Source organism: Sphingomonas immobilis (assembly GCF_030580995.1).
Lineage (GTDB): Bacteria > Pseudomonadota > Alphaproteobacteria > Sphingomonadales > Sphingomonadaceae > Sphingomonas > Sphingomonas immobilis.
Genome location: NZ_JAUQSZ010000013.1, coordinates 1 through 53,829, shown reverse-complemented (window position 1 = coordinate 53,829; position 53,829 = coordinate 1). Strand labels below are relative to the sequence as shown.

The window sequence follows — 53,829 nt, the reverse complement described above, 5'->3', positions numbered from 1 at the left end:
GCTTTACCTCCTTGACCAGGTCTAGGTTGACGATGGTGGAACGATGGACGCGCTGGAACCGGCGCGGGTCGAGCCGCTTTTCGAGATCCTTCATCGTCTCGCGCAGGATCAGCGTGTTGTCGCCGGTGTAGATGCACATATAATCGCCTGCCGCGTCGATCCGCTCGATCGTGTCGACGTCGACGCGGAAGATCTGGCCGCGATCCTTGATGTTGATGAGCTTTTCGAAGCGGCTCGACGATACCTGATCGCCGCCCTCGGTCAGATCCTCGACCGAATCGGGCGCGACCTCGGCCAGCACTTCGCGCAGGCGATCGACCTCCTCGACGCCGCGCTTCTCGCTGAGGCGCTGGCGCACGCGGTCGAGCGTGTCGGCGAGGCGCGATTCCTCGACCGGCTTCATCAGATAGTCCGTCGCCTGCGCCTCGAACGCCTTCAGCGCATGATCGGAATAGGCGGTCACGAACACGAACAGCGGCGGTTCGACCTCCATCAAACCCTGCACGACGGAGAAACCGTCGAACCCGGGCATCTGGATATCGAGGAAAACAAGGTCGGGCTTGTGCGTCTTGATCGCGCGGATGGCCTCGCGGCCGTTCGCGCATTTCTCGATGATCTCGACGTCTTCATGCGCGGCCAGGCGCAGTTCGAGCCCTTGAATAGCAAGGGGTTCGTCATCCACCAGAATCGTTCGGATCGTCATGCGGCCTCTCTCTTCGGTTCCTCTAACTGGAACGGTATCTCAATTTCGACCCCGTATCCGCCCCCCGGGATCGATCGCGTCTCGAAACGGTGGTCAGGCCCGTAAGCCTGCGCCAGCCGATCCCTAATATTGGCGAGCCCCACGCCGGTTGAAAGCCCTGGACGCATCGTCGTGGCGTTCAAGCCCGGACCGGTATCGGATACGGCGATCTGCACCCGATCCCCGGCGAGCCGCGCCGTCACGCTGATTTCGGCCCCATCCTCCTGCGGCGTCACCGCATATTTGATCGCGTTTTCCACGAGCGGCTGGAGCAGCAGCGACGGGAGGCGCGCCTGCGACACGCGCGGATCGACGTCGAAACTCGGGCGCAGGCGATCCTCGAAACGCATCTTCTCGATCTCGAGATAGAGCTTCAACGTCTCGACCTCCTGCTGGATGGTGACATGGGCCGTCGGCTCGTTGGCGAGCGTGTAGCGCAGGAAGGACGAGAGCCGGCTGAGCATCGCGTTGGCGCGCTCGGTCTGCTTGAGCAGCACGAGGGTCGAGATCGAATTGAGCGTGTTGAACAGGAAATGCGGGTTGAGCTGATAGCGCAGCATCGCGAGTTGCGCCGAGCTGGCGGTATTTTCCAGCGCCGCCATCCGGTCCATCTGATCCTCGACGATCAGGTAGAAATTGATGCCGAAATAGAGCGCCGACCAGCCCGCCAGCACGGTGAAGTTGAGGAACACCGTGCCGAGCACGAGCGTGAGGTTGATGCCCGGATCGGTCAGTTTCAGGAACGAGAAGGAGAAGGCGTCGAGCACCGAATAAAGCAATGTCGCCGCCGCCAGCGTCAGGATCGTCAGGATCACGCCCCACAATCGCGAGAGGCGGCGGTAATATTGGTAGAGCGTCGAGAGCAGGAGCGTAATGCAATAGCCGACGATCGATTCGATGATGACGGGCACCACCGCCGAAAATTCGAGCCCGTTCGAAAAGGTCGAAACGCTGCGCAGGATCAGGTAGCCGGTCCACCCCGCCGCCTGCAGCCGCCAGAAAGCGCGGCCCTTGTCCTCGAAAAACGGCCGCGAGAAGATCGCGGGGAGGGAGAACAGCGCCATGCGGGCACCCTAACGCGGGTTTGGTGGCAGGGCAAAGCAAGGCGCGCCGACCATGAAAGTGATACCTCGCTTGACAGATTGACACCTGAATCGAAAATGTAAGGCGCGATCGTTTCCAAAATTGCACCAATCCACGGCGATCGGCCGACCATGGAACCCTGACACGTGTGTGCCGTGTAGGACAGCCGCAACGGCTTGGTTGGCAGCATGCGGTACGCTACATCTGCGTCACTCGCCACGGATTGCAAAATCCAGTGTGTTATATATATGACACAGCTAGAGACGAAGGACGATCGATGGCCGACACCGAAACCGCAACCGAAGCCCCGCTGGTGCTGACCCCGCCCGATCCCGTGCCGGTCGTCGCCACGGAGAAGGCGTCCGGGCTCGTGCCCGTCGATGACAAGACCCGCACGCAATTGCAGGTGAAGGTCGAGGGTTTCGTCGACGATCTGATCGCGCAGGACGTCAACAGCCCGGAATTCGGCAAGCGCGTCGATGCGATCGCGGCGATGGGGCAGAAGGAGATCCGCGAGGCGGCGGGCCATTCCAACCGCTTTCTCGACCGGCCGGTCAAGGCGATGGACGGCGAGACCGGCATCGGTGCCGACCTCACCGAACTGCGCCGCACCGTCGAGAAGCTCGATCCCGGCGCCAACAGCTCGCTGCTCGGCGGTGGCGGCGGTTTCCTGAGCAAGGTGTTCGGCGGCGGCGTCACCAGCTATTTCGACAAATACCGCTCCTCGCAGACGCACATCAACGCGATCCTCAAGACGCTCGCGCGCGGCAAGGACGAGTTGCTGATGGACAATGCCGCGATCGACACCGAACGCGCCAATCTGTGGAGCGCGATGGGACGGCTGGAGCAGATGATCGTGCTGTCCAAGGAGATGGACAAGGCGCTGGAAGACAAGGCCAACGACCTGGACCACAGCGACCCCGCCAAAGCCAAGGCGGTGCGCGAAACCGCGCTGTTCTACGTCCGCCAGCGCACGCAGGATCTGCTGACGCAGATGGCGGTGACGGTGCAGGGCTATCTCGCGCTCGATCTCGTCAAGAAGAACAATGTCGAGCTGGTAAAGGGCGTCGACCGCGCCTCCACCACCACCGTCTCGGCGCTGCGCACGGCGGTGACGGTGGCGCAGGCGCTGACCAATCAGAAGCTGGTGCTGGAACAGATCACCGCGCTCAACACGACGACCGCGAACATCATCGATTCGACCGGCAAGCTGCTCAAGTCGAACACCGCGCAGATCCACGAGCAGGCCGCGAATGCCACCATCCCGGTCGAGGTGCTGCAGCGCGCGTTCCAGAACATCTACGACACGATGGACGCGATCGACAGCTTCAAGCTGAAGGCGCTCGATTCGATGAAGTCGACCGTCAACACGCTGTCGAGCGAGGTCGAGAAGTCGAAGGGCTATATCGCGCGGGCCGAGGGCGCGACGCAGAACGCGCTCGCCGGACCGAACGATACCTTCAAGCTGGAAGCGGTGTAGGATGAGCGACGTCGATCGCCAGATCGCGGCGGCGACCGAGTTCCTCGACCGCACGCGGGACCGCGCCGTCGCGCGGCGGCGGCGCGGGGCGACGAGCATCGCCAAGCGCGCCGCGCTGATCGCCGGGGCGGACCTCGCCATTATCGTAGCGACCATCATCGTCGGCTGGATCATGCCGATCGGCATGGGCGGCGCGCTGCTGGTCGGCGCGCTGCTGGTGGCGGTGACGCTGCTGCTGGCGTTCGTGCGGCTCGATACGCCGGTCGCGCCCGAGAAGCTGGCGGCGGTGCCGCTCAAGGCCTTGCCGTCCAAGACCGAGGCCTGGCTGGAGACGCAGCGCCCCGCCCTCCCCGCGCCTGCGCAGAGCCTGATCGACGGCATCGGCCTGCGGCTGGAGACGCTGCAGCCGCAACTGGCGACGCTCGACGAGCAGCAGCCGGCGGCGTTCGAGGTGCGCAAGCTGCTGGGCGAGCAATTGCCCGAATTGTTGCGCGGCTATGCCCGCGTGCCCGAGCCGCTGCGCAAGGTGGAGCGCAACGGCAAGTCGCCCGACGCGCAGCTTGCCGAGAGCCTGAAGCTGATCGACGCCGAGATCGGCGAGATGACGCAGCAACTTGCGCAGGGCGACCTCGACGCGCTGGCGACGCGCGGGCGGTTTCTGGAGATCAAGTACCGGGACGACGGGGTGGCGTAAGCGCCAAACCGGGCGTAACCCCGGCCTCGTGCCGGGGTCCAACGTGCCGCAAACGTTTCGCTCAAATTTACTGCCGCAACGTTCGCGGAGCCTTGGACCCCGGAACACGTCCGGGGTGACGAAAAGAGGCAGTCCGTCTCGCGCGTTACGGCCGTGCCGGCTCCGCGCCGGGGGGCACCGCGCCCGGCGGGAGGGCGCCCGGCGGCAGCGCACCGCCCTGCTGGAGCATCTGCTGCTGCATCTGCGCCTGGCGCAGCCACGCCTCGGACTTGAAATCGATCAGGTCGACGGTGAAGACCAGCACCGACTTGGCCGGAATCGCGCCGTTCGCCTTGTCGCCATAGGCAAGCTCGGGTTTGAGCCAGAACTGGTACTTGGAGCCGCGCGTCATCAGCTTCAGCGCCTCGCCGAAGCCCGGCACGACGCCCCGGATCGGCATCGGCGTGGGCTGCTGCGACTTGTCGAAAACGGTGCCGTCGAGCAGCTTGCCTTCGTAGTTGACGAGCGCGACGTCGGTGTCAGTCGGCTTGGTGCCGCCGTCGCCGGGCGACAATTCCTTGTACTGCAGGCCCGACGCGGTCGTGACGACGCCGGGTGCGCGCGCGTTGCGGACCAGGAAATCCTCGGGCGCCTGCATCGCCAGCGCGGTCGCGCCGACCAGCGCCAGCACGATCGCGACCCAGAGATAGGCCAGCACGCTGCGGCGGATCGGCTTCATGGGAACAGCGGTAATCGACGACATGAAAGCTGGCCCCCGAGGCACGTCGGCGCGGGCACCCCGCGCGCGACTATATCAGAAACGATGACGGGCCGGATGGCCCGCACGGCACCCTATCACCGGGCGCCGTCACGCTCCAGACGCTTGCGCTCGAGCTTGCGCGCGCGGCGGACGGCGGCGGCGCGCTCACGCGCACGCTTCTCGCTGGGCTTCTCGTAGTGACGGCGAAGCTTCATCTCGCGATAGACGCCCTCGCGCTGCAGCTTCTTCTTCAGGGCGCGCAGCGCCTGGTCGACATTGTTGTCGCGAACGATGATTTGCATAAACCGCTTAGGCTCCGGATCAATAGAAGTCGGTCGTCGCGGACAAGGCCCGCGCCGCAAGGTTTGGGGCCCTACACGCCGATTCTCGATTTTTCAAGGATAAAGGGGCGGATCAGGTCGCAAACAGGTTGGCGTCATCGGCGAAGGCCTTGAACTCGAGCGCGTTGCCGCTCGGGTCGCGGAAGAACATCGTCGCCTGCTCGCCCGGCTGACCGACAAAGCGGATGTGCGGCTCGATCCCGAATGTCGTCCCCGCCGCGCGCAGCCGCTCGGCCAGTGCCTCCCAGTCGGGCATCGTCAGCACCACGCCGAAATGCGGGACGGGCACGTCGTGGCCGTCGACCGCATTCTCGACCGCGACCGGCCTTGCGGCGGGATCGAGGTGCGCGACGATCTGGTGCCCGAACAGATCGAAATCGATCCAGCTTTGCGAGCTCCGCCCCTCCGCGCAGCCCAAAGTGCCGCCGTAGAAAGCGCGCGCGGCGGCGAGATCGTGGACCGGGAAGGCGAGGTGGAAGGGGCGCATTGTCGCCCTATAGCGCAAACCTGTTCCCCGGCGAAGGCCGGGGTCCGGGTGCGATGTCGGTAGTAACGAAGCGCGGTCCTCTGTTACGGGCGTCGCCCAACTGGACCCCGGCCTTCGCCGGGGAACGATGAGGGCGAGTAGTGATACACAAAATCGTCGCGAGTGCCTTGCGCCGCCCCGCCCTCCTCTCCCTCGTCCTCGGTGCGCTGGCGGTGCTGGGGTTTGCGCCGTGGGGCTGGTGGCCGGTCACGCTTGCGTGTTTCGCGGTGTGGATGTGGCTGACCCATGCCGCGCCGACGATGCGGCGCGCGCTGTGGCTCGGGTGGCTGTTCGGGGTCGGGCATTTCGTGTTCGGCAATATCTGGCTGGCGCAGGCGTTCGCCTATCAGGATGCGATGCCGCACTGGCTCGGCCTGCTCGCGCCGGTGCTGCCGGCTTTCTATCTGGCGATCTATCCGATGATGGCGGCGGGCGTGGCGTGGCGCTTCCGGCGGGAGCGGGTGGAAGGCGGCTATGTGCTGGTGTTCGCGGCCGTCTGGATCGCGACCGAATATCTGCGCGCGACGGTGATGACGGGCTATCCGTGGAACCCGTTGGCGGAGATCTGGCTGCCGACGCCATTCGCCCAACTCGCGGCAGTCGTAGGCACTTATGCGCTGTCCGGCTTGGCGATCCTCGCGTCGGGCATTTTGCTTGGCGCAGCCGGACAACGCGGAACTGTTCTAGCCGCGCTGGTGGTCGTGGCACTTAGCTGGACCTATTCTTATCTCACGTACCCGATGTTTCATATCGGCGGCATACCCAATGCCCCCCGCGTCATGGTCGTCCAGCCCGATCTCGATCAGGAACAGCGCCCGCGCAACGATTATGCCGAGACCAACCTCCGCGCGCTCGCGAAGCTCTCCGGCCGCCCCGGCCCCGCGCCGCGCCTGATCGTCTGGCCGGAAGGCGCGCTGCGTTACTTCGTGGAAGAGGGCTATCCCGCGCAATATTACGGCCCCAATGTGCCGTACCTCACCCGTGCCCGCATCGCCTCCCTCCTCGGGCCCGACGATATCGTCCTCACCGGCGGCAACGCGCTCAAATTCGACCCGGACGGCAATCTCAAGGCCGTCACCAACTCGATCTTCGCGCTCGATGCCCGCGCGCGCGTGCTCGGCCGCTACGACAAGGGGCATCTCGTGCCGTTCGGCGAGTATCTCCCCGCCCGCCCTTTCCTCTCGCTGTTCGGGCTGCAGCGCCTCGTCCCCGGCGACTATGATTTCGCGCCCGGCCCCGGCCCCGCCAGCCTCGCGCTGCCGAAGTTCGGGCGCGTGGGCTTCCAGATCTGCTACGAGATCATCTTCTCCGGCAGCATCGTCGACCGCCGCCAGCGCCCGGCCTTCCTGTTCAACCCCTCGAACGACAGCTGGTACAGCGAGAGCGGCCCCGCGCAGAACCTCGCGCAGGCCCGGCTGCGTGCCATCGAGGAAGGGCTGCCGGTGATCCGCGCGACGCCGACCGGCATCTCCGCCGTAATCGACGCGCAGGGCCGCGTGCTGAAGTCCATCCCGTGGAACACCGCTGGCGCGATCGAGCTGCCGATCCCGCCTGCCGCCGTCCCGACGCTGTTCTCGCAACTCGGCAACGCGATGGCGGCGATCGTCGCGGGCGCGCTGCTGCTGTTGGCCGTTGCCATACGGTTCGCCCGCCGCTAGTGCGCGCAATATAAGGAAAGCTTTATATGGGCATGGAAACGGCCCGAAGCCTTCCCCTCACAAGAAGGATTTTCCATGCGTTCCAGCTACCTCTTCACCTCCGAATCGGTTTCCGAAGGCCATCCCGACAAGGTCGCCGACCAGATTTCCGACGCGATCGTCGATCTGTTCCTGTCGAAAGACCCGGAGGCGCGCATCGCCTGCGAAACGCTGACCACGACGCAGCTCGTCGTCCTCGCCGGTGAAATCCGCGGCAAGGGCATCATGGACGAAGCCGGCAACTGGGCGCCGGGCGTGAAGGATGAGGTCGAGAAGGCGGTCCGCGACACCGTCAAGCGCATCGGCTACGAGCAGGACGGCTTCCACTGGGAGAGCTTCCGCTTCGAGAACAACCTGCATCCGCAGTCCGCGCACATCGCACAGGGCGTCGACGCCTCGGGCAACAAGGACGAGGGCGCGGGCGACCAGGGCATCATGTTCGGCTATGCCGCCAACGACACGCCGGACCTGATGCCGGCGACGCTCTATTACAGCCACAAGATCCTCGAGCAAATGGCGGCCGACCGCCATTCGGGCAAGGCGCCGTTCCTGGAGCCCGATGCCAAGAGCCAGGTCACGCTGCGCTACGAGGGCAGCAAGCCCGTCGCCGCCACCGCGATCGTCGTCTCGACCCAGCACGGCAAGGGCTATGACGAGGGCGAGAAGGAAGCCGAGCTTCATGCATACGTGAAGTCGGTCGTCGCCGACGTGATCCCGGCGGCGCTGCTCAGCGACGAGACCGTCTATCACATCAACCCGACCGGCAGCTTCGAGATCGGCGGGCCGGACGGCGACGCGGGCGTGACCGGGCGGAAAATCATCGTCGACACCTACGGCGGCGCATCGCCCCACGGCGGCGGCGCGTTCAGCGGCAAGGATCCGACGAAGGTCGATCGTTCGGCGGCGTACATCACGCGCTACCTCGCCAAGAACATCGTGGCGGCGGGCCTTGCCCAGCGCGTGACGATCCAGCTCGCCTACGCCATCGGCGTGTCGAAGCCGCTGTCGCTCTATGTCGACACGCACGGCACCGGCACCGTCGGCGACGACGTGATCGAGGCGGCGATCGGCAAGATCGAGAAGCTCGGCGGCCTCACCCCGCGCGGCATCCGCACGCATCTCGGCCTCAACAAGCCGATCTACCAGAAGACCGCGGCCTACGGCCATTTCGGCCGCAAGGCGGAAGGCGACTTCTTCCCGTGGGAGCGCACCGATCTGGTCGACGACCTGAAGGCGGCGGTGGCGTAACGCCGATTGCCTTCGCGGTGATTTGAATTAGCCTCCGAAGGACAACTTCGGGGGCTTTTTCATGCGCTGGCCATTGTTTTTGCTGTTCGCGATAATGATCGCACCACCGGCTTCCGCACGCGATCTCGGCGTGCCAGCAGACAAAGGCTGGCAACACGCCGCGACAGGCCTCATTCTGATGCCGGTTATTGATGGGTTGAAACGCACTGCCTTAATCGACTCAGGCGATGCGGAACTCGACGTGGCCGCGCAATATGGTCCGGACGAAGAGGTCACTATCTACCTTTTCCATCCAGGACTTCCCGACACCGCTCTCTGGTTCGACCGGGTCGAGACGGTGATACGCGAACGACCGGTCTACGGCGGCGTTTCCCCGCTCACGCCCGAGCCGATCGCGTTCAAGCGGCCCGGCAGTGCTGTCATGGATTCGCTGAAGCGCGCTTATGCTGCGCAGCACGGCCCGCTGATCTCGACTGCCGCCGCCATGATGCCGCTCGGCGAATGGCTGGTAGCCATCCGCGTCAGTTCGAAGACCGAAGATCCAGCCACCCTATCTGCACGCCTCGATCGAATCATCGCCGGCATACGGTTTCCGGCGACGGCCCCCGCCAATTGGCCCGTCGCCCAGATGCGGGACTGCGCGACTCATCTCACCTTCGCGCGCGCCAAGATCGTCAAACCCGACGGCTCGCAAGTTTTGCTGGGGGCACTGGCAGGAATGGTCGCGAAAGATGTCGCAAAGGATACGCAAGAAACGCCCAAGGCTCCCGAACCATTCTGTCGCGACCGGCCGGGTTCGACCAGTTTCGGCGTCTATCGTCATGATAATACGACGCCGGAATATTGGGTGGCGCTCAACGACGCTGGCCAAGCCGCCTTTGTTTCAGGCGGCTTCTCAGCGTTGCTGGGCAAAGGCGGCTTCCAAGTGACTTTGCTCACGTTCTCCGGCACCGACGTCTATCCCAATTTCAACAAGCTGCCCGAACCCGAGCAGGTGATAGCGATGGTGGGAGGCGCTCCGCTGTCGCGAACGCGGGGCCAGAACGTAACATTCGGGCCCAAGGCGCTAAAATAGGAATCGAGCGGGCCTGGTGACGCATCCGCATCGCTCGGTTATGCGGCGCGCATGAACGACCCCATCACCATCCGCCGCCTCTATGGCCGCCGTCAGGGGCACAAGCTCCGTCAGGGGCAGGCCGAGCTGGTCGAGGAGCTGCTGCCGCGCGTCTCCGTGCCAGAAGCCGGCCCGCTCGACGCCGCCACGCTCTTCGGTTCCGACCACCCGCTGGAAGTCGAGATCGGCTTCGGCGCGGGCGAGCATCTTGCCGGGCAGGCCGCCGCCCGCCCCGATCACGGCTTCATCGGGTGCGAGCCGTTCCTCAACGGCGTGGTCGGCGCGCTCAACCATATCCGCGACGGGAACCTCGCCAACGTGCGCCTGCACATGGGCGATGCACTCGACGTGCTGGAGCGGCTGCCCGATGCGTCGCTGTCGCGCGTCTATCTGCTGCATCCCGATCCCTGGCCCAAGGCGCGGCATGCCAAGCGGCGGATGGTCAACCACGGCCCGCTCGATCTGATCGCGGCGAAGCTCAAGCCGGGCAGCGAGTTCCGCCTCGGCACCGATGATCCGACCTATTGCCGCTGGGCGATGATGGTGATGAACCAGCGCACCGATTTCCGCTGGCTGGCGGAGAGTGCAGCGGATTTCCTGACGCGCCCCGCCGACTGGCCCGAAACCCGCTACGAACGCAAGGCGCGGCGGCAGGGGCATGAGGTATGGTATCTGAAATATCAGCGAGTGGACGCTCGGACGTGGCAATTGCCATAATAGATTAGTTGTTTCTATAGAGGTGTGCATATCGTGCGGCGACCCATCTCGATGCGGTCGCGAGGGACTCATGGTGAGGCCGACCGCGCTGACAAAGGACTGTTCTGGTGGAAACCGTCGACCGGCGCAGGACGCAGCTGCAACAGCCGTGCCGCCGAAACCGTTGTCTCGGCGTCGATCTGTCGGGCTGCGGTCGGCGCTGATGTACGGTATCAATTTCGGCGCGGTGGAGAGGGATGGCGAGATCGGCCATAGCCGAGAACCGTCCGATCCATCCCATTTCCCCAACACCGGTCATGCCAGGATAGTGCGCCCACATGATCCTATGATGCACGGCGGCGGCACGAGATGACGACCGGACCGCTGCGCGGCCTGAAGATCCTCGAAATTGCCGGCCTCGGCCCCGGACCCTATGCAGCAATGCTCCTTTCCGATTGCGGCGCCGACATATTGCGGGTCGATCGCCCCGGTGCCGGCCCCTCGCCTCATCCCGTATTGGAGCGCGGGCGCCGCTCCGTCGTGATCGATCTCAAGAGCCAGGCGGGCGTCAACGCCGTAATAGGCCTTTCCGCTCGGGCCGACGCGCTGATCGAAGGGTTTCGACCCGGTGTCATGGAGCGGCTCGGGCTCGGGCCGGAAATTCTGCTCGAACGCAACCCCCGGCTTGTCTACGCGCGGATCACCGGCTGGGGCCAGACAGGATCCAGCGCGCACATCGCGGGTCACGATCCGAATTACATTGCGATGACCGGCGCCGTGCATGCGATGGGACCGCCGGATTCGCCGGTGCTCCCGCTCAACATCGTTGGCGACTACGGCGGCGGTGGGATGTTCCTCGCTTTCGGCCTGATGAGCGCGCTGTGGCATGCCAGGGCAACGGGCGAGGGTCAGGTGATCGACGTCGCGATCGTGGATGGCGTGCTTTCGATGATGACGGCGCTTTATGGCAGCCTTGCCGCTGGCGCGTTCAGCGGCGAGCGAACCGGCGCCGGGGCCTATGCCGCCGGACCATTTAACGGCGTCTACATGTGCGCAGACGGCAAAGCGATTACGCTGTGCGCGTTCGAACCGCCCTTCTACCGGGCGCTGCTGGAAGCGCTCGGGATGGCGGACGATCCCGATCTGAAGCAGCAATTCGATCGGGCGCGCTGGCCGGCTGGCAAGGCGAAGCTCAAGGCGCAGTTTGCGCGCGAGCCACAAAGCTACTGGATCGCGCTGCTGGGCGACATCGATGCCTGTTTCGCGCCCGTGATCAGTATGCGCGAAGCGCTGGACCACCCTTATCACGTCGAGCGCGCAAACTTCGTGGAGGTCGCGGGAACGACAGTACCGGCGCCAGCACCACGCTTCTCGAAAACGCCGGCGGGAGCGCAGGGGCCACCCGTCGAGCCTGGGCAGGGCGGGGCGGCGGCACTGCGTGACTGGGGACTGGCCGACGAGGAGATCGGTGCCCTCGTTGAGAGTCGCGCGATCTCCATCGAACCCTGGAAATGAAGGCGAAGGAGCGACAGATCATGTCAGGTGGGCGCGGGTGTCATACACAATTCGGCGGCCGGCCAATATGGACTAACCGCGATCGATCATTTCACGCTCAATAAAAAAAGGCGAATCCGACGCGCGGTCTGTTATTTTCGTCCTCCCGCGATCCGTGCCGTCGACAAAGCGATAGCGGCAGCCGCGCACTGAGACGCGCGGCGCCGGCCGTGCGCCTCACAGCGCCAGGACATAGCCGCCGTTGACGGGATAGTTCTGGCCGGTGATCCACTCGCTTTCCTGCGAAGCGAGCAAGAGTGCCACCGGCGCCACGTCGCTCGGCCGTCCCTGCCGGCGGACTATGTACCGGCTTAGCATCTGCTTTAGCAGCGCCGCGCCTTCCGGAGTCGGCTCCAGACCGGGCCGCCAGATGTTGCTGAGCGAAATGGTGTTGGCGGTGACACCATAACGCCCGAGCGACCGTGCGAGCGCTCGGGAGAAGCCTGCGGCGCCGGCCTTCCCCGCCGAATACGCTTCGTGCCCCTGCTCGCCGGCCCGCCCGGCATCCGAGACGATGGTAATGATGCGGCCATATCCACGCGCGACCATGCCGCCAGCGCAGGCCCGGGCACAGTTCATCACGCCGAACAGGTTGACCCGCAGATAGCGATCCCAGTCGTCGGGATCGGTCTCCCAGAAATCGACACGCGGCATCGCTCCGTCCGGCCCCGCATTGCCGGCATTGTTGACCAATATGTCGATCGGCCCGAGCGCCCGGTTGCCGGTCGCGACTATCGTGTCGACGCTGTCCGAATCGCCGACGTCGCCCTGCACAGCCACCGCAACCCCGCTTTCGCCGACGATCTCCGCGACGACTGCCTCCGCGCGATCGAGAACATAGTCGTTGACCACGACCTTGGCGCCATGCGCGGCGAGCGTCCGAGCGATCTCGGCACCCACGCCCTGCCCGGCACCAGTGACGAGCGCGACACGGCCGGTGAGATCGAAGGTCATGCGGGTCATCGGCTCCGTCTCCACTTCTGGTAACGATATTTCCGCCCGCGGCGCGGCGATTTCATCTGCCAACGTCTGCAGTCGCCGCACTAATACCCATTGAGCCGGGCGTAGCGATCACGGTGGAAGGCGCTCGTCCCTCCCGCTCCCTCAAGCATCTTCGCGCGCTTGAGGTACAGACCGACATCATGCTCGTCGGTCATGCCGATCCCGCCATGCATCTGGACTGCCTCGCGCGTGACGAGATTGAGCATGTCGCCGGCCTGTGCCTTGGCAAGCGACACGAGGCTCCTGCTATCGTCCGCACGAGCATCCAGCGCGGCCAGTGCAGCCGCCACGCACGATCTCACCAGCTCTATCCGCGTGAACAGCGTCGCGGCGCGGTGCTGAAGGGCCTGGAAGCTGCCGATCGTCCGCCCGAACTGGACGCGGACCCGCAAATAGTCGAGCGTCATGGCGAAAACCGCGTCCGCCAACCCCAACATCTCCGCTGCGGCGAGTGCTCGGACACCATCCAGCACCGTATCGAGATCCGCGTCAGACAGACGTGCGTCGGCGGGCAGCGTCACATCGAGGGAGACGCTCGCATGGCCGCGCGAGTCCATCATGGAGCGCGGCTCGCGCGCCAGTCCCTGGGTATCCGCAGGAACGAGGAACAACCCCGTATCCGCTGCGACCACGAACAGCGTCGCCGCGCTACCTTCGGCAACGAATGGCTTGACGCCGGAAAGGCGCCAGCCGCTGGCGACGCGCTCCGCCTTCGTGCGCAGGCGCGCCGGATCGTGGTGACCGCCTTCGTCGCAGGCGATCGAGGCAATCGCCGTACCTTCGGCGATCGATGGCAGCCAGAGGCGGCGCTGCGCCTCGTCCCCGCCGTGCAGGATCGCCGCCGACGCCGCGATCGTCGCGGCCAGTGGCGAGGCAACCAAGGCGCGGCCAAGTCCGGCGACGATCAAACCTGCGGCCGCCAATCCCAGCCCCGCGCCGCCCTGATCCTCGGATATCGCAATCCCGGCCCAACCCATTGCGGCGATCGATCGCCACGCCGCGGGATCGAACCCCAACGGGTCCGCCGCATCGCGCACCCGCCGAAAAGCGGTGACCGGCGACTCACGCGCGACCCAGGCACCCACGCTGTCCGCCAGCATCGTCTGTTCTTGTATCGACAGCGGCATCTCACGCATCCTTCAGACCCAGCATGCGCTTGGCGACAATGTCATTCTGGATTTCGGTGGTGCCGCCGTAGATCGACACCGCCTTGCTGAAGAGCCATTGGCGGCAAGCCTCCAGTTCGGGCGCTGCGAAGCCCGCCCCTTCCCAGCCCAATCCCCGCGTGCCCAGGATTTCCAGCATCAGCTCGGCGCGTTCCTGTGCGAGCCACGCGCCGACATTCTTGAGAATCGAGGTCGCTTGTGGCGGGCCACCCTCCTCGCTCTCGCTCTGAATGCGCGCGACCGTCAGCGCGAGGGCAAGCGCCTCCATCTCACAGCGCGCAATGCGGACGCGCAACTCGCCATCGGCCAGCCGGCCGTCGTCGCTGATCGCCAGATGCGTCAGCGCCAGTGCGTGGAGCGGCGGAACGTCGCTGGACATCTGTGAAATCCCGCCACGCTCGTGCTGAAGCAGGCGCTTGCCGATCGTCCAGCCCTGCCCCGTCGCACCGAGCAGGTTGTCCTTTGGCACCTCGACATTATCGAAGAAGGTCTCGCAGAAGGGCGAAGAGCCGGAGATCATCCGGATCGGCTTAACGGTCACGCCAGGCGAGCGCATGTCGATCATCAGGAAGCTGATACCGCCGCGTTTGTCCGACGGATCGGTACGGACCAGCGCGAAACACCAGTCCGACCATTGTGCGCCTGACGTCCACACCTTCTGGCCGTTGACAAGGAAATGATCACCCTTGTCCTCCGCGCGGCACTGGAGCGATGCGAGATCTGAACCGGCGCCGGGTTCCGAATACCCCTGGCACCAGCGGATCGAGCCGTCTGCAATGCCGGGGAGATGGCGGAGCTTTTGCTGCTCGGTTCCATATTCGAGCAGGGTCGGCCCGAACATCATCACGCCCATCCCGCCGATCGGTGTCCAGGCGCCGGCTGCCGCCATCTCTTCGGCGAGAATGGCTGCTTCCTCTTCCGAAAGCCCGGCGCCACCATATTGGCACGGCCAGGTGGGAACGCCCCAACCCTTCTCAGCGATCGCCCGCTTCCACGCCAAAAAAGCAGGCGTCGGCTCGGGCGGCGTCTCCGACGACATGTACCGTGGCCCCAACCCCGCCAGTGCGCGGGGGAAGTGCGTGCCAAGCCAGTCTCGGCTTGCGCGCCTGAACCCCTCCGAGCCGCTCGCCATCGGCAAATACCCCCTCGTCCGGCACAAGATTGCCCGGATATTGTTATTGACCTACTTCAATTATCTCTTATTGTTTCGGCGTGCAAGGCCTGCAAAGTGCCTGCAACGGGAGGTGCCATTGCGTTTTCGCGAGACTGATTCCGCCGGATTTCGTGCGCTTTCCGGCAAGCACGGCAGGCGCCGCCTGCCGACCCCCTGGCCCCCCTTTCGCTTGCGCCGCGCTTCCTTTCGCCAACTCTGATCTTCATAGGAAAGACGCTTTCAGGATGCCCACGACACCGCCGAGCACGTCCTCCGACGGCATGCAGCCCGCGCGGGCACTGCCGGTCACCGATCTTGATACGCATACCTTCTGGACGAGCGGCGCCGAAGGGCGGCTCAGTATCTATCGATGTCAGGATTGCGCCTATTACATTCATCCGCCGGTGCGGTTCTGCCCGAAATGCGAAAGCCGGAACGTCGCGCCAGAGGCCGTTTCCGGGCGAGGCACCATCACCTCCTTCACGATCAACCACCAGCAATGGCTTCCAGGTTTGAAGGTGCCCTATGTCCTCGCGCTCGTCAGTATCGTCGAACAGGATGATGTGAGGCTCGCTACCAACATCATGAACTGCGCCCCCGAAAGCGTGACCATGGACATGCCGGTGAAGGTCTTCTTCGAACAGGTCGAGGATTTGTGGGTGCCGCTGTTCGAGCCGGAGACCGTGGCATGAGCGCCTATGCCGAGAAGAACACCGCGATCACGGGCATCGGCCAGTCGGAGGTGTCGCGCGGATCGTCCAAGTCCGCGCTGGAGCTCACCGTCGATGCCTGTATGCAGGCGATCACCGACGCCGGGCTCACCCGCGCCGATATCGACGGTGTGGCGAGCTGGCCGGGTTCCGACGACAATGAGAGCGGCTTCTCGCCGGTCGGCACCGCCGGCATCCAGGATGCGCTGCGACTGAAACTCAACTGGTATGCCGGTGCGCGTGAGGCGCCTGGCCAATATGGCGCGGTGTTCAATGCGATCGGCGCGATCGCCGCCGGGATGGCGAAGAACGTGCTGATCTTCCGCACCATGTACGAAGCAAGCGCCCGCAAGAAGGCCTTTGCCAATTCGCTGGTGCGCGGCGGCCAGCGCCAGTCTGGCGGCTTCAACTGGTATGCGCCCTACCACACCTATGCGGCAGCGCTCCAGCAGTCGCTGATGTTCAACAAATATGTCCACAATTCCGGGATCAAGCCGGAACAGGTCGGCCAGATCGCCATCAACCAGCGGCGCAACGCCTCGCTCAATCCGGCAGCCGTCTACCGCACCCCGATCACGCTAGACGACTATATGAACGCGCGGATCATCGCGACGCCGCTGCGTCTCTACGATTGCGACGTGCCGATCGACGGCTGCACCGCGATCATCGTCTCGCGCATGGATGTCGCCCGGGACTGTCCGCATCCGATTGTGCGCATCGAAGCGATCGGCTCATCGATGCACTATCGCAACCATTGGGTACAACTCGACGCGCTCGACACCCAGGCGCAGCCAAAGGTGGCTGAGATGATGTGGAGTCGCACCGACCTGAAGCCGAAGGACGTCGACATGGCGCAACTCTACGACGGCTTCAGCTTCCACACGATCAACTGGCTCGAAAACTTCGGCTTTTGCGAGAAATACGGGGCGGGCGATTTCATCGAGGGGGGCACCCGCATTGCGTTGGAAGGCGAGTTGCCGGTCAATACCGGCGGCGGCGCGCTCTCGGCTGGGCGGCTCCATGCTTACGGTGCCGTCCACGAAGCCTGCACCCAATTGTGGGGGCGCGGTGCGGCGCGGCAGGTGAAAGGCGATCCTCGCGTCGTCGCTACCTCCACCGCCGGCGGGCCGCTGGCCGGCGCGATGCTGTTGGTCAAGGAATAGGCCGGTGGCGACGACGGGCATGTATGACGCGCTGGCCGAGGCCGCGCGAACGGGCGAAATCCCGCAAGACAGCATCACGGCAGCTTTCGCCCGCGCGGTGACGTCCTGCCCCGACCGGCCCTTTCTTGAATTCGGCGGCGAAGTCCTTCGCTACGCCGAGGCGGACCGACTTTCGAACGCCCTCGCCAATGGCCTCGCGGCGCGCGGCGTGGAGACCGGGCAGCCGGTCGCTACGGTGCTCGACAACGGGATAGACGCCGTGCTGGTCTGGCTTGCGATCAACAAACTGGGGGCGGTATCCGCTCCGGTGAATACCGCGTTCAAGGGCGAGTTCCTGCGCGCCCAGATAGCCGATTGCGGCGCCGCCATCGTCATTGCCGAAGCGGAATATGCCGAGCGTGTCGCCGCCGTCGCCGCCGGCCTGCCGGCGATGCGCGAACTTCTGGTCCGCGGTGGCGACCTGCCCGTGCTGGCCGGCGTAAAGATCGACACGTTGGACGCGGCGCGATCCGCCGATGACGCACCCCCGTCCCACACGGTCACGCCGGACCAATTGGCGATGCTCGTCTACACCTCGGGTACAACCGGTGCCTCAAAGGGTTGCATGATTTCTCACAACCATGCCTGCAACATGGGTTGGAAAGCGGTGATCGAGCGCGGCTACACGAACGACGACATATTGTGGACGCCGTTGCCGCTGTTCCATCTCAACGCGATCGCAGTGACCGTAGTGACAGCGATAATCGCTCAGTGTTCCGCCGCGATCTCGCCGCGTTTTTCAGTCTCCGGCTTCTGGCCCGAGATCGAACGGACCGGCGCCACCGTCGTAAGCCTTCTCGGATCAATGGCGTCGTTGATCGCGGACGCGCCCGACAGCGAAGCGCAGAAGCGCGCGGTCGGGCAGATCCGGCGGGTCAACGCCGCGCCATTCCCGGCCTCCGTGGTGGAGACCTGGCGCAACCGCTTTGGCGTGCCCGCGACCGGCGCCAGCGCCTACGGCATGACCGAGGCCGCGACGATCAGCGGGATGCGCGGCGACGATCCGCCCGGACCTCCGGGAAGCTCCGGCCGCGTCGGCCGGGATTTCGAGGTCGCCATCGTCGACGATGGCGGCCTGCCGCTTCCGCTTGGCACAGCCGGTGAGATCGTGTGCCGGCCGACGCGCCCCAACATCATGTTTCAGGGATATTGGAACAAGCCCGCCGAAACCGTGAAGGCCTGGCGCAACCTGTGGTTCCACACCGGCGACATCGGCCGGCTGGATGCCGACGGCTTCCTCTACTTCGTCGACCGAAAGAAGGATTATATCCGCCGGCGCGGAGAGAATATCTCCACCTTCGAGATGGAAACGGTGTTTCGCGACCATCCCGCGATCCAGGACGTCGCGGTGCATTCGGTGCTCTCGCCGATAGGCGAGGACGAAGTGAAGGTGACGGCCGAGCTGCTGCCGGGCGCCACGCTGAGCGAGGAGGATCTGTGCCGCTGGTCGATCGACCGCGTGCCCTATTTCGCGGTGCCGCTCTATATCGAGTTCCGCGACGCGCTGCCACGCAGCGCGACCGGCAAGATCCTGAAGCACGAGCTGCGCGACGAAGGAAAGACGACCTCGACCTGGGATCGCGAGGCGGCCGGACTCACTTTCACACGGCGCTGAGGATCGCAGGGCGCGGGCTCAAGCCTCGACCTGTTCCGCCCGCAGCGTCCGCGACGCGAGCAGCAGGTGGATGCCCGCCCAGCCCGACGTCGCGCCGACCACGACCATCCCCCAGGCGAGCGAGTACTGGCCCAAGACCGGCTTCAGCCAATCGCTGAACAGCCCGACGAACTGCGGCCCGAGGCCGACGCCGACCACGTAGGTGAGCGAATAGTAGGTCGATACGACCAAGCCGCGCAGGCGCAGCGGCACTTGCGCCTGGAGCGCTGCGAGCATGGATCCATAGGGCATTGCGTTAAAGAGGCCCCACAGCGCCAGCAACGTGACACACAGGATCAGCGACGGCGTTAGCAGGACGGCGGTGATGATCGGCACCGTGGCTATCAGCGCGATGCCGGGCACGATTGCGCGCCATTCCACGCCGCTTCGCGCCAGCCGATCGACGATAAGCCCGCCGAGTGGCGCGCCGAGCGCCGTCGGCAGGACATATCCGATCACGATCAGGATGCCAGCATGGCTCAGCGCAAGGCCATGCGAGCGGATCATGAAGGACACGATCCAGCTGACGATGCCTGCCGATGCGATCGACATCACCGCACCTGCGATCATAATGTGACGCACCGAGCGGGTCGTCCAGAAATAGCCGAACGAAGCCTTCCAACTGGGCGGCTCTTCGGCAACGCGGCCGATGCGCCCGCTCGCACCGCGCACGGGCTCCTTCAGCGTCGTCCAGACCAGAAATGCGATGAGGAGCCCGGGTACGCTCGCCAGATAGAAGGCCGCCCGCCAGCCATAGGCCGCCACGAACGGCGCGCCAGCGAGGAAGATGACCAGCGAGCCGATCGGAACGCCCAGATAATAGATGCCCATCGCCGTCGCGCGCTGGCGCCCAGGGAAGAGGTCGCTGAGCATCGAGACGATCGCCGGCTGGCCGCCGGCCTCGCCCGCGCCAACGAGAAAGCGCGTGAGCAAGAGCAGCGGAAAGCTGACCGCCAGCCCGGACGCGACCGTCATCAGGCTGAAGAAGGCGATGCAGGGTGCCAGCACCTTGCGGCGTTCGACGTGATCGGCGAGGCGGCCGAGCGGGATGCCGGCCAGCCCGAAGCAGATCGCGAAGCCGATGCCCGTCATGAAGCCGAGCTGGGTATCGCTCAGATGGAACTCGGCTTTGATCGGCTCGAGCAGGATGCTGACGATCGACCGATCGACGGTGAGCACCGCGAAGCAGGCGACAAACAGCGCGAGATAGTAATGGCGCCGCCGATCGGGCCGCCCCGCGGGCTCCGAGAGCGCGAGCGGGGCGGTCGTGACGGGATCATGCGTCATCGGTTACGCGCCGCTGCCGAAGCGCTTGATGAGCTGAACGCCGAACAGTCGCGGTTCCCCGGTAATCACCGTGTTCCAGCCGATCGATTCCAGCCCGACGGCGCCGGCATAATAGCGTTTGTTGGTGATATTGCGGGCGAACAAAGCAACCGTCGCGTCCCAGCGAGCAAGCGCCAGAGCGACGCGCCCGTTGAGCAGGCCATAGGCGCCCTGCTCGACCTGAGCGACACCCTTCGCTGCCGGCGAGAGGTTTTGGCGGCTCTTGCCAGCCCAGGTGAGTGTCGTGGTCAGGTCGCCACTCGGCAGCCTGGCAATGTAGGTGGCGGCGACGCTGTACTGGATCTTCGGGGTCGGCCAGTCCTCGCTGGACCGATCGCCAGTGAAATCGGTAAACTCCTGATATTTGGGATCGATGATGCCGAACGACCCGTCGATCGTGAAGTCGCGTGTCACCCGCCAGGTGCCTTCAGCTTCCAGTCCCTTGATAGTGGCGCGAGCGGCGTTGGTCTGCACGGTCGCGGTCTGTCCTGACGACGTCGCGATAATCACGCTGCGCTGGACGTCCTTCACCGTGTCGTAGAACGCGGCAAGGTTCAGCCGCACATGACGATCGAACAGCTCGGTCTTGAGGCCGATTTCATATTCGTCGACCTTTTCGGGCTTGAACGGCGCGAAGGATTCCACGGTCGTCGAGCCGCGATAATTCTGACCGCCACTGCGGAAGCCGTGGGCGAACTTGGCATAGGCCGTGATCGTCTGGGCCGGCATGTAAGTGAGCGAGGCGGTGTAGGTCGGCTCGTTGAAGGTGTTGCTGAAATGTCCGCGGCATATCGTCGGATCCTGGCGCAACGAGACAGGCACCGCGCAGTTCACGATCGCACCATTGAGTTCCGAGCGATTGAAGCTGTCCAGCTGCTTCCGCTCGGAGGTGTAACGAAAACCCGCCGTCAGAGTGAACTTGTCAACCGGGCTCCAGTTGAATTGACCGAACCCTGCGGCGCTATTGCCGTAGACATTGCCGTTGGTGACGTTGAGCACGGCGGGCCGGGTCGGGTTGAGGACCAGCGGTAGCGTCGTGGTAGTGCTGAGTTCCTGCCCGCTTTCCTTGCTGATATAGGCGCCGATCACCCAGTTGAAGCGCGGCCCGCCCCCTAACAGTTGAAGCTCCTGGCTGTAGAATGTGTCATTGGCGCCGCGATGGGGGTGGGTGCCGGTGAACGGCGTGCCGTCGAGATCCTCCAATATGTCGAAATCGCCGTAGCGGTAGCCGGAGATCGAGCGGACCTTCAGAGAATCGCTGATTTCGTAGCTGATATCGAGCCCGGCATCGGAGGTGTGACCATTGCTCTGATTGGGCAGCGTGCCGCCGGTATCATAGAAGCCGCCGCCGATATAGCCTTTCAGGACGTTGACCGCTTGGGCGAGCCTCGTTGCATCGGCAGCCCCGTATAACTCCAGCGCCGTCTCTCGCGTCAGCAGACTTCCTTCCGGCTGAGTACCGGCGGCAGCTTTGAGCCCCCCGAGCTTGTAGATGCCGCCCACTCGCGAGCGACCCCAGTCGCCAAAGGCGCGAATCGTCAGGCGATTGAACTCGGCCTTGAACTTGCCACGCAGGAAAGTGGTGTTCTCGCCACCAACGGCTTGGCCGAGCGCGTTCTTGCCAAATCCGTCACGCGCGCCGTGCTGGGCGACAAAGCGGAAACCGACGTCGTTGCCGACTGGCAGGTTAACGATCCCCAGCAGATTGTAAGCATTGTAATTGCCGTAGGAAGCGTCGATCGATGCGCCAAGCTCGGACCCGGGATCGTTAGTAATCACGTTGATCAGGCCGCCCGTGGTGTTCTTTCCGAACAACGTGCCCTGTGGACCGCGCAGCACCTCGATGCGCTCAACATCGACCAGGTTTTGCCGCAGGCCGTAAGAACGCGGTAGCACCACATTGTCGACATAGAGGCCGACCGCGCCGTCCGTAGTCAGCACTAGATCGGGCTGCGACTGCCCGCGCATGGAAACCGTCATCGACCCCGGATCGGACGAGCCCTGCGTGATCGTGAGGTTCGGTGAGCGGCCTTCCAGGTCTTTAACTTCGTTGATACTCTGCTGGAGCAGCATCTTGCCGGAAAAAGCGGTGATCGCGACGGGAATGTTCTGCGCATTTTCCTCGATCTTGCGGGCAGTTACGACGATGTCCTGCACCCCACCGCTGTCGAGGTCACGGGCGGGGGAAGCTGGAGCGGGGGTCGCGGCGGTTCCCGTTGTGGAAGCCGAAGGGGGACGATCCGAGCTTCCCGGCGCGAGCTGCGCGAAGGCGGTGCTGCCCGACATCAGGAGGCCGCCCACAGCGGCGCCGCATGACAGTTTCAACTTGCTCGTGGCATTCATGGTCATTCTCCCCTCGCGCCTCTGCCAGCGCTTCTGTTTTCAAATCCGGACCTAGGCAGCCGAGATTCCGCCGTTGACGCTCACCACCTGTCCCGTGATGTGGGAGGCGAGCGGACTGGCGAGGAACACCGCCATCGGTGCGACATGCTCGGCCGACGCGACGCCCAGGCGTGCGCGCTTCTCCGCCTTTTCAAAGAGCCGTCGCGAGAACGGGTTCGCCATCACCTTGTCATAGGTCTTCGTCCCGCGGGTGATCGAAGGCGTCACGGCGTTGAGCCGGATCTTGTGGCGGGCCAGTTCGAGGCCTGCAGCGCGGACGAACATGCAGTTCGCCGCCAGTGCCCCGCCCAGGACCGCTTCGCCGGGCGTCGCCACCTTGGCCGCATCCGACGCGAAGGAAACGATTGCGCCCCCGCCACGGTCGATCATCATTGGCACCGCCCGCTGCGTAATCTCGAGCAAGCTGAGATAGATACCCGATACCGCCGCCAGCCAGTCGGACCGCGCCGTTTCCATGAACGGCCTGGGGCCGGCACCGTCGGTCATGGTCGTATGGCAAACGATATCGAGCCCACCATGCGTCTCGCGGATATGCGCAAACATCGCATCCAGTTCTTCGGGCCGGTTATAGTCGGCGGATACGAAATCGAACCGGGCGGTGGGCACCGACGCCTCGAGTTCGGCGCGCATTGCGTGGCCCGATTCCGCCGAGCGGCCATTGAGGATCACCGTCGCGCCGGCGCTCGCGAGCTGTTCGGCCGTCCGCGCGCCGATCCCGGCGGTCGAGCCGGTGACGAGCGCCACCTTGCCGGCCAGCAATGTCGGTGAAAAGGCACCAAGCGGCGAAAAGTCCATTCGACTATCTCTCTCCTTGCAGGGGGTCGCTGCCCCTTGCCTAATATGGAATGAAAGAATAATTGGAATAGGTCAATTCTAAACTCGCGAGCTTCGATGCCCACTCGGTTCGAGACATTTCAGTGACGACCGGGCAGATATCGCATAGCAGGGCAACGGAGCCACGAATGACGCAACGCAAATTACGCGACCAGCACGGCCTGGGGCGATTGGAACCGATCGGACAGACCTCTTTCGTCGTCGCCACGGCGAAGGCGCTTCGTGACGAAATTCTCAGCCGCGACGACGACGAAATGTTCCTCGGGTCGGAAGATGATCTGATTGTGCGGCTCGGCGTCAGTCAGCCGACCTTCCGACAAGCCGCGCGCTTGCTTGAGTATGAGGAATTGCTGACGGTGAAACGCGGCGTCGGCGGTGGCTATTTTGGCCGCCGCCCGACCGCCGAGGCCGTCGCCCGGCTGGCCGGCCTCTATCTGCTTTCCCATGGCACGAGCTTTCCCGACGTGATGCGGACTCAAGGCGCGCTGGAAGCCGAACTGATCCGGCAGATCACCCTCCACAGCGACCCCGCGGCCCGCCAGCGGCTTCGCGACTTCCTCGATTCACACCCCGAGCTCTGGTCGCTTGAAAGCCTCCCGATGGCGATCCGCGCGATCAACGCATTCTGGCGGCTGGCCGGCGAACTGACCGGCAACAAATCGCTGGCGCTCTTCTCGCTCGCCTCCCAGGCTTACGGTGCCAAATCCCTAAGCCTGTCCTTCACCGGGGACCGTGTCCGGCAATATGTGGCCGGGCTCAGCGAGATGTGCGACGCGATGCTGCGCGGCGATTTCGAACACGCGATCGCGATCCGCCGGATCAACAACGAGATGATGATCCAGTGGTCCTGCGAGGACGCGGGATCGACCCGATAAATCATCCAAAATAGGGAGAGCGAGCGGTGATAGAGGTTCTCTACGGACCCACGCCCAACGTCTGGAAAATCACGATCATGCTTGAGGAGACCCGGCTGCCCTATCGGCTGACGCCCGTCTACCTCTCGCGTGGCGATCAGTTCGAGCCGGATTTCCTCGCGATCAGTCCGAACAACCGCATCCCCGCGATCATCGATCATGCCCCCGACGGCGGGGACAGGCCGCTCGCCATCTTCGAAAGCGGCGCCATATTGCTCCACCTCGCCGAAAAGAGCGGCCGCTTTCTGCCGACCGAGCTCTACGCGCGCTCGGCGACGATCCAGTGGTTGATGTGGCAGATGGCCGGGCTCGGGCCGATGCTCGGCCAACACGGCCATTTTCAGCTCTATGCCGAGGAAAAGATTCCTTATGCGATCGATCGCTTCCGCGGCGAGGCCAAACGCCTGTACGGCGTGCTGGACCGGCAGTTGACGGCGACGGGCGCGTATGTCGCGGGGGCGGACTATACGATCGCGGACATCGCCTGCTTTCCCTGGATCATGACTCACAAGGCACAGGGCCTGAGCCTCGACGACTGGCCGCAGGTCCAGCGCTGGTTCGCTACGCTACGCGCGCGGCCCGCGCTCCAGCGGGGGCTCGCGGCCGGCAGGGAGAGCTACGGCGACGCACCACCCCTCGAAGGCGCAATGCGGCGCAAGGTCTTCGGCATAGGTGCGGGCGGAGACAGCCGGGGAGAGGAGTAATGGCAGACGTAGCGCTCGAATGCTTCTTCGACTGTTCCAGCCCGTGGACCTATCTCGGGGTCCATAATCTCAAGGCAATGGCGAGGCGGCTCGGCATCGAGATCCAGTGGAAGCCGATCATCGTCGGCGGCGTGTTCAACAAGGTCAATCCGGCGGTCTATGAGATGCGGGCCAACCCGCCGTCCGCGCCGAAGGCCGCCTACGTCCACAAAGACATCCAAGACTGGGCCCGTTTCTCCGGGCTCACTATCAACGAACCGCCGGCATGCGGTCACCCGGTCAACGCGGTGAAATGCATGAGGGCCTGCATCACGCTTCGACCCTCAGGTAAACTGGACGCCTTCGCGACCGCCGCGTTCGAATCGCTCTGGATCGATGGCCGGAACCTCGCCGACGACGTGGTGCTTCGAGACATCTGTGCGGTGGTGGACGTTGACGCGGAATGGCTGCTGGCGGCCATCGCCACGCCCGAGATCAAGCAGGCCTTGTGGGACAATACCAACGAAGCGATGGATCGCGGCGCATTCGGATCGCCAACCTTCTTCGTCGATCACGACGATATGTATTTCGGCAACGATCATCTGCCGCTGGTGGAGTTCGCTATCGAGCAGCGACGACAGGTTATGGCTGCCATGACTTAGCCATCGCAGTCTGAGCGGTACGCCTGACCATCCTCCGGCTGTCACCAGATCGACTGATGCGCTCTCCGATGTGATCGCGCGAGGCTGGGGCAACGGTCATCGGCGCGATGACGTCGCCGCGTCCATCGACCCAGGCCGGTCGAGATAGTCGGACGGTACCAAATCGGCGTTCAGCTACTCCGAAACGCGCTCTGCGATGTCGCCGGCAACGTGTTGGGCTGCGCGAAAGCGCCCATTTGCGCGGTCGCGTATATGGCGCCTCGACGATGGCGCCCCTGCCATACCGATCGCATCGCCATGCCGACCCTGCCGTGGAGCCGGGCAGGTCCGTAGTTTGAGCTGCCAAACCTGCGTCGTAGCGCGATAAATTCGCAATTGCGGCGATTGCCCCACGACCATTGTCGATTTTGAATCGACCAGATTGAGTCGGATTTCCGATGATTTATCAGAATGTATTCCGGTTCTGACGCTATGGTCTGGTACTTCCGCTACCGCCACGAATAGCGCAGAACGTCCGCGATGGATCAGCTCCCGCCCCTCGCCACGATCGCACAGGCGATCCAGCTCTCGCTGTCGCCGATCTTCATGCTCGCCGGCATCGGCTCGCTGCTCAACGTGCTGGCCGGGCGGCTGTCGCGCGTGGTCGACCGGGCGCGCGCCGTGGAAGCGCTGCACCCCGCCTCGCAGGGGCCCGAACATGACCGCCACGTGTGGGAGCTGCGGCTGCTCGACCGGCGCATGACCGTCATCAACCGCGCGCTGGTGTTCGCGGTGTCGAGCGCGGTGATGGTGTGCATCGTCGTCGCGCTGCTGTTCTTCGCCAAGCTGGTGCGGCTGCACATCGGCACGTCGGTCGCGATCGCCTTCATCCTCGCGATGGCGCTGCTGATCGCGTCGCTGATCTCGTTCCTGGTCGAGGTGCGCATGTCGCTGTACGCGATCCACATCCGGCCGGAATTGCTGGAGCGCGAGAAGAAGTAGTTACTTCGCGCCGTCCAGCCCCGGCCCGACATCGGCGGACGGCAGATATTTCGGCGCGACGCGGGCGTGCGAGGCTTGTTCGTAGACATAGCCTGCGTCGAGTGCGTTCTGGTCGCCCCACGCCGTCGCGATGAAGGAAATGCCGACCGGCAGCCCCTTCGCCAGCCCCATCGGCACGGTGAGGTGCGGATAGCCAGCGACGGCGGGCAACTGGCTCGCGCTCGGCCCGTCGCCGTAATCGCCCAAGACGGTGTCGCTGAGCCACGCCAGCCCCTGCGTCGGCGCGACGAGGATCGCGGCGTTCGCCGTGGCAAGCATCGCGTCGATCCCCTCCTTCCCCGCCAGCCGCCGCGATTTCGCAAGCGCGCCGAGATATTCAGGATCGGCGAGGCCCGGCAGCTTTGCCGAGAGGATGAAGGTTTCCTGCCCGAAGAAGGGCATTTCCGTCGCTTTGTTCGCCGCGTCGAAGGCGATGACATCGGCGAGCGTGCGCGTCTTTACGCTCGCCGGCGTGGTGGCGAGATAGGCGTTCAGGTCGGCCTTGAGCTCGGTGTGCAGCACGAGACTCTCGGCCTCGCCGAGCCCGGCGAGCTTGGGCTGCTCGACATCGACGAGGATCGCGCCCGCCTGGCTCAACGTCAGCAACGCCCGTTCGTAGACCGGCTTCATCGCCTCGGGCATGTCGGGGCGCAGCACGGCGATGCGCACGCCCGTAAGGTTCGCATGGTTCAGCCCTTCGACATAGCCCGGAGGCGCGGTCCGATATTGCCGCTGGCGCGCGGTCGCCGGATCGGCTGGGTCGCGACCTGCCATCGCCTGAAGCAACAGCGCCACATCCATGACGCTGCGCGCCATCGGGCCGGGCGTGTCCTGGCTGTGGCTGATCGGCACGACGTGGCGACGGCTGACGAGGCCGACGGTGGGCTTGAAGCCGACGAGGCCGTTGACGGAGGACGGGCACACCACCGATCCGTCGGTCTCCGTGCCGACCGCCGCCGCCGCGAAGCTCGCCGCGATGGCCGCGCCCGATCCGCTCGACGATCCGCACGCGCTGCGGTCGAGCGCATAGGGGTTCCGCACCAGCCCGCCGATGGCACTCCACCCGCTCATCGACCGGTTCGAGCGGATGTTGGCCCATTCGCTGAGGTTGGTCTTGCCGAGGATCACCGCTCCCGCCCTGCGCAGCCCCGCCACCAGCGGCGCGTCGCGGCGCGTGACATTGTCCTTCAGCGCGAGGCTGCCCGCCGTCGTCGCCATCGGATCAGCGGTCTCGATATTGTCCTTGATGAGGATGGGGATGCCGTCGAGCGGGCCGAGCGCCTTGCCCGCCTTGCGGCGCGCGTCGCTCGCCCGCGCGGCGGCGAGGGCGTCGGGATTGGTGGCGATCACCGCGCGCAGGCTCGGCCCCGCGCGGTCCATCGCCGCGATCCGCGCGAGGTAGGCGCGGGTGATGCCCTCGCTAGTCGCCTTGCCCTGCGCCATTGCCGCGCCGAGCTGGTCGATCGACTGCTCCTCGATCTCCTGCGCCGCCGCAGGTGCCGCGGTGACGAGCAGCAACGCGGCGGCGAGGTGCCTCATTTCTTGTGCAGCAACGCGACCGCGGCCTTGGGATCGATATTGTGCCGCCGCCCGTCCGCGCTGGGCGTCGCGGTGTCGCGGATCAGCGCGATCGTCTTTTCCGGCGTCAGCGTCGGGTCGAGCGCGATCAGCTTGGCGGCGAGATTGACGACGTTGGGGGATGCCATCGACGTGCCCGATTCCTTCAGCCGCGCGCCGCCCGGCACGGTCGAATCGACCTGATAGCCGTTGGCGTTGACCACCACGTTCTTGCCGTAGCTGGTGAAGCTCGCCTCGTCGCCGGCGCGATCGACCGCGCTCACCGTCAGCAGATTGGGCAGCACGAACGACGATGGGATCGATTCATCGAAGCCGTTGTCCGAATTCGAATTGCCCGCCGCCGCGACGAACAGGATGTCGGGCGCGCCCTTGATCGCGGCGTAGAGCCCGTTGCGTTCTATCTCGAAGAATTTCCGCGCCATCGCCTTGCGCTCGGCCGGATCCTTGCCGATGCCGTTGACCTCGAGGTCATGCTCGAAATTGGACGGGGCCCCGCCCCAGCTCATGTTGACGACCCGCACCCCGTGCGTCTTGAACCATTCGACATAGGTGCCGTAGGCGGCGGCACCGCGCTTCGACAGGTCCTCGTTCGGCGGCGACGGCACGTTGCGATGATCGTAGGTGAGCCGCGCCGCCGCCAGCCGCACCGCCGGGTTGCCGCGCGCGATGATGCCCGCGACATGCGTGCCGTGCAGGTAATTGCCGTAGAAATTCAGGCTTTCGAAGAACGCCGGCACCTGGTCGCTCGGCAGGCCCGACATCTTGGTCTTGAACGCATCCGCCGCCGGGCTGTCGATCGATTGCTGGAGATCGGCCATCCCCTGAAAATCGGCGAGCGTCGTCGGATATTTCTGCGCCTGCTCCGGCGTGAGCGGATAGAGCGGGCCCGTCGAGGGCCTTATGTCCACGTCGAAAGCCAGGCCGTGCGCATTGTACGGCAGGCCCGGCGCGGGCTTCGGATCGGTATAGGTCTGCTGCGGGAACAGCGCGAGATCGACGCCCGAATCCCACACGCCGACGACGACCGGGGTCAGTTTGTCGGCGGCCGTGAGCTCGACGTCGCGCGCACCCCAGATGTCGGGCTTGGCGACATTGTTGGCGGCGACATAGGAGGTCAGCGCCTTGGTCGAAATATCCTTGAGCGGGATCTCCACCGTCCGCGCCATCCGCGCCCACAACAGACCGCCGACCAGCCGGTCGCTGATCGCGCCTTCCTTCGCGACGGCCGGTTCGATGTCGGACTTCACCACGCCTTCCGCGAGCGACGCCGACAAGACCTGCGTGTTGCTCTTCGTTTCCTTGATCGTGTTGGCGACCACCGCCCAGGGCAGCGCCGTCAGCGCGGCGGTGTAGGTGTCGGCATAGGCTTTCTCATACGCAGGCCCGCTGCTCGCGCCGGTGGCGATGCGGGCCTTCAGGATCGCCTCGGTGCGGAGACCACTGGTCAGCTTGGCGTCGGGCTTGTCCTGCAAGGCGCGGACCTGCGCGATCGTCGCCAGCCCCGCGCGATCCTGATGCGTGATCACCTCATAGGCGAGCCGATCGTTGAGCAGGCCGCGCTGCGCGGCATGATCCGCGATGCTGTAGCCGCTCAGCGTCTTGTCGATATCGGCGGCGATCGGCTTTGCGAAGGCGGCGAAGGTCGCGTCGTCGGCGTTGAGCATGGCGACGGCGGTGCCGGGCAGTCTGTAGCTGTAGCGGGGCAGGTCGTCGCGCGTCTTGACGACGATCCTGGCGGGTGGCGCGGTCTGCGCCGAAAGCGGTGTGCTCGCCAGCAGCCCGCACACAATCGCTGCCGTAAATGCCCGTCGAATCATTGTTTTCCCCCTGCCCGATACGGCAAGCTACTGCGCTGGCCGCATCGCGCAAGCGGCGTGATCACGCGCTCCGGCGAAAGGTGAGCCAGAGCGCCGAGACGAGGAAATAGAAAGCGCCGAAGCCGGCATATCCCGCCACCGTAGCGATTGCCGAGCCGACATGGCCCAGCGATTGCGCGATGAAGAAACCGCCTGCCAACGCGGACTGCGCCCCGCTCAGGATCATCGCCCATTGCGCGCCGTACGCCTTCCAGCGCCGCGCGCCGGTCGCGAGCTGCATCAGCCCGGCAAGGATCGCCCAGGCGCCGAACACGCGCAGGACCAGCGCCGTGTCGCCGATCACCGCCAGCACCGCGACCGCCGTGAGCGTGCTCGCCGCGACGTTGATCGCCTGCGTCGGGTTGCGCGCAAGCCCGCCGTTGCGGGCGGCGTCGATCAGGTTCGCGGCGGCGTCCCACGCCGGATAGGCGACCATCAGGATCGCGGCGGCGACCGGCACGCTCGCGCCGATCGTGAACGCTGCCACCACCCACGCCCCGGCGACTGCGGCGCGGATCGCGTAATAATCACGGAGCTGGCGTTGCTTGGTTCTGTCGATCGCGGGCGCGCGGTTCGCGGTGTCGATTGTTTCGGCGTTCATCGGGTCATCCTTATCTACCTACTGATAGGTAGGCGATAGTCCGTTGCGTCGAGAGTCGCAAGCGCTTATCTTCCTACCAGAAGGTAGGGACATGAGCGGATCGACGACGGACCGGATTTTGCACGAGGCGCGCTGCCTCATCATGACGCGCGGCTACAACGGCTTCAGCTATGCCGACATCGCCGCGGCGATCGGCATCCGCAAGGCGAGCGTCCACCACCATTTCGCCGGCAAGAGCGACCTCGCCATCGCCGTCGTCGAACAGGCTCGCGCCGCGATCCGCGCACAGGCGGCGCAGGCGGAGGGTGCGGAGCCCGACGCCGCCGCCGCGCTGCGCGGCTACGCCACCTATTGGGAGCGCTGCATCGCCGACGATAGCGCACCTTTCTGCGTGGCCGCGATGCTGGCGGCCGAATTGCCGAGCCTGCCGGATGAGGTCGCCGCCGCCGTGCGCGGGCATTTCGCCGATCTGCGCGCGTGGCTGGTGTCGATGCTGGCGCTGGGGGTGCGGCAGGGCAGCGTATCGCTGCAACGCGCGCCGGAGGAAGAGGCCGATGCCTTTCTGGCGGCGATCTACGGCGCGATGCTGTCCGCCCGCGCGTTCGGCGAGCCCACGCGCTTCGGCGCCATCATCGATACGTTGCTGTCGCGGGTGGTGCGGCTGCACTGAACGGTTTGCGGGGCCGCAGAGAGGCTTGGGGGGCCGCCGGCCGGGTTTCGCGGTGCGAACCCGCCGTCCGGTCGGGCCGATCCGCTGCGCGGACCGGCGCGCATCCTCCGCGCCTTCGCCCCGCCTCAAACGAAAAGAGGCTGCCGATGCCCTTTCGGGCACCGGCAACCTCCTGACATGGTCAGCGGCCGGAAGCTCCAGCTTGGAGGACCATGCAGACCGCGAAAGCCCCAATAGACGGCGACGTTGCCTGGGGGAGGATACCCCCCGCCGTCGCCCTAGGACTTAGCGGTGCGTCCCCCGCACGAACTGAACCGACCCCATTGCTGAACCATGAGACATCGGATCACCTCCTTTCGCTAGTTAAGACGACGTACCCTGCGTTGGGCACGCAGCATGTTTGAATCATATAATTTTGCGAAACAAGCCTTGTATTGTTGCGGAGTTTCGACGATTCTCTTTCGCTCGCGCAGCATTACCGCAACGACCGTTTGCCAGCCCTTTTCGAGCCTGGCCTAGCGGCGGCAATCCTCGGTCACGCGCTCGATCTCCGCCCAGGCGGGGATGACGAGCGTGGGATAGCCCGCCTGCTCGATCACGAAACGGCCACGGCTGAAGCCCATCGCTTCCAAGATCGGATCGCGCGGGCCGATCGCGGTGGCGAGGTACGGCGGCGTGCCCCCGGTCGGCGTCAGCGCCAGCGTGCGCGCGGTGGTCGAGGTGCGGAGCGTCGCGGCGGAGGCGCCCCCTGCTCCGCTGCGCGACAGATAGATCGTCCGCGCGCCCAGATCGCAGCGCAGCGTCAGCACCGCGTCGGCACCGGGGATGCCGAACAGCGCGATCGATCCGCGCCCGTCCTGCCGGTACACCCAGTCGCCCGGCGTCAGCGGCCAGTCGCGCCAGTCGCTGCCGGCAGCGGGCGGCGGTGGCGCGGGCGGCAATGGCGCGGGTTCGGGCCGGGGCTGAGGACGCGGCGCGGGGCGCGGCGGCGGCGCGCTGTCCATGCAGGAGGCCAGCAGGGTGGCCAGAGCCACAGCGATGAGGGAGAGCCTGCGCATCGGGTTCCTATGGGGGAAGCGACGCGGGGGCTCAAGGCGCGAGTGCCTTCTTAGCCCTCTCCCATCTTCATGGGAGAGGGTTGGGTGAGGGTCTTCTTCTTCGTGCCATCGAATAGAAGAAGACCCTCACCGACTGCGACGTCTCCGTAGCCTCTCCCGCGAAGGCGGGAGAGGGGATCATTCCTTATCCTCCGTCCCCTTGCACTCGCCGGTGCGCTTGGCGGTGATCTCCATCGACATCGATTGCGCGCCCAGGCCCTTGGCGCCCGGCGTCGAGGAGTTCATGCTCATCTGATAGCTGTCGGGCGTGTAGCTGCCCGACAGGGTGGCGACCATCGGTCCTTCGCCGTCGCCGTGGTTGCACGTCATCTTCGCTGCGATCTTGCCGCCGCCCATCGTGAAGCTGTCGTACTTGCAGTTCTTGTCGTCGCGGTCGCCGGTGAAGAGCGCCTTCTTCTCCTTCACCTGCTCGGGCGTGACGCAGCTCACCACTTTCTGCGGTTCGGCCATCTTGCTCGCCATCTGCGCCTGTGCCGCGGGCGGCAGGTTGGGAATCTTCATGTCGACCTTGGCGGTGCCTTCCCAGCGGCCCGCGCGGATCATGTCGCCGCCACCGGTTGCGGCATCCATCTTGGCGGCGACTTCCGCCGAGGACGCATTGGTGGCGGATACGGTCGGCCCGCCCGATCCACACGCGGCGAGCGGCAGCGCCGCGGCGGCGGCAAGCAACAGATTACGCATCAAAAACTCCCCTTGGATTACCCCCAGGATTTCCTCTCGCGCCCCGTTCCCGCTTTGTTGCGGGTTGGCGGAGAACATCCCATATTGGCCGTATATGGCAATCCAGATTCGCACCACGCTCGACGAACCCGAGACGGGCCAGTCGTTCATTCCGCACCGGCCGGAGCGTCCGCCCAAGGCGGAAGGCGGCAAGGCGTTTCGGATCGTGTCGGACTATACGGCGGCGGGCGACCAGCCCGCGGCGATCGCCGAAATGGTCGAGGCGGTGAACGCCGGTGAGCGCGATCAGGTGCTGCTCGGCGTGACGGGATCGGGCAAGACCTTCACGATGGCGAAAGTGATCGAGGCGGTGCAGCGCCCCGCGCTTGTCCTCGCCCCCAACAAGATCCTCGCGGCGCAGCTCTACGGCGAGTTCAAGTCGTTCTTCCCCGACAACGCCGTCGAATATTTCGTCAGCTACTACGATTATTATCAGCCGGAAGCGTACGTTCCCCGCTCCGACACGTACATCGAGAAGGAATCTTCCGTGAACGAGTCGATCGACCGGATGCGCCATTCGGCCACCCGGTCGCTGCTGGAGCGTGACGACGTCATCATCGTCGCCTCGGTGTCGTGCCTCTACGGCATCGGCTCGGTCGAGACCTATTCGGCGATGATCTTCGATCTCAAGAAGGGTCAGGTCGTCGACCAGCGCGAGATCGTGCGCAAATTGGTTAGCCTGCAATACAAGCGCAACGACGCCGCCTTCCAGCGCGGCAATTTCCGCGTGAAGGGCGACACTCTCGAAATCTTCCCCTCGCATTACGAGGACACCGCCTGGCGCATCTCGTTCTTCGGCGACGATATCGAGGATATCGTCGAGTTCGATCCGCTGACCGGCAAGAAGGTCGCGAGCCTCAATTCGGTGCGCGTCTATGCGAACTCGCACTACGTCACGCCCGGCCCGACGCTGAAACAGGCGATGGAGGCGATCAAGCACGAGCTCGCCGAGCGCCTCAAGGAGCTGATCCCGGAAGGGAAATTGCTGGAGGCGCAGCGGCTGGAACAGCGTACCAATTTTGACCTGGAGATGATCGCCGCGACCGGCTCCTGCGCGGGCATCGAGAATTACTCGCGCTTCCTCACCGGCCGCATGCCGGGCGAGCCGCCGCCCACCCTGTTCGAATATCTGCCCGAGAATGCGCTGCTGTTCGTCGACGAGAGCCACCAGACGATCGGCCAGATCAACGGCATGTCGCGCGGCGATCACCGCCGCAAGCTGACGCTGGCGGAGTATGGCTTCCGCCTGCCGAGCGCGATCGACAACCGCCCCTTGCGCTTCAACGAATGGGAGGCGATGCGCCCGCAGACCACCTATGTCTCGGCGACGCCGGGCGACTGGGAGATGGAGCAGACGGGCGGCGTCTTCACCGAACAGGTGATCCGCCCGACGGGGCTCATCGACCCGCCCGTCGAGATCAAGCCGGTCGAGGACCAGGTGCAGGATTGCATCAACGAGTGCCGCAAGACGGCGGAGGCCGGATACCGCACGCTGGTGACGACGCTGACCAAGCGCATGGCCGAGGATCTCACCGAATTCATGCACGAGGCGGGGCTCAAGGTCCGCTATATGCACAGCGACGTCGAGACGCTGGAGCGTATCGAGCTGATCCGCGACCTCAGGCTCGGCGTGTACGACGTGCTGGTCGGCATCAACCTGCTGCGCGAGGGGCTCGACATTCCCGAATGCGGGCTGGTGACGATCCTCGACGCCGACAAGGAAGGCTTCCTGCGCTCCGAGACGTCGCTGATCCAGACGATCGGCCGCGCCGCGCGCAACGTCGATGGGCGCGTCATCCTCTACGCCGACCGCATGACCGGCAGTATGGAACGCGCGATCAACGAGACCGACCGCCGGCGCGAGAAGCAACGCGCCTATAACGCCGAACACGGTATCACACCCGCGACGATCCGCCGCCAGATCGGCGACATCATCCAGGACGTGGCGAGCCGCGATCAGGTAACGGTCGAGATCGACGAGGACCGCCCCCACATGGTCGGCCACAACCTGCGCGCGTACATCGAGGAACTCGAGAAGAAGATGCGCAAGGCGGCGTCGGATCTCGAATTCGAGGAGGCGGGGAGACTGCGCGACGAGATCCGCTCGCTGGAGGCGGAGGAGTTGGGGCTGCCGACCGACCAGCGCGTCATCCCCCCGCCGATGGGGCGGAGCAACGAGGGCAAGCCCGGCACGCGCAAAACGCGCTACGGGAAGAGCCAGAAAATGAAGGCCGGGCTGCCGGGTCAGGGGCGGCGGGGGCGATAAATTTCTTGCTGAGAATTCTGAGATATACTATTCCATCGCTTGATGGGAGAACCGCGATGGATATCAGCGTGTCGTTGGAGGTTTATAAGGCGCTTACAGCCCGTCTGATGCACGATGGTCAGACGTATGACGATGTCATACGCGACGCACTAAAAATGGATTCTATTATTGAGCCCGACGTTCCTGCCGGTCCTTTGGAAGGTGTGGCGAACGCATTTGCTCGGCCCATTTTTGAATCGGGCGGATTTATTTCGCGCGGGTTGTGGTTACCAAACGGCACGAAGCTGAGAGCTCGCTATAAGCATAAACAGTTCTTAGCTGAGATTCAAAATGATACTTGGGTCGATCATCTAGGAGAATCGCAGTCGAGTCCTTCCGCTGCTGCGAGCGCGATAACCGGTACAACCGTGAATGGCCTCCGATTTTGGGAGGCCCAAAAGCCAGGTCAGCAAGCATGGCGGCGACTCGATGCGCTTCGTCAGCTATGATCCGCTCCTTCGCCGATACTGAAACCGAACGCATCTGGGATCGCCTCGGCAGTCGCAGATTCCCTACCGACATTCAAAAACCCGCAATGCGGCGGCTGACGCTCCTAGACTCCGCAATCAGTCTCGCAGAACTCGGCAACCTCCCCGGCAACCGCCTCCACGCGCTCAAGGACGACCGTGCGGGGCAGCACTCCATTTCCATTAACATGCAATGGCGTATATGCTTTGTCTGGAAGGACGGAGACGCATATGACGTCGAGATCGCAGACTATCACTAATCCCGACTGGCTCGACAACGAGCATGCCGGGCAGATGCTGGTCACGGAATTTCTCGAACCCGCCGAGATCGGCGTGGAGCAGCTTGCCGAGAAGATCGACGTGACGCCGGAACGGATCGTGGCGGTGATCGACGGTGTGCGCCCGATCGACGCCGAACTGGACCTGCGTCTCGGGCGCTATTTCGGCATGTCCGAAGGCTATTTCCTGCGGCTGCAGGATCGCTACGAAATTATAGAAGCGCGTCGCGCTCTCAACGGTGCCCTCGACCGCATCGTCCCGCGCGCCGCCTAGATCACCGACAGATCCTCGACCGCCACGTCGTAATATTTCGCGACGCGGTCGGCATAGGCCTGGTCGAAGACGGGCGCGGTATTGGCCCAGCTCGGGCCGCCTTCCAGTACGCGGCGGTCGATCGTGACGACGTACGTGTCGCTCGTCGCGTCGAAGGAAAGCAGGCCGAAGGGCAAAGGATAGAACGCCTTGCCGATGCCGAGGAAGCCGCCGATCGCCAGCACGGCGTAGAGCGTCCGCCCGCTCCTCTTGTCGATCATGAAGGCGTGGACCGATCCGACACTGTCGCCGTCGCGGCTCTTCACCTTCATCGCGTCGGCGCGGTTGGAGTCGATGAGGCGTTGCGTCGCGGGGTCGGTCATTGGGGGCCTCCTGTGCCGCCAGCGTAACGGCCGGACGAGCGCGGGAGTTCCTAGCGCACCCGCCGGTAGGCCACGCGCCACGCCACCAGCGCCACCGCCGCCGCGACGCCCGCGAGCAGCAGGGCGATCGCCACCGCGCTCGCCCAGCGATACGGCAGCGTCAGCGCGTCGATCCCCGCGCCGGCGAAGCCCGCCGCCTGCACGCCGAGAAACAACGCGAACCCCGCCACCGCGCCCGTCGCCGCCGCGCTCACCGGCCCGCGCCGGTCGGCGAGGCCCGCCAGCCACCACAAAGGCCCGCCCAGCAGCACCGCCGCCAGCAACGTCAGCACCGCGCCGCCCGCGAAGGCGACCAGCACCGCCAGCGGCTCGGGCCCGCTCGCCAGCGCCGTCACCGCGCCACCCGCCACCGCGCCCGCGCCGAGCGCCAGCCCGATGCGGTCGAGTGTCGTGCGATAGCGCGGGCCCGTCGCGCCGAGCAGCAGCGGCCGGTCGCGCCGCCACCTCATGGTAAAGTCCGGATCGCCGGGGAGTCGAGGCACGCCGCCGCCGTCCACGCCGGCACCGCCGCCGGTTGCGGCGTGTAGGGCGCGATCCGCACCGGGCGGCCGGGGTAGACGGTGCCGAAGCCGTGCAGCCCACGGCACTTCACCACCTCGCGCAACATCCGCGGCGGCGTGTCATGCGCTTCGTAGGAAAGCCGGAACGTGCCCCAATGCACGCCGATCCCGGTCGCGGCGTGCAGCCGCGCATAGATTTCGCCCGCGTCCATCGGCCCGATATGGCTGCCCGCCGCCATCTGCCCGGCGGAGAAACGGAACGCGCCGATCGGGATCAGCGCCAGTCTCACCGGTCCGTAAGCCGCCGCCTCGTCGGCCCATTTGTAGTCGCCAGCACCCGTATCGCCCGCGAAGAAAATGTTGCCGCCCGGCAGCTTGACGACGAAGCTCGACCAGAGCGCACGGTTGCGATCGGCGAACCAGCGGCTGCCCCAATGGTGGTTGCGCGTGACGATCACCGCGCCCGGCCCGACCTTCACGCTACCGCCCCAGTCGAGCGCCGTCGCCGGCACCCCCGCCTGCGCGATCACGCTGTCGTTGCCGAGGCTGGTGACGATCTTGGGGTGGTCGCGGTCCCACAGCTTCTTGAGCGTTACCAGGTCCATGTGATCGTAATGATCGTGGCTCACCAGCACGATATCGATCTTCGGCAGCTTGTCGAAGGCGATGCCCGGCGGCGTCACCCGCTTCGGCCCGATGCCGAGCGGCCCGGCCGTCTCCGCCCAGATCGGATCGGTGAGGATGTTGAGCCCCTGCGTCTGCACCAGCACCGTCGCATGGCCAACCCACGTCGCGATCATGTCTCTGCCGTTGACGCGGGGCGGCGGCTGGACGGCGTGGAGCGGGACGTGATCGGGCCATGCCGGGCGGCCGTCGTTGCCGGTGATGAAGCGCGCGATCAGCCCCGGATTCGGCCCTTCGCTGCGCTTACCCTGGGTCGGCGTACCTGCGAAGGTATCCTCGCCGTCGGGGTTGAAGAAGCGCGCGCCGTCGAAATGCGCGCTCGCCGCGCCGCGATAATAGACCGCGTCGAGAAAGCGCGGCACGATCGTCACCGCCAGGCACACCGCCACGACGATCCACAGCAAAGCCGCCCCGAAAAAACGCAAGATCCGCATCATTCGCCCTTGAGGGAGCCCGTGCCCGCGCGCAAGCTCAGACCGCGCCGACCAGCGCAAGCACCACCCCGATCGCGACCAGCACGAGCCCCGCGATTTCGCTGCGGCGGGTCGTCTCGCCCAGATAGAAATGCGCGAAGCCCATCGTGAAGGCGACCTCGACCTGCCCGACGATCCGCACCAAGGCGACCGGCGCGGAGGCGAAGCCGGTGAACCAGCAGGCCGAGGCGACCGACGACATCAGCCCCACCTGCCCCGCCACACGCCACTCCGCGAAGACGCGGGCGAACTGATCGCGCTCGCGCAGCGCCAGATATCCGCCCTGCATCAGCGTCTGCACCGCGACCGTCGCCGCCAACACGATCAGCGCGGCGCGGATGTGGTCGGGGGTGCGCACCTCCTGCGTTGCGGCGCGAATGCCGATCGTGGTGAGCGCGAAGAAGAAGCCCGAGGCGATGCCGTAGACCGCCGCTTTCTGCGTCAGCGCGATCAGGAAATCGCGCGGGGAAAGGCGCTTGCCACCGGTCGACAGGATCATCACGCCGGCCACGCCGAAGCCGATGCCGATCCATGTCGCGAGGCTGAGGTGATCGCCGAGCAGGAATACAGACAGCAGCGCGCTCTGCACGGCTTCGGTCTTGGAGTAGGCGGTGCCGACGACGAAATTGCGCTCCCCGAAGGCCATCAGCAACAGGTTGGTCGCAACGATCTGCGCGAGGCCCCCACCGATGCAGAACGGCACGAACCACGGCCCGAGCTGCGGAAAAGCGGCGGGCGCGACCGCGCACTGATATCCCAGCATCAGCGCCACCGCGAACGGCAGCCCGTACAGATACCGCACCAGCCCGGCAGCGTTCACCGAAAGCGTCCGCGAAACCCGCCGCTGAACCGCCGTCCGCCACGCCTGCAACGCCCCGCCGATAAGTGCGGCGGGCAGCCAGAGGGGGAGAGCGGTCATCTTTCCTCCCCATGCGCAGCATGGGGAGGGGGACCAGCCGAAGGCTGGTGGAGGGGAAATGTCCCGCACTCTGCAAGGATCATCCGCGTCACCGCGTCAAACTCCCGCATGACATCGGTTGCAGGAATACGGAGTGTGCGAAGTCCCTGTTCCGCAAGCCAGGCGTCGCGCGCGCCATCGCGCTCGGGCCGCTCTCCGCGATCATGCGCTTCCCCATCGACCTCGATCGCGAGCTTCGTCGCCGCGTGATAGAAATCGAGCACATAAGGTCCGATCGGATGCTGGCGACGAAATTTCAGGCCACCGGGCCGTTCGCGCAGCCATTGCCACAGCTTCACCTCGGGCGGAGTGAGCTGGCGGCGGAGGCAGCGCGCCTTTTCCACGGTTTTCCTTGGTGGCATCGCCCCTCCACCGCCTTCGGCGGTCCCCCTCCCCGTCCGCGACGGGGAGGAAAAGTCACGCCAAGAGCTTTTCCCGCGCGATCTTCTCCTTCCACACCAGCGGGGCGAGCTGGTGGACGTTGTGGCCTTCGCTATCCACGGCGACCGTCACCGGGAAATCGACCACCTCGAATTCGTAGATCGCCTCCATGCCGAGGTCCGCGAAGCCGACGACCTTCGATCCCTTGATCGCGCGCGCCACCAGATACGCGGCACCACCCACCGCCATCAGATAGGCCGACTTGGCATCCTTGATCGCCTCGGTCGCCGCGGGGCCGCGCTCGGCCTTGCCGACGCAGGCGAGCAGCCCCTGGTCGAGCATCATGCGCATGAATTTGTCCATGCGCGTCGCGGTCGTCGGGCCGGCCGGGCCGACCACTTCCTCGCCGACCGGATCTACGGGTCCGACATAATAGATCACGCGGCCCTTGAACTCGACGGGCAGCGCCTCGCCCGCGGCCAGCATGTCGGCGATGCGCTTGTGCGCGGCGTCGCGGCCGGTCAGCATCTTGCCGTTGAGCAGCAGCCGGTCGCCCTGCTTCCAGCCTTGCACGTCGGCGGCCGTCAGCGTGTCGAGATCGACGCGGATCGCGGCCTTGTCGGGCGTCCAGTTGACGTCGGGCCACTCATCGAGCTTCGGCGCTTCGAGGAAGGTCGGGCCCGATCCGTCGAGCGTGAAATGCGCGTGGCGCGTCGCCGCGCAGTTCGGAATCATCGCCACCGGCTTGCCCGCCGCGTGGCACGGCGCGTCCTTGATCTTCACGTCGAGGATGGTCGACAGCCCGCCCAGCCCCTGCGCGCCGATGCCGAGCGCGTTGACCTTGTCGAAGATCTCGATGCGCAGCGCCTCGATATCGTTCTTGGGCCCGCGCGCCTTGAGCGGCCCCATGTCGATCGGCTCCATCAGCGCCTGCTTCGCCAGCAGCACGCAATGTTCCGCAGTGCCGCCGATGCCGATGCCGAGCATCCCCGGCGGGCACCAGCCCGCGCCCATCTGCGGCAGCATCTCCAGTACCCAGTCGACGATGGAATCGCTCGGGTTCATCATCTTGAACTTGGACTTGTTCTCGCTGCCGCCGCCCTTCGCCGCGACATCGACCGAGACCTTGCTGCCCGGCACCAGCTCGACGTGCAGCACGCAGGGCGTATTGTCCTTGGTGTTGCGGCGCGTGAAGGCGGGATCGGCCAGCACCGAGGCGCGCAGCTTGTTCTCGGGGTTGAGGTAGGCGCGGCGCACGCCTTCATCCACCACGTCCTGCATCGAGCGGGTGGTGTCGTCCAACCGGCAGTCCATGCCCCATTCGACGAAGACGTTGACGATGCCGGTATCTTGGCAGATCGGCCGGTGCCCTTCCGCGCACATGCGGCTGTTGGTGAGGATCTGCGCGATTGCGTCCTTCGCCGCCGGGCCCTGCTCCGCTTCATACGCTTCCCCCAGCGCGCGGATGTAATCCATCGGGTGGAAGTAGGAGATGTACTGCAGCGCGTCGGCGACGCTCTCGATCAGGTCGGCTGCGCGGATGGTGACGGTCATGCAGGGCTCGCTAACAGAAAGGAAGGATCGCGCCGCACCTAGACCAGTTGAGCCCCGACGGAAAAGAGCCGCGCGCTACCCGCGAGTCGTTCGCAACTGACAGACGTCCGCCAGAGCATTTTAAGTATAATTACTGGAGAAATTTCGTAACGCTCAAGCAATTGGCAATAATCGATCCGTAAAGCGTGGCCATGGCCCCCACGCTCAATCCGGCGCGCATCGCAGCGCTATGCATCAGCGTCGGGGTCGCCACCGCCGTCACGGTCGATACCGGCTCGTGGCTGTTCGGGCTCGCGGGAATCATCGTCGTCACCGGTATCGGCTGGCTGCTGTTCGCCACCGCCCGTCCCACGCATGGCAAGCGCCCCGCCTCGGGCAGCCCGGCGCGGGGCGAGCGCGTCGCCGCGCGGCTGGTGCGCGAATATGAGGAACAGGGCACCGGCTGGTTCTGGCAGACCGACGCCGAAGGCCGGGTGACGTACCTCTCGACCAAGGTCGCGACCGAGCTCGACACCGCCGATGCGCCCGCGATGGGCGCGCCCCTCACCGCCCTCTTCCGCGTCGACACCAGCGCGGCCGAGACCGAGCGGACGATCGCCTTCCACCTTTCCTCGCGCACCGCCTTTTCCAACTATTCGGTGCGCCCCGCCGTCGCCGGCAAGCTCGAGCGCTGGTGGTCGATGTCGGGGCGCCCGATCACCGACGAGCAGGGCAATTTCCAGGGCTTCATCGGCAACGGCTCCGACCTTACCGAGCGCCGCCGCGCCGATGCCGAGATCGCGCGCCTGGCATTGTTCGACAGCCTGACCGGCCTCGCCAACCGCCAGCGCATGCGGCTGTGGCTCGACCAGACGCTGGCGGGCGCGACCGGCGCACGCGGTGCCGCGATGTTCCTGCTCGATCTCGATCGCTTCAAGACAGTCAACGACACGCTCGGCCACCAGACCGGCGACGTGCTCCTGAAGCAGGTCGCGCAGCGCCTCGTCCGTGCCATCGGCGAGGCCGGGCTCGTCGGGCGGCTCGGCGGCGACGAATTCCAGGTCGTCTTTCCGGGCGAGACCAACCGCGACAAGCTGAGCGACCTCGCCCGCCGCGTGATCGATTCGCTGTCGCAGCCCTATTCGATCGATGGATCCTCGGTCTCGATCGGCTGCTCGATCGGCATCGCGCTCGCGCCCGAGGATGGCGGCGATGCGGAGACGCTGGTCCGCAACGCCGATCTCGCGCTCTACGGCGCCAAGGCCGACGGGCGCGGCATCCACCGCTTCTTCAAGCCGGCGATGCTGGAAGGCGCGCGCAGCCGCAAGCAGATCGAGGACGACCTCCGCAACGCGCTCGCCTCCAACCAGATCTACGTCGCCTATCAGCCGGTCGTCAGCGCCATTACCGAGAAGATCGTCGGCTACGAAGCGCTGGTGCGCTGGGATCATCCGACGCGCGGGCCCATCAGCCCGGCGGAGTTCGTGCCGGTGGCGGAGGATTGCGGCCTGATCGAATCGATCGGCGAATGGGTGATGCGCACCGCCTGCATGGACGCGGCAAGCTGGCCGCGCGACGTGCGCGTCGCCGTCAACGTCTCGCCGATCCAGTTCGCCAACCCCGCGCTGCCGACGATCGTCACTTCGGCGCTCGCCAAGTCGGGCATCGCCCCGCACCGGCTCGAGCTCGAGATCACCGAGGGCGTGTTCCTCGATGAGACCAGCTCGTCCGAACAGATGTTCCGCACGCTGAAGGGCCTCGGCGTGCGCCTCGCGCTCGACGATTTCGGCACCGGCTATTCGTCGCTCGGCTATCTGAAGAAGGCGCCGTTCGACAAGATCAAGATCGACCAGAGCTTCGTGCGCGGTGCCGCCATCCAGGGCAATCGCAACGCCGCGATCGTCAAGGCGATCGTCACGCTCGCCGACACGCTCGGCATGGAAACCACGGCGGAGGGCGTCGAGACGCAAGACGAGATCGCGCTGATCCGCGATCTCGGCTGCAGCCACATCCAGGGCTGGGTCTACGGCAAGGCGGTGCGCGATCCCGAGGTCCACGAGCAGCTTGCGGGCGACGGCACGGTGCTGCCGCAGGGCCATCTGATGAGCCGGCCCGAGCGCCACAAGATGATCCGCACCGCGCGCATCATCGCCGGCGACGTCGACGGCGAGGTCCGCATCCGCAATATGTCGCCGACCGGCGCGATGATCGACGGCATCGATATCGAGGGCGACGTATCGGGCATGGAAGTGCTGATCGAGCTGGTCGAGGGCGAGATGTTCCCCGCCAAGCTGCGCTGGGCGGTCGAGGGCCGCGCGGGCATCGAATTCCTCAGCGCGTTCAACATGGAACGCCTCGCCGCGAACACCCCCTCCGCCGCACCCCTCGCGATCCCGCTCCGCCGCGCGGGTTGATCCTCACTAGCCCCTCTCCTTCAGGGGAGGGGTTGGGGTGGGGGCGTCCGGGCACCCGACCATCGGCTGGGGAGCGAAGCCGCCGTATCATTTATGGCGTGCAACACGCCTTTGATGGTGCCGATCACCTCCGCATTGGAAAATCGCACCAAGTGCATCTAACCGCCGATCACGCCGCTCGTCCGCTTCGACATCATGCGTTTCTCCGTCGATTTCTATGCCAAGCCCGACTGCAGGGCATAAGAAATCGATGATCGCGAGTGCTTCCAGGACTACATGTTGCCGTCGAAACTTATAACCGGCTAGCTGCGAATTCGAGAGCGAACGCCACAAACGCTTCTCGGGTTCTGTCGGGTTACGGCGCATTTCCTTCGCGCGCTTCAGAAGTTCGGCTTCTGTCACCGCTGGACTTCCCCACCCCAACCCCTCCCCTGAAGGGGAGGGGCTTTTTTCACGCAGGCCCGCCCGAGGAGAACGGGAACATCGCCCAATACGGCTCGGCTTCCTTGCGGGTCCGCGCAACAGAAGGCCGCGCCTCCAGACGCGCATGATAGGCCGACAGCACCGGCCAGGCATCGAACGGGCGCACGTGCCGCGCATACCAGAGCGCGGGGGCGGCGGCGCAGTCGGCGATTCCGAACGTATCGCCTGCCGCCCATTCGCGCCCGGCCAGCTTGCCCTCCAGCCAGGCATAGCTCTTGTCGAGAAGCGCCTTCGCCTGCTCCACGCCAAAGGAATCGGCATTGCCCGCGGGCCGGATGCGCTCCGCCACGATCGCCTGCATCGGCGTCATCACATAATCGTCGAAGCAGCGATCCATGAAGCGCGCCTCCAGCGCCGCCTCGGCCTCTGCGGGCACCATCGGCGGGCCGCTCCCCAGCCGGTCGGCATAATCGATGATGATGCTCGATTCGGCGACGGCACGCTCGCCATCGAGCAGCAACGGCATCTTCGCCATCGGCCACAGGCTCGCGAACCGCGCGTAGATTTCGGGTTCGTCGGGCGCGATCATCTGCGGCTCGAAGGCGATGCCGCGCTCGTACAAAGCGATCTGCACCTTGTGGCAATAGGAGGACAGGGGATGGGCGAAGAGCTGGATCGTCATGGCACCGTGGATACCATATCTGGTGTCCGCGTCACCCGCCGCCGCCTCCGATCCGGTGCGTCGTCCACCGCGCAATTTTTCTGTGGGTTTCCGTGTTCGTTCTCTTGCCTTTCGCGCGCGCGGCGGAAGTCCGCGCGTCGCGCCCGATCGGCCGTTTCGGCGATGCCACGAACCGAGTCAAAATAGCGACGAACCGAGTCCCTAATCTGTAATTTACCGTATTGCGTCGGAGAGCGAACCGGCACAATCTGTTGGGGTTGAGTTCGGGGGCGGACCCAATCACTGGTAGAACACGTACCGTGATCTTATATTACGGACAGGTTGCAACGCGCGCCGTCGGCGCGTGGGTGGACCATTTTTGTTCTCGCCGCAGGGCCCCGGAATGATACCATGGGGGCTTGTCCCCCGATTCGAACGGACCGGGAACACCGGCGCGTTGTAGGCTTTGATGCGGGGGCAAGATCGATGGACTTCAGAGAGACCGAGGAAGTGAGCGTAGCAATGGCGACCGACACGATCGAAGCGGCAGCGACCGCAGGCGCGGACCGCAAGCTGGAGGCCCGCGGCGATTCGAAGGAAGTGCGCCCGCGCCTGTACCCGGTCGAGGTCGATCACTCGCGCGACGCGCTGCTCACCGATTTCGGCAAGGACACGCTCAACGACCGCTATCTCTTGCCCGGCGAACGCTATCAGGATCTGTTCGTGCGCGTCGCCTCGGCGTACGCGGATGACGCCGGCCATGCGCAGCGGCTCTACGATTACATCTCGAAACTGTGGTTCATGCCCGCCACGCCCGTCCTGTCGAACGGCGGCACCGGGCGCGGCCTGCCCATCTCGTGCTTCCTCAATTCGGTGCCCGACAGCCTCAACGGCATCGTCGACACCTGGAACGAGAACGTCTGGCTCGCCTCGCGCGGCGGCGGCATCGGCACCTATTGGGGCAACGTGCGCGGCATCGGCGAGCCCGTCGGCCTCAACGGCAAGACCAGCGGCATCATCCCCTTCGTGCGCGTGATGGATTCGCTGACGCTGGCGATCTCTCAAGGGTCGCTGCGGCGCGGCTCGGCCGCCTGCTATCTCGACATCAGCCACCCGGAGATCGAGGAGTTCCTCGAAATCCGCAAGCCCAGCGGCGACTTCAACCGCAAGGCATTGAACCTCCATCACGGCGTCCTCATCCCCGACGCCTTCATGGAGGCGGTGCGCGACGGCGCCGAATGGACGCTGCGCAGCCCCAAGGACCAATCCGAGCGCGGCAAGGTCGATGCCCGCGCGCTGTTCCAGAAGCTGGTCGAAACCCGCCTCGCCACCGGCGAGCCCTACATCGTCTTTGCCGATCACGTGAACAACGCGATGCCCAAGCATCACCGCGAACTGGGCCTCAAGGTCTCGACCTCGAACCTGTGCAGCGAGATCACGCTGCCGACCGGCAAGGATCACCTCGGCAACGATCGCACCGCAGTCTGCTGCCTGTCGTCGCTCAACCTAGAGACCTGGGACGAGTGGAACGGCGAGAAGGGCTTCATCGAGGACGTGATGCGTTTCCTCGACAACGTCCTGCAGGACTATATCGACCGCGCCGAGCCCGGCATGGAAAAGGCCGCTTACTCCGCAATGCGCGAGCGTTCGGTCGGCCTCGGCGTAATGGGCTTCCACTCGTTCCTGCAGGCGCGCGGCCTCGCCTTCGAAGGCGCGATGGCCAAGTCGTGGAACCTGCGCATGTTCAAGCACATCAAGGCGCAGGTCGACGAGGCGTCGATGCACCTCGCAGTCGAGCGCGGGCCCTGCCCCGACGCTGCGGATCGCGGCATGATGGAGCGCTTCTCGTGCAAGATGGCGATCGCGCCGACCGCGTCGATCAGCATCATCTGCGGCGGCACCTCGGCCTGTATCGAGCCGATCCCGGCCAACATCTACACGCACAAGACGCTGTCGGGCAGCTTCTCGGTCCGCAACCCGTATCTCGAAAAACTGCTGATCGAGAAGGCGAAGAACGCCGAGGCCGTGTGGGTCTCGATCCTCGAGCGCGGCGGCTCGGTCCAGCATCTCGACTTCCTCAGCCAGGAGGAGAAGGACTGCTACAAGACCAGCTTCGAGATCGACCAGCGCTGGCTGATCGAGCTCCAGGCCGATCGCACACCCTATGTCGACCAGTCGACCAGCCTCAACCTGTTCATCCCGGCCGACGTCGAGAAATGGGATCTGCTGATGCTCCACTTCCGGGCGTGGGAGCTCGGCATCAAGTCGCTCTACTATCTCCGCTCCAAGTCGGTGCAGCGCGCCGGCTTCGCCGGCGGCGTCGAAGCCGACAACACGATCGACGCCCCGAAGTTCGAGCTGGGCGAGTCGACCGATTACGACGAATGCCTCGCGTGCCAGTGAGGTGGGACAGCTAAATCACCCTCACCCTCCCACGCGGCTGCGCCGCGCGGGCCCCTCCCTCTCCCAAAGGGAGAGGGACGCTGGTGCCCGGCCATTCCCTCTCCCTTTGGGAGAGGGAGGGAGCCGCGCAGCGGCGGAAGGGTGAGGGCGACCAATGCGCCTCTATCAAGATCAGCCTTCAGGAACCGTCCCGCGCGCCCGGCAACTCCGCCGCGACGCGCCGGAACCCGAACGCCGCCTGCTGCGTGCGCTTCGGGAGGCGTTTCCGCATCTGAAATGGCGGCATCAGGCGCCGGTGGGTCCGTTCTATGCCGACATCCTGTGCTTTTCGGAAAAGCTGGTGATCGAAATCGACGGCGACACCCATGCCGGCCGTGAGCGGAATGACGCGACACGCACGCGCTACATCGAAAGCGAAGGCTTCCATGTACAGCGTTTCACCAACGCGGATGTGATGGACACTGTCGAGGGCGTCATCACCGCTATTTCCCTCTCCCTGCGGGAGAGGGAGGGAGCGCCAAAGGCGCGGAAGGGTGAGGGTGACGCCCAAAAGGAAAAGGGCGAGCCGACCAACGCGGCTCACCCTCACCCGACCTCGCTACGCTCGGCCACCCTCTCCCGATGGGAGAGGGATTTATGAGCTCAAACCTCTTCTTCCAGCGTCACCGCCACGTCGGCGTTGGCGCTCAGGCGCACCTTGTCGCCCTCGACATCGGCGACGAGGCCGCCCGAGATGTAGTGATGGTGCCCTTCATGGCTGCCGGAGCCTTCGGTAACCTGCGCACCGCTGTCCTTCTTGGTCAGCTTGATGCGGTCGCCGTCGACATGGTCGACCGTACCGACATGGACGCCGTCCGCGCCGATGACTTCCATATGTTCCTTGATCGCGCTCAGATCGGCCATGATACTCTCTCCTGCGTTGTAACTGCGCCGGATCAACGCACGCCCGCGCGATTCGGATGCACGGAGCAACATGCGTGAAACATTTCGCCGCCCTCCCCTTGCTCGCCGCCCTCTCGGCCTGCGCGCATCAGGCCGCCAGCGCCGTCGCGCACACGCCCGAGACGCCCGGCTTCCTGCTCGGGGTGTGGCACGGCTTCATCTTCCCCGTAGCCTGGGTGCTGTCGCTGTTCGTGCCGGACATCGCCGTCTACGCCGTGCCCAATGACGGCGGCTGGTACGATTTCGGCTTCTTCATCGGCATCGTCTTTCTGGGCGTCGGCTCGCACCGCACGCAGAAGGTCTATGTCACGCGGGTGGTGCGGCGATGAGCTACCAGATCGCCATCATGTACGGCGTGTCGGTGCTGTTCGCGGGTCTCGGCGCGGGCCTGCTGCTTTCGTTGCTGCGGCCGAGCGGCCCCGGCAAGGTCTATGCCTTTCGCATGGTCGGCATCATGGCGCTCGCGCTCGGCGTCGTCCTCTTCGCCTCGGCGACCGCCATGTGGCAGTGGAGCGCCGAGGGGAGCGTGGCACCATGAGCCTCTTCGCCGGCGACTATAATCTGCAGGCGCTGGTCGCGGCGGTGGTCGGCGCGTGGCTCTACGTCAGCGAGCCGCCCTCGGCCCGCATCGCCGGCGGCACCGCGAGCCGCACGCGCGCGCTCTGGCGCCTTTCGGGCATCGTGCTGATGCTCGGCGCGGCGGCGTATCTCGTCGTGCAGGTCGCAGGGGGTGCGGCATGAGCGGTCTTTCAACCGTCGCCATTGTGCGCCTGTTGATGCTGGTCGGAGCGGCCTGGATTCTTCTCGCAGGGTGGACAGTCCGGGCACGACACAGATTTGACGCGATCATTCTTATCGGTGCCGGGCTAATCCTGCTCGGCCATCTGATATTCTGGCAATTTGGCCTCGTTTTCGCGAACCGGTTTCTCGCGCCGTTCGCACTGCTGTTTTCCCCGCCAATCCTTTATCTTGTCGCCTTCGTCTTTTGTGTCTGTTTCTTCGTGACCAAGGTCCGCGGCTGGCCTCGCGCGGTCTATCTGGCCGGCAGCATAGTCGTTCTGTCGCCGCTCATATTTCTGTTCGTCGTTCTGCCAGCCGCCTTTCTAACGCATCACTGATTTTCTCGGAGTAACGCTCATGTCCCTTCTCGAAGCCCGCAAGCAGTACAAGCCGTTCGAATACCCCTGGGCGTTCGACTTCTGGAAGCGGCAGCAGCAGATCCACTGGATGCCCGAGGAAGTGCCGCTCGGCGAGGATTGCCGCGACTGGGCGCAGAAGCTCTCCGATCACGAGCGCAACCTGCTCACGCAGATCTTCCGCTTCTTCACCCAGGCCGATGTCGAGGTGCAGGATTGCTACCACGAGAAATACGGCCGCATCTTCAAGCCGACCGAGATCAAGATGATGCTCGCCGCCTTCTCCAATATGGAGACGGTGCATATCGCCGCGTACAGCCACCTGCTCGACACGATCGGCATGCCGGAGAGCGAATACGGCGCCTTCCTCGAATATAGCGAGATGAAGGACAAGCACGATTACCTGCAGAATTTCGGCGTCGACAGCGACGAGGATATCGCCAAGACGCTCGCCATGTTCGGCGGCTTTACGGAAGGGTTGCAGCTCTTTGCGAGCTTCGCGATGCTGATGAACTTCCCGCGCTTCAACAAGATGAAGGGCATGGGGCAGATCGTGACGTGGTCGATCCGCGACGAGAGCCTGCACTGCGAAGGCATCACCAAGCTGTTCCACACCTTCGTGCGCGAACGCGACTGCTTCACCAAATCGGTGAAGGCCGACATCCGCGAGATGTGCCAGCACACCGTCCACCTCGAGGACAATTTCATCGACCTCGCCTTCGAGATGGGCCCGGTCAACGGCATGACGCCCAAGGAGATCAAGAAGTACATCCGCTTCACCGCCGACTGGCGCCTCGGCCAGCTCGGCCTGAAGCCGATCTACATGATCGACGAACACCCGCTGCCGTGGCTCGTGCCGATGCTCAACGGCGTGGAGCACGCCAATTTCTTCGAACAGCGCGCGACCGAATATTCGAAGGCCGCGACGCGCGGCAACTGGAACGAAGTGTGGGACACGTTCGACAAGCGCGGCAAGGCGAAGGCCGGGCTGGCGGCGAACGATGTGCCTGCGGGCGAGGATGAGGGGGATATGTTTTCGAAGGCTGGGATCGCGGCGGAATGAGCGCCGGGCGCGGGATTAGCGCGAGCTAATCCCCGCCTCAAGGCGCGACCGGCCGGCGCGGCCACAGCCGCGGCCGACGACGCGGGCTTTGCCCGCGGCAGTTTTCTCAAATGCTACCTTGACCGGATTCAGCGCCGTCAATAAGATCTGGTTTTGTTCTCTGCGTTGAAAATGGGGCCACCATGCTTGATCCAGCCGGTCATCTCTCTGCTGCTGTTGATCTCCTTGGCACCGCGAAAGGAAAAAAGTTCGGAACGATCTTGGCCGATCCCCCTTGGCAATTTCAAAATCGGACCGGCAAAGTCGCACCAGAACACAAGCGCTTGAATCGCTATGGTACGATGACGCTGGACGACATTTGCGCCCTACCCGTCGCCGACATAGCCGCCGATCCCAGCCATCTTTATCTGTGGGTGCCGAACGCGCTGCTACCGGATGGTCTGCGAGTCATGGATGCTTGGGGCTATCGCTACATCTCGAACATCGTGTGGCACAAAGTGCGCAAGGACGGCGGATCGGACGGGCGTGGCGTCGGCTTCTATTTCCGCAACGTCACCGAATTGCTGCTGTTCGGGGTGCGTGGCAAGAACGCCCGCACGCTCGATCCGGGCCGGAGCCAAGTCAATATGATGCAAACGCGGAAGCGTGAACACAGCCGCAAGCCGGACGAGCAATACAAGATTATCGAGGATTGCAGTTGGGGACCACGCCTCGAAATGTTCAGCCGCGGAGCTCGCAAGGATTGGACGGTTTGGGGCAACCAAGCGGACGAAAGCTATAAGCCGACATGGGATACCTACGGCTATAATTCCGCTATCGCCGCTGAGTGATGCTTGAGCGCCTTTGCGATGCCGGTTTCGAAGTGCTGTTCACCAGTCACGCCGAAGCCATCATCTTACACGACTTCCCCGATCTGGTCGGCGAACTTGAAAGTTCGCTGCTCAATATCTCGTTGCCGATGACGGAGATTATTGGCGGCGGTGGCGGTGAAGCGAAGATGACACAGCGGCTTCGCCGTGGCCTTGCAGCCAAGGAATGGACCAAGCACAACTTTGAACTAAAAAAGACTGTTGATGGGGTAGCAAAAGAATCAATCAGTCATGAGATTGATCACGTTCGTCGAAGCGATAAGGGCATCTTCGCTCTAGAAATTGAATGGAATAACAAGGATCCATTTTTCGATAGGGACTTAGAAAATTTCAAACGACTTCACGCTGAGGGTGCGATCAGCGTTGGGGGTATCGTGACAAGAGGCTCGGCAATGCAAGCAGAGATGCGCGAACGCGTCGAAAGCTTCGCGACCGATCGTAACATTCTGGATTTCGAAGGTTTGATGGAGTTTGGTGCCGGTTCCCCCACGGCGCCCCAGCGTAAACAGATCCAAGGCGATCTCGATCGACAAGTGCCATTTGCAAAAGCTTGGTCACGCAAATTCACAAGCGACAAATTCGGTATGGCAACGACTCATTGGTCAAAACTGATCGACCGCGTTCACCGTGGTGTCGGAAACCCCTGTCCTCTAGTTTTGATTGGCTTACCGCCAAGCATAATTGATATGTCAGCTTAAGCTGTCCTACACGCCCGAAACCTGCATAATCCCGCAGCTCCCGCGACCACCCGGAGAGCATGCACATGACGACCCGCTTCCCGTCCGCCCAACCCTGCGCGATCACGCGGCGGGCCGCTCGGCCATCCACTCGGTTCGTCGCATTCCCCGCGATACGGGGCGCTCCCTTCGTCACCTTCGCCGCCGCGAAACGGGCGGATCAGGATGACCTTTCCGCGCGCGATCGGATCAATTCCGGAAACGATCGACGCGGATATTTTCGATTCAGGCGTCAATCTGTCAAGCGAACTCTCACTCTCGCGCGACGGCGAACCCCGCGAACGACTGCCGCACCGGCATCAGCTCCAGCGTGTTGATGTTGAGGTGCGCGGGCTGGCTCGCCACCCACAGGATGGTCGCGGCGATGTCCTCCGCGGTCATCGGCTCGGCACCGGCGTAGAGTTTGTCGGACGCGCCCTGGTCGCCGCCGGTGCGCACGACGGTGAATTCGGTTTCGACCATGCCGGGCTCGATCGAGGTCACGCGCACGCCCGTGCCGCCCAAGTCGCTGCGCAGGCCGAGGCTGAACTGGCGCACGAACGCCTTGGTCCCGCCGTAGACGTTGCCGCCGCTGTACGGATAGGTCGCCGCGACCGAGGACAGGTTGATGATCGCGCCGCGCCGCGCGACGATGCCGGGCAGCAGGCGGTGCGTGACGGTGGCGAGCGCGGTCACGTTGGTGTCGATCATCGTGCGCCATTCGTCGAGGTCGGCGCGCTGCGCGGGCGCAGTGCCGAGCGCGAGGCCGGCGTTGTTGACGAGCAGGTCGACGTCGCCGAACGGCACCGGCAGCGCGCCCAGCGCCGCCTCGAACGCCGCCGCGTCGCGCACGTCGAACGCGGCCGGGTGGACGCGCTCGCCCAGCTCGGCGGCGAGCGCCTCGAGCCGCTCGGCCCGCCGGCCGGTCGCGACGACATGCCACCCCGCGCCCGCCAGCGCACGGACGGTCGCGGCCCCGATCCCGGAGGTCGCGCCGGTGACGAAAGCGGTCGGCATGGGGCAGGCTCCTCGGTTGGGTTGGGAGCCGTCATGTCGCCAGGGCGCAGGAGAGGCAAGGGTGATCACCCTCACCCTTCCGTCGCTTCGCTCCTCCCTCCCTCTCCCAACGGGAGAGGGAAGGGGCCCGCCCGGCGCAGCCGGGTGGGAAGGGTGAGGGTGACCGCCTAGAACAAGAGCTTGCGCAGCGACACGCGCACCGTCCGGCCGAGCGGGTTGAGGTAGCCGGGCTGGTAGGCGGTCGGGGTCAGTCCGTCGATGTCGGTCACCTTCTGCCGCGCGTCGAACAGGTTGGTGATGCCCAGCGTCACCCGCGTCCCCCGGAAGAAGGGATGCGCCTTGATGAGCTTCAGCTGCTGGCCGAGGTCCGCGAAGAAGCGCAGGTTGACCGTGCCGAGGTCGGAGAAGCGCAAGGGGTCGGGGTTGGCCGCCGTGCCGCCGTTGACGATCGTCGCGCTCTGCCAGTTGGCGGAGAGCCGCACGCCGAGGCCGTTGTTGTTGTAGCCGCCCTGCGCCTCGATCTCGTGACGCGGCTGGCCGCCGCCGGTGCCGATCGTGTCGCCGCGCAGTAGGTCGAGCCGCGGCCCGCCGTTCGCGACCAGCACGTCGTCGGTGAAGTGCAGCGTGTGGTAGACCGCGAACTGCAGCCGCCCGCCGCCCTGCCCGCGCCCGCCGCCGCCGAAGCCGCCACCGCCGCCCCGGAAGCCGCCGCCCCCGCCGCCAC

55 protein-coding genes and 1 pseudogene (1 of these 56 only partly in view) are annotated in these 53,829 nt (G+C 65.1%); 29 read left to right on the top strand and 27 right to left on the bottom strand.

Annotated elements, in window-relative coordinates:
* Together Q5H94_RS17160 and Q5H94_RS17155 are read right to left on the bottom strand one after the other, a co-directional pair.
* Positions 1-703, bottom strand: the 5' portion of a protein-coding gene (locus tag Q5H94_RS17160) for a LytR/AlgR family response regulator transcription factor (RefSeq protein ID WP_304562524.1). Its footprint begins 98 nt before the window's first position; 703 of the gene's 801 nt are visible here — the first part of the coding sequence; its start codon is at positions 701-703; the stop codon falls past the left edge of the window.
* Positions 700-1,806 (bottom strand): sensor histidine kinase, encoded by a 1,107-nt coding sequence (locus Q5H94_RS17155; protein WP_304562523.1) that lies wholly within the window; start codon positions 1,804-1,806, stop codon positions 700-702. The genes Q5H94_RS17160 and Q5H94_RS17155 overlap by 4 nt, the downstream gene beginning before the upstream one ends.
* A gap of 296 nt (positions 1,807-2,102) precedes the next feature.
* Between Q5H94_RS17155 and Q5H94_RS17150 the strand changes: the two genes are divergently transcribed.
* Positions 2,103-3,305: a toxic anion resistance protein gene (locus tag Q5H94_RS17150; protein ID WP_304562522.1), complete on the top strand. Its 1,203-nt coding sequence runs from the start codon at positions 2,103-2,105 to the stop codon at positions 3,303-3,305.
* Position 3,306: 1 nt separating this feature from the next.
* Complete coding sequence (locus Q5H94_RS17145; protein WP_304562521.1) at positions 3,307-3,999, top strand: hypothetical protein; 693 nt, start codon at positions 3,307-3,309, stop codon at positions 3,997-3,999.
* A gap of 145 nt (positions 4,000-4,144) precedes the next feature.
* On the opposite strand, the gene Q5H94_RS17140 is transcribed toward Q5H94_RS17145, so the two are convergent.
* From Q5H94_RS17140 to Q5H94_RS17130, 3 genes are all read right to left on the bottom strand, one after another.
* Positions 4,145-4,741 (bottom strand): FKBP-type peptidyl-prolyl cis-trans isomerase, encoded by a 597-nt coding sequence (locus Q5H94_RS17140; protein WP_304562520.1) that lies wholly within the window; start codon positions 4,739-4,741, stop codon positions 4,145-4,147.
* A 92-nt stretch (positions 4,742-4,833) separates the two neighbouring features.
* The gene (gene rpsU / locus Q5H94_RS17135) at positions 4,834-5,040 is read right to left on the bottom strand and encodes a 30S ribosomal protein S21 (RefSeq protein WP_034160206.1); all 207 of its coding nucleotides are present in this window, start codon (positions 5,038-5,040) and stop codon (positions 4,834-4,836) included.
* Positions 5,041-5,152: 112 nt separating this feature from the next.
* Positions 5,153-5,566: a VOC family protein gene (locus Q5H94_RS17130; protein WP_304562519.1), complete on the bottom strand. Its 414-nt coding sequence runs from the start codon at positions 5,564-5,566 to the stop codon at positions 5,153-5,155.
* 140 nt (positions 5,567-5,706) lie between these two features.
* On the opposite strand from Q5H94_RS17130, the gene lnt reads away from it, so the two are divergent.
* The 5 genes from lnt to Q5H94_RS17105 all read left to right on the top strand — a co-directional run bounded on the left by lnt (position 5,707) and on the right by Q5H94_RS17105 (position 11,875).
* A complete protein-coding gene (lnt, locus tag Q5H94_RS17125; protein ID WP_304562518.1) occupies positions 5,707-7,263 on the top strand; it encodes an apolipoprotein N-acyltransferase in 1,557 nt (518 codons plus the stop codon).
* A 75-nt stretch (positions 7,264-7,338) separates the two neighbouring features.
* The gene (gene metK, locus Q5H94_RS17120; protein WP_304562517.1) at positions 7,339-8,550 is read left to right on the top strand and encodes a methionine adenosyltransferase; all 1,212 of its coding nucleotides are present in this window, start codon (positions 7,339-7,341) and stop codon (positions 8,548-8,550) included.
* Positions 8,551-8,611: 61 nt separating this feature from the next.
* On the top strand, positions 8,612-9,625 hold the full coding sequence (locus tag Q5H94_RS17115; RefSeq protein WP_304562516.1) for a hypothetical protein: 1,014 nt from the start codon (positions 8,612-8,614) through the stop codon (positions 9,623-9,625).
* A 51-nt stretch (positions 9,626-9,676) separates the two neighbouring features.
* On the top strand, positions 9,677-10,381 hold the full coding sequence (gene trmB / locus Q5H94_RS17110; protein WP_304562515.1) for a tRNA (guanosine(46)-N7)-methyltransferase TrmB: 705 nt from the start codon (positions 9,677-9,679) through the stop codon (positions 10,379-10,381).
* 348 nt (positions 10,382-10,729) lie between these two features.
* Positions 10,730-11,875, top strand: coding sequence for a CaiB/BaiF CoA transferase family protein (locus Q5H94_RS17105; RefSeq protein WP_304562514.1), 1,146 nt, complete (start codon positions 10,730-10,732; stop codon positions 11,873-11,875).
* 216 nt (positions 11,876-12,091) lie between these two features.
* Here the strand turns inward: Q5H94_RS17105 and Q5H94_RS17100 are convergent, their stop codons facing one another.
* The 3 genes from Q5H94_RS17100 to Q5H94_RS17090 form a co-directional block, all read right to left on the bottom strand.
* On the bottom strand, positions 12,092-12,877 hold the full coding sequence (locus Q5H94_RS17100) for an SDR family NAD(P)-dependent oxidoreductase (RefSeq protein ID WP_304562513.1): 786 nt from the start codon (positions 12,875-12,877) through the stop codon (positions 12,092-12,094).
* 80 nt (positions 12,878-12,957) lie between these two features.
* Positions 12,958-14,016 (bottom strand): acyl-CoA dehydrogenase family protein, encoded by a 1,059-nt coding sequence (locus Q5H94_RS17095; RefSeq protein WP_304562512.1) that lies wholly within the window; start codon positions 14,014-14,016, stop codon positions 12,958-12,960.
* 28 nt (positions 14,017-14,044) lie between these two features.
* Positions 14,045-15,214: an acyl-CoA dehydrogenase family protein gene (locus Q5H94_RS17090; RefSeq protein WP_304562511.1), complete on the bottom strand. Its 1,170-nt coding sequence runs from the start codon at positions 15,212-15,214 to the stop codon at positions 14,045-14,047.
* A gap of 266 nt (positions 15,215-15,480) precedes the next feature.
* Between Q5H94_RS17090 and Q5H94_RS17085 the strand changes: the two genes are divergently transcribed.
* Genes Q5H94_RS17085 through Q5H94_RS17075 form a run of 3 tightly spaced genes read left to right on the top strand, consistent with a single transcriptional unit; the run spans position 15,481 to position 18,762 of the window.
* The gene (locus Q5H94_RS17085) at positions 15,481-15,927 is read left to right on the top strand and encodes a Zn-ribbon domain-containing OB-fold protein (RefSeq protein ID WP_304562510.1); all 447 of its coding nucleotides are present in this window, start codon (positions 15,481-15,483) and stop codon (positions 15,925-15,927) included.
* Positions 15,924-17,108, top strand: coding sequence for a thiolase family protein (locus Q5H94_RS17080; protein WP_304562509.1), 1,185 nt, complete (start codon positions 15,924-15,926; stop codon positions 17,106-17,108). Before Q5H94_RS17085 ends, Q5H94_RS17080 begins: the two co-directional genes overlap by 4 nt.
* 4 nt (positions 17,109-17,112) lie before the next feature.
* A complete protein-coding gene (locus Q5H94_RS17075) occupies positions 17,113-18,762 on the top strand; it encodes an AMP-binding protein (RefSeq protein ID WP_304562508.1) in 1,650 nt (549 codons plus the stop codon).
* 18 nt (positions 18,763-18,780) lie between these two features.
* On the opposite strand, the gene Q5H94_RS17070 is transcribed toward Q5H94_RS17075, so the two are convergent.
* Genes Q5H94_RS17070 through Q5H94_RS17060 form a run of 3 tightly spaced genes read right to left on the bottom strand, consistent with a single transcriptional unit; the run spans position 18,781 to position 23,325 of the window.
* Positions 18,781-20,088, bottom strand: coding sequence for a spinster family MFS transporter (locus Q5H94_RS17070; protein ID WP_304562507.1), 1,308 nt, complete (start codon positions 20,086-20,088; stop codon positions 18,781-18,783).
* Between the two features lie 3 nt (positions 20,089-20,091).
* Positions 20,092-22,476, bottom strand: coding sequence for a TonB-dependent receptor (locus tag Q5H94_RS17065; protein ID WP_304562506.1), 2,385 nt, complete (start codon positions 22,474-22,476; stop codon positions 20,092-20,094).
* 45 nt (positions 22,477-22,521) lie between these two features.
* Entirely contained in the window at positions 22,522-23,325 is an 804-nt protein-coding gene (locus Q5H94_RS17060; RefSeq protein WP_304562505.1) for an SDR family NAD(P)-dependent oxidoreductase, read from the bottom strand.
* A 122-nt stretch (positions 23,326-23,447) separates the two neighbouring features.
* Here Q5H94_RS17060 and Q5H94_RS17055 point away from each other — a divergent pair, with 122 nt between their 5' ends.
* The 4 genes from Q5H94_RS17055 to Q5H94_RS17040 all read left to right on the top strand — a co-directional run bounded on the left by Q5H94_RS17055 (position 23,448) and on the right by Q5H94_RS17040 (position 26,604).
* Positions 23,448-24,239, top strand: a complete 792-nt coding sequence (locus tag Q5H94_RS17055) for a FadR/GntR family transcriptional regulator (RefSeq protein WP_304562504.1) — start codon at positions 23,448-23,450, stop codon at positions 24,237-24,239.
* Positions 24,240-24,265: 26 nt separating this feature from the next.
* Positions 24,266-24,982 carry a glutathione binding-like protein gene (locus Q5H94_RS17050; RefSeq protein WP_304562503.1) on the top strand — a complete coding sequence of 239 codons (717 nt, stop codon included), beginning with the start codon at positions 24,266-24,268 and terminating at the stop codon, positions 24,980-24,982.
* Positions 24,982-25,623 (top strand): 2-hydroxychromene-2-carboxylate isomerase, encoded by a 642-nt coding sequence (locus Q5H94_RS17045; protein ID WP_304562502.1) that lies wholly within the window; start codon positions 24,982-24,984, stop codon positions 25,621-25,623. Before Q5H94_RS17050 ends, Q5H94_RS17045 begins: the two co-directional genes overlap by 1 nt.
* A gap of 519 nt (positions 25,624-26,142) precedes the next feature.
* The gene (locus Q5H94_RS17040) at positions 26,143-26,604 is read left to right on the top strand and encodes a DUF2721 domain-containing protein (RefSeq protein WP_304562501.1); all 462 of its coding nucleotides are present in this window, start codon (positions 26,143-26,145) and stop codon (positions 26,602-26,604) included.
* Here Q5H94_RS17040 and Q5H94_RS17035 read toward each other — a convergent pair whose 3' ends face one another.
* From Q5H94_RS17035 to Q5H94_RS17025, 3 genes are all read right to left on the bottom strand, one after another.
* Positions 26,605-28,182 carry an amidase gene (locus Q5H94_RS17035; RefSeq protein ID WP_304562500.1) on the bottom strand — a complete coding sequence of 526 codons (1,578 nt, stop codon included), beginning with the start codon at positions 28,180-28,182 and terminating at the stop codon, positions 26,605-26,607. It abuts the gene before it with no gap.
* A complete protein-coding gene (locus tag Q5H94_RS17030; protein WP_304562499.1) occupies positions 28,179-30,038 on the bottom strand; it encodes a S8 family serine peptidase in 1,860 nt (619 codons plus the stop codon). The genes Q5H94_RS17035 and Q5H94_RS17030 overlap by 4 nt, the downstream gene beginning before the upstream one ends.
* A 61-nt stretch (positions 30,039-30,099) precedes the next feature.
* Positions 30,100-30,678, bottom strand: coding sequence for a DUF308 domain-containing protein (locus Q5H94_RS17025; RefSeq protein WP_304562498.1), 579 nt, complete (start codon positions 30,676-30,678; stop codon positions 30,100-30,102).
* Between the two features lie 91 nt (positions 30,679-30,769).
* On the opposite strand from Q5H94_RS17025, the gene Q5H94_RS17020 reads away from it, so the two are divergent.
* Positions 30,770-31,348 (top strand): TetR/AcrR family transcriptional regulator, encoded by a 579-nt coding sequence (locus Q5H94_RS17020; RefSeq protein ID WP_304562497.1) that lies wholly within the window; start codon positions 30,770-30,772, stop codon positions 31,346-31,348.
* 515 nt (positions 31,349-31,863) lie between these two features.
* Here Q5H94_RS17020 and Q5H94_RS17015 read toward each other — a convergent pair.
* Both Q5H94_RS17015 and Q5H94_RS17010 read right to left on the bottom strand, forming a co-directional pair.
* The gene (locus tag Q5H94_RS17015) at positions 31,864-32,406 is read right to left on the bottom strand and encodes a hypothetical protein (RefSeq protein WP_304562496.1); all 543 of its coding nucleotides are present in this window, start codon (positions 32,404-32,406) and stop codon (positions 31,864-31,866) included.
* Positions 32,407-32,583: 177 nt separating this feature from the next.
* On the bottom strand, positions 32,584-33,147 hold the full coding sequence (locus tag Q5H94_RS17010) for a DUF3617 domain-containing protein (RefSeq protein ID WP_304562495.1): 564 nt from the start codon (positions 33,145-33,147) through the stop codon (positions 32,584-32,586).
* A gap of 94 nt (positions 33,148-33,241) precedes the next feature.
* On the opposite strand from Q5H94_RS17010, the gene uvrB reads away from it, so the two are divergent.
* From uvrB to Q5H94_RS16990, 4 genes are read left to right on the top strand one after another with little or no spacing between them, the layout of a single operon-like run.
* Positions 33,242-35,452 (top strand): excinuclease ABC subunit UvrB, encoded by a 2,211-nt coding sequence (gene uvrB, locus Q5H94_RS17005; RefSeq protein WP_304562494.1) that lies wholly within the window; start codon positions 33,242-33,244, stop codon positions 35,450-35,452.
* Between the two features lie 56 nt (positions 35,453-35,508).
* Positions 35,509-35,940 carry a hypothetical protein gene (locus Q5H94_RS17000; RefSeq protein WP_304562493.1) on the top strand — a complete coding sequence of 144 codons (432 nt, stop codon included), beginning with the start codon at positions 35,509-35,511 and terminating at the stop codon, positions 35,938-35,940.
* The gene (locus tag Q5H94_RS16995; RefSeq protein WP_431312186.1) at positions 35,907-36,218 is read left to right on the top strand and encodes a type II toxin-antitoxin system RelE/ParE family toxin; all 312 of its coding nucleotides are present in this window, start codon (positions 35,907-35,909) and stop codon (positions 36,216-36,218) included. Before Q5H94_RS17000 ends, Q5H94_RS16995 begins: the two co-directional genes overlap by 34 nt.
* Positions 36,190-36,510 (top strand): HigA family addiction module antitoxin, encoded by a 321-nt coding sequence (locus Q5H94_RS16990; protein WP_304562491.1) that lies wholly within the window; start codon positions 36,190-36,192, stop codon positions 36,508-36,510. The genes Q5H94_RS16995 and Q5H94_RS16990 overlap by 29 nt, the downstream gene beginning before the upstream one ends.
* On the opposite strand, the gene Q5H94_RS16985 is transcribed toward Q5H94_RS16990, so the two are convergent.
* From Q5H94_RS16985 to Q5H94_RS16960, 6 genes are read right to left on the bottom strand one after another with little or no spacing between them, the layout of a single operon-like run.
* Positions 36,507-36,872, bottom strand: coding sequence for a PRC-barrel domain-containing protein (locus tag Q5H94_RS16985; protein WP_304562490.1), 366 nt, complete (start codon positions 36,870-36,872; stop codon positions 36,507-36,509). The genes Q5H94_RS16990 and Q5H94_RS16985 overlap by 4 nt on opposite strands.
* Before the next feature lie 50 nt (positions 36,873-36,922).
* On the bottom strand, positions 36,923-37,381 hold the full coding sequence (locus Q5H94_RS16980; protein WP_304562489.1) for a hypothetical protein: 459 nt from the start codon (positions 37,379-37,381) through the stop codon (positions 36,923-36,925).
* A complete protein-coding gene (locus Q5H94_RS16975) occupies positions 37,378-38,550 on the bottom strand; it encodes an MBL fold metallo-hydrolase (protein WP_304562488.1) in 1,173 nt (390 codons plus the stop codon). The genes Q5H94_RS16980 and Q5H94_RS16975 overlap by 4 nt, the downstream gene beginning before the upstream one ends.
* 37 nt (positions 38,551-38,587) lie before the next feature.
* A complete protein-coding gene (locus tag Q5H94_RS16970; RefSeq protein WP_304562487.1) occupies positions 38,588-39,508 on the bottom strand; it encodes a DMT family transporter in 921 nt (306 codons plus the stop codon).
* Complete coding sequence (locus Q5H94_RS16965; RefSeq protein ID WP_304562486.1) at positions 39,505-39,909, bottom strand: endonuclease domain-containing protein; 405 nt, start codon at positions 39,907-39,909, stop codon at positions 39,505-39,507. The genes Q5H94_RS16970 and Q5H94_RS16965 overlap by 4 nt, the downstream gene beginning before the upstream one ends.
* 55 nt (positions 39,910-39,964) lie before the next feature.
* Entirely contained in the window at positions 39,965-41,482 is a 1,518-nt protein-coding gene (locus tag Q5H94_RS16960) for a fumarate hydratase (protein WP_304562485.1), read from the bottom strand.
* A gap of 191 nt (positions 41,483-41,673) precedes the next feature.
* Here Q5H94_RS16960 and Q5H94_RS16955 point away from each other — a divergent pair, with 191 nt between their 5' ends.
* Positions 41,674-43,875 (top strand): putative bifunctional diguanylate cyclase/phosphodiesterase, encoded by a 2,202-nt coding sequence (locus Q5H94_RS16955; RefSeq protein ID WP_304562484.1) that lies wholly within the window; start codon positions 41,674-41,676, stop codon positions 43,873-43,875.
* An 87-nt stretch (positions 43,876-43,962) separates the two neighbouring features.
* Here Q5H94_RS16955 and Q5H94_RS16950 read toward each other — a convergent pair whose 3' ends face one another.
* The gene (locus Q5H94_RS16950) at positions 43,963-44,277 is read right to left on the bottom strand and encodes an endonuclease domain-containing protein (protein WP_304562483.1); all 315 of its coding nucleotides are present in this window, start codon (positions 44,275-44,277) and stop codon (positions 43,963-43,965) included.
* 49 nt (positions 44,278-44,326) lie between these two features.
* Positions 44,327-44,980, bottom strand: coding sequence for a glutathione S-transferase family protein (locus tag Q5H94_RS16945; RefSeq protein WP_304562482.1), 654 nt, complete (start codon positions 44,978-44,980; stop codon positions 44,327-44,329).
* 465 nt (positions 44,981-45,445) lie between these two features.
* Here Q5H94_RS16945 and Q5H94_RS16940 point away from each other — a divergent pair, with 465 nt between their 5' ends.
* Both Q5H94_RS16940 and Q5H94_RS16935 read left to right on the top strand, forming a co-directional pair.
* Positions 45,446-47,362 (top strand): ribonucleoside-diphosphate reductase subunit alpha, encoded by a 1,917-nt coding sequence (locus tag Q5H94_RS16940; protein ID WP_304562481.1) that lies wholly within the window; start codon positions 45,446-45,448, stop codon positions 47,360-47,362.
* Positions 47,363-47,516: 154 nt separating this feature from the next.
* Positions 47,517-48,002: an endonuclease domain-containing protein gene (locus Q5H94_RS16935; protein ID WP_304562480.1), complete on the top strand. Its 486-nt coding sequence runs from the start codon at positions 47,517-47,519 to the stop codon at positions 48,000-48,002.
* Between the two features lie 2 nt (positions 48,003-48,004).
* Here the strand turns inward: Q5H94_RS16935 and Q5H94_RS16930 are convergent, their stop codons facing one another.
* Positions 48,005-48,265 (bottom strand): DUF2171 domain-containing protein, encoded by a 261-nt coding sequence (locus tag Q5H94_RS16930; protein WP_304562479.1) that lies wholly within the window; start codon positions 48,263-48,265, stop codon positions 48,005-48,007.
* A 74-nt stretch (positions 48,266-48,339) separates the two neighbouring features.
* Between Q5H94_RS16930 and Q5H94_RS16925 the strand changes: the two genes are divergently transcribed.
* The 7 genes from Q5H94_RS16925 to Q5H94_RS16895 all read left to right on the top strand — a co-directional run bounded on the left by Q5H94_RS16925 (position 48,340) and on the right by Q5H94_RS16895 (position 52,070).
* Positions 48,340-48,633: a hypothetical protein gene (locus Q5H94_RS16925; protein WP_431312185.1), complete on the top strand. Its 294-nt coding sequence runs from the start codon at positions 48,340-48,342 to the stop codon at positions 48,631-48,633.
* Positions 48,630-48,842 (top strand): hypothetical protein, encoded by a 213-nt coding sequence (locus Q5H94_RS16920; protein WP_304562477.1) that lies wholly within the window; start codon positions 48,630-48,632, stop codon positions 48,840-48,842. Before Q5H94_RS16925 ends, Q5H94_RS16920 begins: the two co-directional genes overlap by 4 nt.
* Complete coding sequence (locus Q5H94_RS16915; protein ID WP_304562476.1) at positions 48,839-49,045, top strand: hypothetical protein; 207 nt, start codon at positions 48,839-48,841, stop codon at positions 49,043-49,045. Before Q5H94_RS16920 ends, Q5H94_RS16915 begins: the two co-directional genes overlap by 4 nt.
* Positions 49,042-49,422 (top strand): hypothetical protein, encoded by a 381-nt coding sequence (locus Q5H94_RS16910; RefSeq protein ID WP_304562475.1) that lies wholly within the window; start codon positions 49,042-49,044, stop codon positions 49,420-49,422. The genes Q5H94_RS16915 and Q5H94_RS16910 overlap by 4 nt, the downstream gene beginning before the upstream one ends.
* 19 nt (positions 49,423-49,441) lie before the next feature.
* Positions 49,442-50,503, top strand: a complete 1,062-nt coding sequence (locus Q5H94_RS16905; RefSeq protein WP_304562474.1) for a ribonucleotide-diphosphate reductase subunit beta — start codon at positions 49,442-49,444, stop codon at positions 50,501-50,503.
* Between the two features lie 182 nt (positions 50,504-50,685).
* Positions 50,686-51,333, top strand: coding sequence for an MT-A70 family methyltransferase (locus tag Q5H94_RS16900; protein WP_304562473.1), 648 nt, complete (start codon positions 50,686-50,688; stop codon positions 51,331-51,333).
* The gene (locus tag Q5H94_RS16895) at positions 51,333-52,070 is read left to right on the top strand and encodes a BglII/BstYI family type II restriction endonuclease (RefSeq protein WP_304562472.1); all 738 of its coding nucleotides are present in this window, start codon (positions 51,333-51,335) and stop codon (positions 52,068-52,070) included. Before Q5H94_RS16900 ends, Q5H94_RS16895 begins: the two co-directional genes overlap by 1 nt.
* A gap of 291 nt (positions 52,071-52,361) precedes the next feature.
* Here the strand turns inward: Q5H94_RS16895 and Q5H94_RS16890 are convergent, their stop codons facing one another.
* Both Q5H94_RS16890 and Q5H94_RS16885 read right to left on the bottom strand, forming a co-directional pair.
* Entirely contained in the window at positions 52,362-53,105 is a 744-nt protein-coding gene (locus Q5H94_RS16890) for an SDR family NAD(P)-dependent oxidoreductase (protein WP_304562471.1), read from the bottom strand.
* Positions 53,106-53,272: 167 nt separating this feature from the next.
* Positions 53,273-53,829, bottom strand: a pseudogene (locus Q5H94_RS16885) (TonB-dependent receptor); the annotation flags it as partial.

What these genes read in the sequence shown, in the direction of transcription:
- Q5H94_RS17155 (WP_304562523.1), bottom strand. Translation starts at nt 1,806, where the DNA reads ATGGCGCTGTTCTCCCTCCCCGCGATCTTCTCGCGGCCGTTTTTCGAG.
- Q5H94_RS17150 (WP_304562522.1), top strand. Translation starts at nt 2,103, where the DNA reads ATGGCCGACACCGAAACCGCAACCGAAGCCCCGCTGGTGCTGACCCCG.
- Q5H94_RS17145 (WP_304562521.1), top strand. Translation starts at nt 3,307, where the DNA reads ATGAGCGACGTCGATCGCCAGATCGCGGCGGCGACCGAGTTCCTCGAC.
- Q5H94_RS17140 (WP_304562520.1), bottom strand. Translation starts at nt 4,741, where the DNA reads ATGTCGTCGATTACCGCTGTTCCCATGAAGCCGATCCGCCGCAGCGTG.
- rpsU (WP_034160206.1), bottom strand. Translation starts at nt 5,040, where the DNA reads ATGCAAATCATCGTTCGCGACAACAATGTCGACCAGGCGCTGCGCGCC.
- Q5H94_RS17130 (WP_304562519.1), bottom strand. Translation starts at nt 5,566, where the DNA reads ATGCGCCCCTTCCACCTCGCCTTCCCGGTCCACGATCTCGCCGCCGCG.
- metK (WP_304562517.1), top strand. Translation starts at nt 7,339, where the DNA reads ATGCGTTCCAGCTACCTCTTCACCTCCGAATCGGTTTCCGAAGGCCAT.
- Q5H94_RS17115 (WP_304562516.1), top strand. Translation starts at nt 8,612, where the DNA reads ATGCGCTGGCCATTGTTTTTGCTGTTCGCGATAATGATCGCACCACCG.
- trmB (WP_304562515.1), top strand. Translation starts at nt 9,677, where the DNA reads ATGAACGACCCCATCACCATCCGCCGCCTCTATGGCCGCCGTCAGGGG.
- Q5H94_RS17105 (WP_304562514.1), top strand. Translation starts at nt 10,730, where the DNA reads ATGACGACCGGACCGCTGCGCGGCCTGAAGATCCTCGAAATTGCCGGC.
- Q5H94_RS17100 (WP_304562513.1), bottom strand. Translation starts at nt 12,877, where the DNA reads ATGACCCGCATGACCTTCGATCTCACCGGCCGTGTCGCGCTCGTCACT.
- Q5H94_RS17095 (WP_304562512.1), bottom strand. Translation starts at nt 14,016, where the DNA reads ATGCTGGCGGACAGCGTGGGTGCCTGGGTCGCGCGTGAGTCGCCGGTC.
- Q5H94_RS17090 (WP_304562511.1), bottom strand. Translation starts at nt 15,214, where the DNA reads ATGGCGAGCGGCTCGGAGGGGTTCAGGCGCGCAAGCCGAGACTGGCTT.
- Q5H94_RS17085 (WP_304562510.1), top strand. Translation starts at nt 15,481, where the DNA reads ATGCCCACGACACCGCCGAGCACGTCCTCCGACGGCATGCAGCCCGCG.
- Q5H94_RS17080 (WP_304562509.1), top strand. Translation starts at nt 15,924, where the DNA reads ATGAGCGCCTATGCCGAGAAGAACACCGCGATCACGGGCATCGGCCAG.
- Q5H94_RS17070 (WP_304562507.1), bottom strand. Translation starts at nt 20,088, where the DNA reads ATGACGCATGATCCCGTCACGACCGCCCCGCTCGCGCTCTCGGAGCCC.
- Q5H94_RS17065 (WP_304562506.1), bottom strand. Translation starts at nt 22,476, where the DNA reads ATGACCATGAATGCCACGAGCAAGTTGAAACTGTCATGCGGCGCCGCT.
- Q5H94_RS17060 (WP_304562505.1), bottom strand. Translation starts at nt 23,325, where the DNA reads ATGGACTTTTCGCCGCTTGGTGCCTTTTCACCGACATTGCTGGCCGGC.
- Q5H94_RS17045 (WP_304562502.1), top strand. Translation starts at nt 24,982, where the DNA reads ATGGCAGACGTAGCGCTCGAATGCTTCTTCGACTGTTCCAGCCCGTGG.
- Q5H94_RS17040 (WP_304562501.1), top strand. Translation starts at nt 26,143, where the DNA reads ATGGATCAGCTCCCGCCCCTCGCCACGATCGCACAGGCGATCCAGCTC.
- Q5H94_RS17035 (WP_304562500.1), bottom strand. Translation starts at nt 28,182, where the DNA reads ATGAGGCACCTCGCCGCCGCGTTGCTGCTCGTCACCGCGGCACCTGCG.
- Q5H94_RS17030 (WP_304562499.1), bottom strand. Translation starts at nt 30,038, where the DNA reads ATGATTCGACGGGCATTTACGGCAGCGATTGTGTGCGGGCTGCTGGCG.
- Q5H94_RS17025 (WP_304562498.1), bottom strand. Translation starts at nt 30,678, where the DNA reads ATGAACGCCGAAACAATCGACACCGCGAACCGCGCGCCCGCGATCGAC.
- Q5H94_RS17020 (WP_304562497.1), top strand. Translation starts at nt 30,770, where the DNA reads ATGAGCGGATCGACGACGGACCGGATTTTGCACGAGGCGCGCTGCCTC.
- Q5H94_RS17015 (WP_304562496.1), bottom strand. Translation starts at nt 32,406, where the DNA reads ATGCGCAGGCTCTCCCTCATCGCTGTGGCTCTGGCCACCCTGCTGGCC.
- Q5H94_RS17010 (WP_304562495.1), bottom strand. Translation starts at nt 33,147, where the DNA reads ATGCGTAATCTGTTGCTTGCCGCCGCCGCGGCGCTGCCGCTCGCCGCG.
- uvrB (WP_304562494.1), top strand. Translation starts at nt 33,242, where the DNA reads ATGGCAATCCAGATTCGCACCACGCTCGACGAACCCGAGACGGGCCAG.
- Q5H94_RS17000 (WP_304562493.1), top strand. Translation starts at nt 35,509, where the DNA reads ATGGATATCAGCGTGTCGTTGGAGGTTTATAAGGCGCTTACAGCCCGT.
- Q5H94_RS16995 (WP_431312186.1), top strand. Translation starts at nt 35,907, where the DNA reads ATGGCGGCGACTCGATGCGCTTCGTCAGCTATGATCCGCTCCTTCGCC.
- Q5H94_RS16990 (WP_304562491.1), top strand. Translation starts at nt 36,190, where the DNA reads ATGACGTCGAGATCGCAGACTATCACTAATCCCGACTGGCTCGACAAC.
- Q5H94_RS16985 (WP_304562490.1), bottom strand. Translation starts at nt 36,872, where the DNA reads ATGACCGACCCCGCGACGCAACGCCTCATCGACTCCAACCGCGCCGAC.
- Q5H94_RS16980 (WP_304562489.1), bottom strand. Translation starts at nt 37,381, where the DNA reads ATGAGGTGGCGGCGCGACCGGCCGCTGCTGCTCGGCGCGACGGGCCCG.
- Q5H94_RS16975 (WP_304562488.1), bottom strand. Translation starts at nt 38,550, where the DNA reads ATGCGGATCTTGCGTTTTTTCGGGGCGGCTTTGCTGTGGATCGTCGTG.
- Q5H94_RS16970 (WP_304562487.1), bottom strand. Translation starts at nt 39,508, where the DNA reads ATGACCGCTCTCCCCCTCTGGCTGCCCGCCGCACTTATCGGCGGGGCG.
- Q5H94_RS16965 (WP_304562486.1), bottom strand. Translation starts at nt 39,909, where the DNA reads ATGCCACCAAGGAAAACCGTGGAAAAGGCGCGCTGCCTCCGCCGCCAG.
- Q5H94_RS16960 (WP_304562485.1), bottom strand. Translation starts at nt 41,482, where the DNA reads ATGACCGTCACCATCCGCGCAGCCGACCTGATCGAGAGCGTCGCCGAC.
- Q5H94_RS16955 (WP_304562484.1), top strand. Translation starts at nt 41,674, where the DNA reads ATGGCCCCCACGCTCAATCCGGCGCGCATCGCAGCGCTATGCATCAGC.
- Q5H94_RS16945 (WP_304562482.1), bottom strand. Translation starts at nt 44,980, where the DNA reads ATGACGATCCAGCTCTTCGCCCATCCCCTGTCCTCCTATTGCCACAAG.
- Q5H94_RS16940 (WP_304562481.1), top strand. Translation starts at nt 45,446, where the DNA reads ATGGACTTCAGAGAGACCGAGGAAGTGAGCGTAGCAATGGCGACCGAC.
- Q5H94_RS16935 (WP_304562480.1), top strand. Translation starts at nt 47,517, where the DNA reads ATGCGCCTCTATCAAGATCAGCCTTCAGGAACCGTCCCGCGCGCCCGG.
- Q5H94_RS16930 (WP_304562479.1), bottom strand. Translation starts at nt 48,265, where the DNA reads ATGGCCGATCTGAGCGCGATCAAGGAACATATGGAAGTCATCGGCGCG.
- Q5H94_RS16920 (WP_304562477.1), top strand. Translation starts at nt 48,630, where the DNA reads ATGAGCTACCAGATCGCCATCATGTACGGCGTGTCGGTGCTGTTCGCG.
- Q5H94_RS16915 (WP_304562476.1), top strand. Translation starts at nt 48,839, where the DNA reads ATGAGCCTCTTCGCCGGCGACTATAATCTGCAGGCGCTGGTCGCGGCG.
- Q5H94_RS16910 (WP_304562475.1), top strand. Translation starts at nt 49,042, where the DNA reads ATGAGCGGTCTTTCAACCGTCGCCATTGTGCGCCTGTTGATGCTGGTC.
- Q5H94_RS16905 (WP_304562474.1), top strand. Translation starts at nt 49,442, where the DNA reads ATGTCCCTTCTCGAAGCCCGCAAGCAGTACAAGCCGTTCGAATACCCC.
- Q5H94_RS16900 (WP_304562473.1), top strand. Translation starts at nt 50,686, where the DNA reads ATGCTTGATCCAGCCGGTCATCTCTCTGCTGCTGTTGATCTCCTTGGC.
- Q5H94_RS16895 (WP_304562472.1), top strand. Translation starts at nt 51,333, where the DNA reads ATGCTTGAGCGCCTTTGCGATGCCGGTTTCGAAGTGCTGTTCACCAGT.
- Q5H94_RS16890 (WP_304562471.1), bottom strand. Translation starts at nt 53,105, where the DNA reads ATGCCGACCGCTTTCGTCACCGGCGCGACCTCCGGGATCGGGGCCGCG.